Below are 57,671 nucleotides of genomic sequence, written 5' to 3'. Positions count from 1 at the left end.
AATTTTAAAGCTGTCAGATAAACTGTCTTTTCTAAACTCCCAGTTTAAGGAACCATGAATTTTCCACAATCTTATCCAGTTGAAAGTCGAGTCATTGTTACTTGCGCTCTTCTCAATGCTTTCTGGCCAAAAGAAAGGCTCATAAGAACCTACAAAGCCATCAAAATATGGAATTCGATTATCCTCCATAGCTTTTTCTAATAACAAATCATAGTTTGTAGTAAAGATTTCCTTGACATTGCTTCTATTTGTTATGTCGAGCCATGCAAAAAACTTTCTCAATTCAGTAATATCTGCCGCCCTTTCTTTAGCCTGAATGACATCGAAAATTTTTTTGCATATTTGTTCATCCAACAATTGAGCAACTCTTCCATTTACTCCATCGTATTCTCTATCTTCTCTTTCTCCGGTTATTTCTCTTATTTGTCGAACATAGTTTAATATATCTTCTACGCTGATATTAGTTCGCGTGTGTAAGTCTGATAAGCTGTATTTAAGGTTCAGGAAATGTGGCTTAAGGCTGCTATTAAGCATGCTTTCAACATCTTCTGTTAATTTGTATATGTTGGGCAAGCCAAAGGCACATGAACTTCCTGCTCCGAAAAAGAAACCGATATTTTTTGAGTACGACAATAATTTTTTAAATTCATCCATCTCTTGGACTACATTGATTTGGTTCATGCGTCTACTCCTTATCGGATTTGATGGCTGTACATTCACATTCTAAAATTCTACATTTTTCGAAAATGTTCCCCATTTATTATACATTGTTATCCAAAATATTCCTACAATCGAAGTGATAAAAATGAAGATGTTCATTAAGCGAATTTTGTGAATCTTGTGTAATTTTAAAAAGGTATTAGGGGCAAAGCCCTAACAAGCGAATATGGCTATCCATATTCAGTGCTTGCTACAAGATGAGACATTTGTCTCGTGTTGTTCTTCAAGGTCATTCGCAGGTCAGGAAAATAACCCAATCCTGCACCAAATAAAAAGCCTGCTGCCAAATTCGGGCCACAGGCTTGTATACATTTTCGCTTTATCGTGATTGCTCCGATTCACGACGTATTTCCGGCTCGAAGTCGATACCGCTGATCGCATGTTCGTACAAATACAGCTTGATCTCACTCATATCGTTCGAGGTATAGTAGGCAGATAATAATTCGTTAAATCGCTCCATATTTTTCTCTGTAATGGTCAGCATACCATGCCCATTCTCGACAAGAAGCTTGTTCGTGAGTAGAAGGGAGGTACGCTTGTTTCCGTCCCAAAACATTTGCCGCCGCGCTCCCCACAGAAATGCCGTAATGGCTTTCTCCGTTATGGTCATATCTGCCGCCAGCAAGTCCGCCAATTCCTGTTCGATCTCGCTCTGCAACGGAAGCGGGGGCACATAATTCGTGCCTGAAATCCCGAATTGCCCGGCTCTTAAAACGCCCCATTCCAGCGCTTCATTTCTCGCGACGTATTCATTGAGCTTGCAAATGAGGGAAAGCGTAATCGGCTCATCTATCGCTTTTACCAAATAGTGCCAGGCATCTCTCATATTAAGGACGGCTTGTATGTCCTCCAGTGTGACACCGGGAACATTGACGCCATTCAGTATCGTTTGGGTTTGCGGAAAGGTAATATTCCGGTTTTCCATCTTCATTCCGCAGTATATATTTTCGTCCCATTTCTTCTTGGCCAGAAACAAACTCTGTTGTTTGGTCAGTGCATATTTGTCTGAAAATGGTTTCATTTCGTATCCCACCTTCCTGTTGTCATTATATCCGGATTTGAAAGCGAAATCACCTTTCATCTGCACTCGCCATGCCAAAAGGGAAACTCCTATATTTCTTGTGTTGTTATTCTTCTTCAACCTGCCGACATACAGCCGAAATTGTCCAGCGAATCTTTCGATTAGCTGTAGAAGGACACAGCCCCTTCAAAATTGGCAGCTTGCTTCGGATCGATCACGTCATGGGAGGGCGGCCACGCAAGTGGAAAGCGCCTTTGCAGAGATGGTTGCTGCGATGAGTCAAATCCAGCATAAGAAGCAATGGGGAACCGCAATCAAAGAACGGGACAAACTGACCAAGCGCGAAAGTGAACTGCAAACCATTCAACGGAAGCTTTATGAAGACAAGCATTCCGTGAATAAACCATAGAAACATTAGCCGACGGCCGTTTTCCGGCTGTCGGCTTTTGCGTATGGGTCCATTCCTTTTACGTTCCGGTTTGCGCCGGCATCTCTTTCTTGATCCATAATTTCGAGAAGTCGATCCAGCCGAAAGAATCGAGCGTTACCCCATGCAGCGCCGGATGATACTGCGTGATCTTGTTCATATGGTAGCCGAACAAGACCCAGTCCTCGTCCCGCATCCTCCGTTCGATTTGGTCCAGGATCCGGGCCCGCGGCTCCGGCGAGGATAGCCTTGCGAGGCTGCGAACGGATTCGTCCAGCCACGCGTGCTGTTCGCGATCCAAAAAGCGGCGGATAAAGCACGCTTCGTCCTGAAACAAACGAAGATATCCCCACTCCGTATCCTCTTCCAACGATTCGCAGATGACCAGCATGTCGGCCTCTTGATCCGCATCGGTCGAATAGTAGTCGGTCAAGTGGACGGGATGGAGGGACAGGCGCAGCCCGACGGCTTCGCCGCGATCCCGTATCCACCGGGCATCGTCATGAAATTCTTTTTTGTTCCAATAATAGAGCTTCAGCTCTTCTCCGGCATATCCGCTTTCTTGCAGCAGCGCCCTTGCCTCATGCAGCGTTGTTTTCCCCACACCCGTTTGCTTGCTGTTCCCGGGTAAAAAGCTGACGGCAGGAGCAATGCGAATGCCTTTCAAATCTTCGATCATCGCGACGCGATCGAATACAAGCCTCATCGCCTTGCGGAACGAACGATGGCGTTGGATACCTTCTTTTCGAAAGTTGAAAACGACAAACTGGCAGCCGTCCATGACAGATTCGATTTCGCCGCTGTTGCCGTGACCATCCAGCTTGGCGGGGTGCGCATCGGGAAGCTGATACAGATCCTTTTCCATGTGCACCGGCATGAACCACAATTCGACCCGATCCAGAAAGGGTCTCTCCCGGAAGTAATCTTCATTAGCTTCGAGAACCAGAACCCGCTCCGTGAATTCGGCTATGCGAAACAGTCCCGTGCCGATCAAGCCTCTTTCCGAAAAGGCCACGTCATGAGGGAGGATGGACATATAGAATGAGCTGAAAAAATGAAGAAACAATCGATTGGGCTGCAGCAAATAAAAGGAGATCGCAAAATCGGAAACGATCTCGACGCGTTCAATCTCTTCATATTGCCAACGCGACGGAGAGTTCACGTCTCTCAGCCGCTGCACCGTATGCAGGACGTCCTTGGAAGTCAGCGTTCGACCGTGATGAAAGCGGACCCCTTTTCTCAAATAAAAGGTCCACTTGCTGCCGTCCTCGTTGCTTTCCCAAGCTTGGGCAAGCGACGGAAGGTGGGTCTTCTTCCGAGGGTCGAAAATCGTCAACGTATCGCAGATGCGCTGAAGAAGAAAGGCTTCCGTCGAGGTGGATACGAAAGCGGGATCGAGGCAAGCGGACGCGCAGCCCATCGTAACCCGGAGGGTGTCCGCCGTGGCGGCGTCCGACCGTACCCGTTGAAAACCGAATCGATCCTCGAGCAGATGGCGAAGCTTGTTGCGTTGAGGCAGGGGCAGGTTCGGATGATAGAACAGATCCATGGCTTCATTTAACTTGTTTTTGGCCAGCAGATCGTGAAAGTACGCGTCCGTCATTTCGTCCAGATCCCGAAGGAGGGTCATCCGCGACGGATTTCCACGGCCTAACCCGGCTTGCCACGCGATCCATCCTTCTTCCTCCAGCTTGCGGATAATCAGCTTGACGTTGCGGGGCGTACAGAAGAGCACGTTCGCCAAATCCTCGATCGTTACCGTTACGACTTCGCCTTTTCCTTGCTTCGCCGGGAGCGACAGCAAGATGCTTAGATAATGTTCGACGGTCCTCATCGCTTATCCGCTCCCTTTCCAAAAAGGTGAAGTTTCGGCCTCCATCTTACTCTTTTTTCATGGCCCGTACAAGCTACAATGAGACTACCGAGGAGGGGGACCATGAAAAACCGGAAATTGGGAAGCAGCGGGCTTTTGGTGTCCGAATTGGCTTTGGGTACGATGATGTTCGGCGATCCGACGAGCGAAGAGGAATCGATTCGAATGGTGCATCATTTTCTGGATGCAGGCGGTAACTTCGTCGATACGGCCGATTACTACGGCGAATCCGAGCAGATTGTCGGAAAGGCGATTCAAGGGCGCAGATCGGAGGTCGTCCTGGCGACGAAGGTGGGACTGGCGGTCGGTTCGCATCCGAATGACAGAGGCAGCTCCAGGAAGCATATCATGGACGGCATCGAGGCCAGCCTTCGCCGGTTGAACACCGATTACATCGATTTGTATCAGCTGCATTCGTGGGACCAGGTGACGCCGATCGAAGAGACGCTCCGGACGCTTGACGATCTGGTCGCGTCCGGCAAAGTCAGATATATAGGCTGTAGCAATTATCTGGCTTGGCAATTGATGAAATCGCTGGCGTTCAGCGATGCGAAGGACTACGTCCGCTTTGTCTCCATCCAACAGCAGTACAGCCTGGTGAGCCGGGAGATGGATCGCGAGCATCTATCGTTGTGCTTGGAGGAGAAGGTGGGCATCCTCCCTTGGGGGCCGCTTGGAGGCGGCTTGTTGACCGGGAAATACAAGACCCAAGACAAGCCGGAAGACGGCCGATTCTCTTGGGGTTTGTCAGGAGAATTCGATGTGAACGCCAAATTTACGCCGAAAAATTTTGAAATCGTAGATGCGGTGAACGAGATTTCCCGCGAAACGGAAAAAACGCCTTCCCAAGTGGCTTTGAATTGGCTGTTGGGGAAGGAAGGGATCACTTCCCCGATTATCGGCGCCACTTCCATCTCCCAATTGGAACAAAATATGGGGGCGGTCGGTTGGTCGCTCTCGCCGGAGCAATGGGAACGTTTGGACAGGGTAAGCAGCCTGCCCAGCGAATATCCGGCCCGCATGCAAGAGAGATTCAAACGCCCTGAATCGTAAGCGAGAAGAGGCGGCGGGACACTGCCTGAATCCTGGACGTCATCGATACCGCTCAAACGGAGCCGCGCGTGTTCGCGGGCTCCGTTTTTCTTTTGGATGGCGTTCGAAAAATGTACAGGATCGGCCTATTTTTAACACAATGTCCTATCGGCTTTGATGCTGCGAAAATAGTCAACACCTAAAGTTTAAGAGGGGAGCAACCAACAAGAGTCATGCAGAAACCCACAACAGATCACATGGGGAGGACAAGAGATTTCATGAAACCGGGTAGGAAAAAGGGATGGATCGTCGCGCTGACGCTCTCGATGGCCATGGTATTGGGTGCTTGCGGCTCGAACAAAGGGACTGATGCAGGCGGCAACGGCGCGGGCGACGCGGTTTCGCTTGCCGACATCGAAGCGAAGGCCAAAGAGGAAGGCACAGTCGTCAGCGTCGGCATGCCGGACGAGTGGGCGAACTGGAAAGGCACCTGGAACGACATTCAGACGAAATATGCGATTACGCATTCCGATACCGATATGTCCAGCGCCGAAGAAATCGCCAAATTCGACGCCGAGAAGAAGAAGCCTACCGCCGACATCGGCGACGTCGGCATCGCATTCGGCAACGTGGCGATCGATAAAGGCGTTACCCAGCCGTACAAGCCATCCCATTGGGATGAAGTGCCGGATTGGGCGAAGGACAAGGACGGCCACTGGGTGGTCGGCTACCAAGGCACGATTTCTTTCCTGACGAACAAGAATCTGGTCCAGAATCCTCCGAAAAGCTGGGAAGACCTGAAGAACGGGGATTACAAAATCGTCGTGGGCGACGTCACGAAGGCCGCTCAGGCGCAAATGGCGGTGCTGGCTGCCGCGATCGCGTTCGGCGGCGACGAGAAAAACATCGAACCGGGCATCGCGTTCTTCGAAGACCTGGCCAAGAAGGGCCGTCTGTCCAACGCGGACGCGAAAGTCGCCAACATCGAGAAAGACGAAGTGCCGGTTACGCTGCTGTGGGACTTCAACGCGCTGAGCTACCGCGACCAGATCAACAAAGACCAATTCGAAGTGGCCGTTCCGCAGGAAGGCAGCGTCGTCAGCGGCTATGCGACGATCATCAACAAGTACGCGCCGCACCCGAACGCGGCCAAGCTGACGCGCGAATACATTTTCAGCGACGAAGGCCAAATCAATCTCGCGAAAGGCTATGCCCGTCCGATCCGCGACAGCGTGAAGCTGCCGGACGACGTCGCCGCCAAGCTGCTTCCGAAGGAAGAATACAAGAATGCGAAGCCGGTCGGCGACTATCAAGTATGGGACGAGATTTCCAAGTCGCTTCCGCAGCAATGGCAGGACCGCATTCTCGTCCACATGAACTGATTCGCCGGGATCAACCGAATATCGAATGAAGTGCCAACAGCGCCTTCGTCCCCGCGGCGAAGGCGCTCCTTACGATCAACGCGATGGAGAGTGAACACGTGAAAAGCAAGGAAAAATCGCGGCGGAAGCGCCGCAACCGATGGGTGTTCATCGGCCTCGTCCCGTTCGCGATCATGGTGCTCGCCTTTCAGCTGGCTCCCGTTTTGTCGATGATCACGGGGAGCTTTCGGCCGGACGTCGGCTCCGGCTTCACTTTGCACAACTATTACACGGCTCTGCACAGTCCCTTTTATCTGAAAGCGATCAAGAACAGCCTGCTGATCTCCGCCTATTCCAGTCTGATCGGAATCGTCGTCGGGCTCGTCTGCGCCTATTCCGTTAGCCGTTTTTCGCCGGCCATTCGCGATCGGCTGCTCATGCTGTCCAATATGACTTCGAACTTTGCCGGCGTTCCGCTTGCCTTCGCCTATATCATCCTGCTCGGCGCCAACGGCGTGTTTACGCTTCTGTTCCGTCATTGGGGCTGGAGCGCGTTCGCCGATTTTAATCTATACAGCTGGTCGGGGCTGATCCTCGTCTATGTTTACTTTCAGATTCCGCTATCGATGCTGCTGCTGTATCCGGCTTACTACGGCATTCGCGAGCAGTGGAAGGAGGCCGCGTCGCTGCTCGGGGCGAGCTCCTGGCAGTTCTGGCGTACGGTCGGCCTGCCGATCCTCGCGCCGTCCGTTTTCGGGACGCTCGGCATCCTGTTCGCCAATGCCATGGGGGCTTATGCGACGGCCTATGCGCTGGTAGGCGGCAACTACAATCTGCTCGTCATCCGAATCGGCTCTCTCGTGGCGGGCGACGTGACGAACCAGCCGAACCTCGGAAGCGCGCTGGCGGTGCTGCTCGCCGTATCGACGCTGATTGCCGTATTCCTGAACCATTGGATGACGAAGCGCTCCGCGAAATATTTGACGTCCGGGGAGGGAGTCGGATGACGGAAAAACCGAGAGCCGGCTGGGGCCATGTTTCGCTCCAGGTGTTGCTGCTCGTCTACTTGCTGCTGCCGCTCGCGGCCACCGGCTTGTACGCGTTCGCGAAAAATTGGCAAAACACCGTGCTGCCCAAGCAGTGGACGCTCGAGTGGTTCAACGCCATGTTTACGGATATGCGATTTTTCACCGCCCTCTGGAATTCGTTTTATCTATGCGCGATTAGCGTGGCGCTCAGCCTTGTCGTCATGCTGCCCGCCGTATTCGTGCTGACGGTTTACTTCCCGAAGTGGGAATCGTTCATGAAAGGCATCGTCGTGCTGCCCTACGCCGTACCGGGCGTCGTAGCGGCGGTCGGCCTGATCCGGACGTATTCCTCCGGGCCGATCGAGATCGCGGGCACCGCCTACATTCTGATCGGCGCCTACTTCGTCGCCGTCCTCCCTTATATGTATCAGGGGATTCGCAACAGCATGCTGACCGTTTCCGCGCCGGAGCTGATGCAAGCCGCCGAGCTTCTCGGAGCCAAGCCGATCAAAGCTTTTTTGACCGTCGTGTTTCCGAATATTTTGCCCGGGGTCATGATCTCGACGCTGCTTTCCTTCTCGGTGCTGTTCGGCGAGTTCGTGCTGACCAACATGCTGGTCGGCGCCCACATCCCGACGATTCAAGTGTATTTGTACCAGCGTTCCGGAGAAAGCGGTCATCTGTCCAGCGCGATCGGAATCACCTACTTTGTCTTTATTCTTCTGTTATCCATGGTATTGTTGAAGTTAGGCAGACGTTTGAATAGGGGGACCCGGCCATGAGCGCCTATCTCGACTTGCGCCATATCAGCAAAACGTACGCGCAGACGCGCGTACTCGACGACGTAAACTTGCAGGCGGCCGAAGGGGAGCTCGTCACGCTGCTGGGTCCATCCGGCTGCGGCAAAAGCACGCTGCTTCGCTGCATCGCCGGACTTGCCGATTTGGACGGCGGGACCATCACGTTGCGGCAAAAGGATTTGACCAAGCTGCCGCCGCGCGCGCGCGAAGTCGGAATGGTGTTCCAATCGTACGCGCTTTTCCCGAATATGACGGCGGGCGAGAACATCGAGTACGGCCTGCGAATGAGCGGCCGATCCAAAGGGGAGAGAGCGAAGCGGGCGGAGGCGCTGCTCGCCTTGGTTGATCTGGAAGCGAAGCGCGACGCTTACCCGCACCAGCTCTCCGGCGGGCAGCAGCAGCGGATCGCGCTGGCCCGCTCGCTCGCGGTCGAACCCAAGCTGCTGCTGCTGGACGAGCCGCTCAGCGCATTGGACGCGCAAATCCGCAAAAACCTGCGGACGGAAATTCGGGACATTCAAAAGCGTCTGAACATGACGACGCTGTTCGTGACGCATGACCAAGAAGAGGCGCTCACGATGTCCGACCGGGTCTGCATTATGAATCGCGGCAAAATCGTGCAGCAGGGCGACCCCGAAACGATCTATACGAGGCCCGAGACCGAGTTCGTCGCCCGGTTCATGGGCAGCTACAACGTGCTGAGCCGCCGGGACGCGCAGCAACTGTTCGGTCGGATCGACGGATCGGCCGACAGCTTCGCGCTGCGTCCCGAGTCCGTCAAGCTGCTGGAAGCCGACGATGACCGCATCGACGGAAATCCCGAGCGCAAAGTGGTGGACGGCACCGTTCACGCCGTCTCTATTCTCGGAACGATCGTGCGGTACGCGATCGACGTGTCCGGCGTCCGGTTGACTGTTGATCGGCTGAACGACGGAAAGTTCATCGGCATGAACGCGGGAAGGAGCGTCCGTCTCTCGGTAGACCCCGCGCAATTGCTGTCTTTGGAACGGGAAGGGGCTTAAAGCGGATGTCGATATCGTCCGAGGAGCGGAAGCGGATCATTTCGGAGCAGCTCAAAATGTTCGGGCGGGTCAAGGTGCCCGACTTGTCGGTTCAATGTTCGGTGTCCGAGGAAACGATCCGTCGGGATCTCGTCCTGCTCGAGCGGGAAGGGGTGGCCAGGCGCGTCTACGGCGGCGCGGTGCAGGTGAAGCCCGAAGGCTTCGAGCCGCCCTACTTGCAGCGGCAGCAATTTAACGCCGAAGCCAAGGAGAAGATCGGCCGGGCGGCGGCCGGGCTGATCGCGTCCGGCGACACGATCGCCATCGACGTCGGCACGACGGCGTTGCAGCTGGCCCAGTCGATCGTCGGGCGCGAGCGGCTTACGGTGCTGACCAACTCGATCGCGGTCGCTTATTACTTGATGGAATCGATCAATTCGGGGAAGTTCTCCGGCAAGATCATCGTCATCGGCGGAGAATTGAATCCGGAGCAGCAATCGTTGTCCGGCACCGCCGGAGAGCGGATGCTGTCGCAGTTTCGCGTGGACAAGGCGTTTATTTCGATCGGCGGCATTTCGCTCGCGAGAGGCATTAGCGACTTCGATCTGAGCGAGGCGGAGATGTCGCGCCGCTTCATCGAAGCGGCGGATCAAGCGATCGTGCTGACGGACGATTCGAAGCTCGGCAAGGAGACGTTCGCGGAGATCGCGCCGCTCAAACAGCTTCATACGATCGTCTGCAACGTCGCGCTGCCCAAGGAATGGGCGTCCGCCATGAAGGCGCATTCGATTCGCTGGGTAGAAGCTGAATAAGTAATAAACGCCAAAAGGAGGAACCGGGTACCATGGCAAATGCTCAATCGCAAAAAGTCGTGATGGTCGTTCTTGACGGTCTCAGGTACGATGCGGCCCGCCGCTACTTGGGGTTCATGGAACATCTCGTGGAGCATGGAAACGCCGTCTGCCGGCAGGTTCGGTCCGAGCTGCCGAGCTTGTCCCGCCCGCTGTACGAAGTGCTGCTGACCGGCACGCCCGCCTATCGCAACGGGATTACGGCCAATTCGATCGTCCGCCAAAGCCGGGAGCGCAGCCTTTTTCACCTGGCGTCGGAGGCGGGACTGACGACGGCGGCCGCCGCTTACCACTGGGTCAGCGAGCTGTACAACGCGGCGCCGTTCCATCCGCTGACCGACCGTCATCAGCACGATCCCGCACGACCGATCCAGCACGGCATGTTCTATTTCGAGGATCACTATCCGGACAGCCATCTGTTCGCCGACGCCGAGCATCTGCGCAGGGCGCACGATCCCGACTTTCTATACATTCATTCGATGAACATCGACGACGACGGCCACAAGTTTGGCGGAGAGAGCAAGGAATACGCCGGCGCCGTGCGGATCGCCGACAGTATTTTGGCGATGCTGGTCCCGCAATGGCTGAGCGAAGGCTATCTGGTCGTTGTGACCGCCGATCACGGCATGAGCGCCGAAGGGCAGCACGGGGGAACGGATGCGGCGGAAAGGCTGGTGCCCTTCTATCTGCTGGGCCGGGCGGCCGAGTTGCTTCAACGAGCGGAGGAGGATTCGCCGATCCCGCAGCTGCAAGTCATGCCCTACATGTGCAGCCTGTTGGGACTGGCTGCGCCGGTATCGGTTGGTGCCGGTTGGTAAAGGTAAGGAGAAAAATCTAATGGTTGTGAGCGACGCTATTTTGGGCAAAAATGGGGTTTACAACATGTAACGATTGCCAGCGAGCTTATTTCCCGTTTTTCGTGGGCAGAGGGGCTGTTTCGTCCAAATAAGCGCGCATGCAACCGTTTAGAAAAGAAACTTCCGTTTTTTGGGCCGAATAAGCGCTATGAAAACCGTTAGCAATGTTCCAAAGCGGGAGTGATTGGGTGGAATTAAGGTTCCCATACTACGAAATTTATCGCAAAGATGGGCAACTTCCCTATAAAACTATTTATACCTATGATCCAATTGCAAATGGAAAGGATGTATACTCTCTTTTCCCTCCGTACGACTTTTCACCACATGGAACCGTTTAGTTAATGATACTAATTCGGTGTAGCTGTGTTTGCTTAAAAGCAAACACAGCTACACTTTATTTAACTTTGAACACGCGCTCCGCTAAATAGGCCGGATCAGAAAGACAGGCGTCAGCCTTTGCAAACACAGGTTCTACAAAAATTAGAACTACTCTGCAGATGAATTTACAGTTACCTTTGAAGATAAGAAGGAATTAAGGAGGAGACATCATTGTTGACAAAATGGTGTCAGGTTGCTGCCTATTCGGCTTCAAAAGTTGCGGCTGCAGGGCTTGTTTTTTTGGGTTTCTTGGTTGTAGCGGGGGGATTTGAACTTTATCAGATGTCCGAGCTAACCCGGCAACTCCCGCTGTGGGGTTATATTTACGGCTATGCCGTACTGTTCTCTGTCTTAGTGGACGCGGTGCTCTACATGTGCAAAATAAACTTCTCCAAAACGATGCTTATCATCCTGCTTTATGTGGTAGGAGGGTATGTCCCTTTTCTGGTCTGGTCTTCAGGCCAATGGATCTTTAGTCTATTTGCCGGTGCCTATGGAGTAGCCTGCGCACTTGCGTTTCTTGCTTCGGCCCATCTGTTTCGAAGGTGGTGGCCCTACAGCGCAGCTGCAGCGATACTGCTGCTTGCCGGGGCCGTCTACATTTCTACGGCTGATTTCACAGTGACTAAACATTGGATGGGGACACGCACGGCCGATGGCTATCACGCAGAATTTACTTATTTTAATGGGAAAAAAGAGATTCCTGTTGATCTCGGAATGGATCAAACGTTGTCTTATCACATCGACTGGCAGATCACCAGCGGCGGATATGGCACTTACTTGGATGCGGAGGGCGGGACGTACACGAACGTTATGCGGGGGGGCGAAGTTTGGGTCGTATATCGGGTGAAGAAGCCATCCACAGTAAGAATCGTCGTCACCGGCGATCGGACACAGGGCGCGTTGACAATCAAGTGGCAGATAACCGGATGAGGAAGGATGGTTTCATCCCCTGCCTACTGAAAAATGAGGAGAAGAGGCACAATAATCAAATCAAGCCCTTCACATCTCTGAAGGGCTTGATTTTGTTATATCCGATGCTCCCATTGTCCTCAAGCTTTAAGGAAGCAACGTGATCGAAGGCATAGACCCGTTTGCGGCAGGCAGCCGATCCGTCGCGGAATCGTTCTTGATGTAGCCGATCCGTATCGTGGCGCCCGGCGAAATGCCCAGCGTCGACAGCGGCACCTTGAGTTCGACGACGGATGTATTCTTGCTGAATTCCAAATTCGTCCCGGTAGTAGCGAGCGTTCGGACGGCCGTCCAGTTCCAACCCGCACCCGCGTTGCGATAAACGACGTTGTTCTCGATTAAGAAATCGGCGCCGTTGGCCGCCCAGCCGCTAGCGCTGTAGCCGGTCCCCGTATGATTGTCGGCGTCGATGAAAAATTGTCCTTTGACATTAAGACCGCTCCCTTGGACGAGGAGCTTCAAATCGGCGGCATCGTTGGTCGCTTTTAAAATTTGGACGGCGGTGCCGCCGGATGCGAGCGTGCTTATGCCGGTCCAATCCGAAGCGCTGCCGTCAATGGTAATGGAAGGATAGGTGCTTCCGCCTCCGCCGGCCGAGAATGAACCGGTGCCCGCGGACGATCCGTTGCCGGTTACTTGGATGGTACCGGTGTTGGAGGTGCGAGTATTTACGTTCGAATTGTTCTGATGGACGGGATCTCCCGTGAAGGAAGTGCCGTAGCCGGTGCTAAGATTGTAGTAGTAATAGAGGGTATTGTTGCTTGCGGAATACCAGAGATCCGTCCATTGGAACGGGAATCCGTACATGGCGGCCGCCCACCACGCCATTTTATACTTATCCGTCGTATTGTCGGCGGAGGAGGCTCCGCCTGCGGCGTTGGTCGCCAAGGCCGCCGTAATCACGCCTTTCGTGCGGTAATAATTCAGGGCTTTGTCCGCTTTGGCAGACCAGGCGGAAACGGATTGATAGGCATTGCCGGAGACGAGCCAGCTTTCGGCCAAATAATAATCTCCCGACACCGTATTCGGCGGATTGTTCGCGCCGGTCTCGCTCGAGTTGCCCAGGGCATCGTCGATGTTCCAGGCGTTCATAAACGCTTTTAAGCCGACGCCGTGAATGTAGCTCAGCATCGTATTCTGCCTGTCGCGCGTTACGCCGTAGTCGAAGCCGTAATCGTCCAGAAAGATCCCGTAAGCGCCCATGCTTTTCCATTCATCGACATAGGACTTCATGGTCTCGATGCTTAGGTTTTGCGTGCTGACGCCCAGGTCCACGTAACCGAACACTTTTTTTCCGTTGGCTTTGAGCGAGGTCATGATCGTCTTGGCGTTGGCGTTGTCTCCATGAGACGGATGTTCGATGCCGTCTCCGAACACGATCAGGTCGAATGAGTTGAACGTGTTTGTCGCGGTCGTCAGATTGCCTGCGGCTCCGTTCACCAGGGACGGCCAGCCATAATAAATGGCCAAGTGCGGCAAGGGGGAGATGGGGTCGGCAGCGGATGCTTTGGGGGACACGCTTCCAAATAGAATCGACAACAGAAATGCAACTGCCAAACCGGATCCGAACCATTTCTTCTTCATTCGCGATCAGCTCCTTCAGAATGAATGGGTGCTGCAGCTGGCGGTTGAACGGGACTCTCCGATGATCGGAATCGATATTCTGTGATGAATTTGGCGCAAAAATAGACAGGTATTTTGGAAAAAATAGAAAACTATTGCGCCAACGTGGAGATTATATCTCAAACGATCAGTGTTAACAATGGGCTTTATTTCGCGTTAATTGCCGCAAATAAATCGAATTTAATCGGAATCGGTGAAAAGCGCTATGAATTCAAAACGTTTCTTGCGCAAATTTTTTGCGCAAAAAGCGCTCTTCCAAGAAGAGCGCCAAGGCATTCTGTCCTAATGTAGGGAAAACGTTCGAAGCATGCCGCTGTTCAAAAGCTTGATCTCCACGTCGACGGATGCTAGCGAATTTTGGTTCACATGCGCCGCATCTTGTTTATTCATGCGCTTCCACTTCCCGTAATGATGCAAGTAAGTGTGATAGTTGAGCTGGTAAATATCCGCGTCTAACGCGGCCGCCTGAAGAAAGGTCTTCCGCACTTCGTCCTGAATGAGGGATGTCGCGATTCGCCTCATCTCCTTTTCGGTCGCCCCGTTTATCATCTCGATGATGCCGCCTTTCACGGACAGTCGGATTCGGTAACGGGGAGCTCCCTTCGCGAACGTCTCGGTGATTTTCACCTTGGGCTCCTCCAACGGACAGCACGCCCAGCACCCGGCTTCCTTCCGCGATCGGAAGCGGAGTCCGCTTGGTTCCCGGCGTCATCCATCGCAAGCCGCGAAGTTGTTCGTTGTTCAGCCATCCTTTATACGATTTGCCGCCGAGGATAAAGGCTCCGTCAACCTGAAGCTTCGTCGTGGATTCGCCGTTTCTTTTCCACTGATTGCGATTGACGCCCAGCGTGGGAAGGACGACGGTCTTCCCCGGCTCCATAATGTCGGCAAAAAAATGTACCCAGCGAATCGGCTTGATCCACGATAGTTGATTGTAATTGCTTTCCGGGTCGTGAAGAATCGTGGTCAAGGCGGAAATGTTGAAAAAGTCCGTTGTTTTGAACAGCGTTTCGATGTCATCCCGGCTGCCGTAGACCCATTGCGTATAACGGGTGTCGCGAAAGCGGTCAAAAGCGTCCTCGAACTTCTCCATTCCGTCCTTCAAAGCGGCTTCCGTCACGACGATGGACGTGACATGGCTCCACAGCACGCGCTGCTGCGCCGTTTGATACAGATGATTGGCGGCCATGTTTAACGTCGGCCCTTGCCCTTTTCCAATGTAGATCACGGCCGGAGACTCGCTCTTTCCCATTTCCTGCTTGGCCAAGTAAGTCAAGTCAAGCATCTGCGCGTAGATGATATTCTGGCCGTCAGCCTTGTCGAAGCCGACGCCGGATACGTATCGGTTTTTTTCAAGATCGTAACTGTCCCAGCATCCGGCGAGGGACAACGCCGCGAGCGCGGCTGCAGCAATTCCGGCGATACGAATGGGCTTCATGCGCTTCCCTACTCCTTGTCTTTCAGATTCGGCTGTTTGAGCATCGCCGGTCTCACGTCTTTCCAACGCTTCGGAACGTCCAGTATCGTCTTCAGCAGATCCTTGAACGAAACCGGGGACATCGGCTCCAAATAGCCGATGCCCAGCGAAGTGAGTCCCGACATATAAGCGACGATGGAGAACATGCTGATAAAAAAACCAAACATGCCAAGTACGGCCGAACAGATCAGCACGAACAGCCTCATGATGCTGACCGTCCCGCTCAAAGATAAGTTGACCAGCGTATACGTCGAGACGGCCGTCACCGCGGATACGACAAGCGTCGTAGGAGAAGTTAAACCCGCCCGAATCGCTGCGTCGCCGACGATCAAGCCTCCGACGACCGCTACCGTTTGGCCGACCGCCTTGGGAAGCCGGGATCCCGCTTCGCGAAACAGTTCGAACATGCCCAGCATCAGAATCGCTTCCAGCGCGACGGAGAGCGGTAATCCGACTCTGGAATTAGCTACGGTAGCGAGCAGATGGAAAGGCAATTGCTCGCTATTGAAGGCGCATAACGCGACCCAAAAGCCCGGCAAAAAAATGGCGATGATCAAGCCAGAAATTCGAAGCGTGCGTTCGAAGGCCACGAAGTAATACGGCAAATGCAAATCCTCCGGCGATTTGATCTGCTCCATCAAATTGCTGGGGAGGACAAGCGCCATCGGAGATCCGTTCACGAGCACAGCCAAGCGCCCGCGCACCAAGGCTTGAGCGACGAAATCGGGCCTTCCGATGTAATCGATCAGCGGGAAGAGGGAATAAACGTTGTCTCCCAGCGCTTCTTCCAATTGGGAGCTGCTCAGCAACGAATCGGCTTCGAACGATTGGATTCGGGCACGGGCTTCCTTGAGCAACGCAGGTTGGACGACTCCGCTGATGTACATCAGCGAAACCTCCGTTTGCGACTGTTTTCCCAGCGTGAATTTTTCATTATGCAGTTCCGGCGTGCGGAGCCGTTTTCGAATTAAGGCGACGTTCATCGTCAATTCTTCGGTGAACCCATCTCTTGGGCCTTTTAGCGATATTTCCGTCGTCGATTCCGAAGGATCTCGCTTCGGAATGTTGCCCATCGCATGCGCGAAAACCCGTCTCGATCGATGGTGAAACAGAAGCAGCGCCCCGCTAAACAAGCGAAGCGACAAATCATGGTCGGTTTGCAGCTCCGTTAGATCCAATCGGGCCTGCAAGGAAGACCAGGCTTCAGCAGGGGGTTCTCCTTCGGGGAACGACTGTTCCAACGTGGGAATTACAGTTTCGAACAATTGCTTGATATCTCCCAATCCTTCGCAATAAACCAGGGTTAACGATTCGCCGGCCGCTCCGAAGGAGCCGGTGCTGAATTTGATATCTTCGCTGCCTCGATAATACGAACGCAGCTTCTCCTCGTCCCAATCGCGGAAGGCGTTGACTTGGCTCATGCTTTGGCTCCTTTCTTGCGTACCCAAACGATCGCCAACAAAAGCCAGATGGAGCTGAATAGAATGATGGTGAATGTTCCGATATAATACCATTGGACGATGCGCAGGTAGGCCATGTCGTTGATCAGCGGCAATACCACCAGCAGCAGCAAAATGAAGGCCGAGATGCCGATCGTGTATTTTCGAGCACGCTCCTTCTTGAGATGCATCAAATCTGCGATCAAAAAAAGCATCAGCGAGATGCGGATAAAGGCGCCCGACAGCCACTGATAGATCGAGAGGAAATCCAGATGGGAGATGTAGTCCCCGAGACGAACCAGCCGCCATTGTTCGAAGGTCGGATATCGGATTTGCGCGGATTTATACCCGAAGGAGGCAATAGACCCCGTCAATGGCCCGATCGTCAATCCGGATATGAGGAGAACGAGAAGCATCAAATGATACCACTTGAACTTGTCGGCGATATGGTGCTGGATGAGCACCAGGACGAAGACCTCGAGAAAGCTTCCTGCCGCAAACACCATGCAGGATGCGATCGAAGAGAATGGATTCGTGAAGACGGGGAAGAGAAGTTCATACCGTTTGATTTCGAAATTCGTCGACATGACGAAATAGCCAAGCACCCATACGAACGGCAGCAAAAGTCCCGCGCAGATGGCGATGGAACGGATCCCCCGGAAAGCGGTATAGACGCAGAGCGCGAGCAAAAAAAGCGAAGTAACCAGAACGGGGGTTTCCGGCAAATACGATACTTTCGTCCATACGATCACTTCTTTGATCGTAATGAAAGCATTCATCAGGAAAAAGAAAAGAAAAGGAATCAGCAGGAAGAGGGCAAGGGCAGGGTGCACCCGGTTTCGCAGCCACAGCAATAGATTGGCTTGGCGTGTCTTTCGAGCGATCCAGTAAGGCAGCAAAGTCCACAACAGGCAGAGGGGGAGCACCAGGATGACGCTGACCCAGGAGTCCTTATTGGCTGCGTGAAGGAGCAGCGGGATAACCGTGACGTGGTTGTCCAGACCGATCGCCATAATCAATAACATGAAGACCTGCAGCATGGAAATGCGTCCTTGTGGCAGCACAGCGTGTTCCCTCCTTTACGCAGTCACCCCAAGTATGGACATCCGGCGTTCGAATTAGACGGAGGAGGCAAACGATGGGCAACCGAAAGGACCCGATGAACAGCATGCACATCCGTTTGCCTGTCTTCAAGCGCGATGAAGTTAGAATGGCGTAGATGAATAAGACAAATAGAAACTTTTCCGGCGGTTGTCCGTACTAAAGACGAAGGTAAAAAGACTGCGTAGAAGAGGGAATTCCATGGGGATGATTAGGGAGTTATTTACTTCGCCGATGGCTAGAAGAGTGACCGTGCTGCTTTTGTTCGTCCTTTTCTTATACAGCATCAAAGACATGCTGAACATGCTTCTCCTGTTATTCCTAGTTACCTTCGTCATGAATAGTCTGCAGCGGTTCTTAACGAAGAAGATCAACAAATTGTTTCCGATCCCTCCCAACGTCGTAACCATTCTGCTGTACGTGATCATCGTAACCGCCATGGTTGTCGGAATTACGAATTACGTTCCGAAGATTATTACGCAGATCTCGGAGATGATCAACAACATCATCCGATTTCTCAATTCCAATGAGGGAGACCAGGTAGCCGCGCAATTGTCCGAAGTCTTGAACAAAGTCGACTACAAGACATACGTCGATCAAGCGCTGCATTACATTTCCAAACTGGGCAAGTGGCTAGAGATTATTCTCATCGTCATCATCCTCAGCCTCTTCTTTCTGCTCCAGAAAACGCAAGTCGGCTTGTTCACGCGCAAGTTCAAGAAGAGCAAAATCGGCTGGATTTACGATGAATTGGAATACTTCGGACAGAAATTCGTGGCTTCCTTCGGCAAGGTGATCGAAGTTCAGCTTATAATCGCAGTGTTCAACACGGCGTTGACGATGCTGGGACTTTGGATCCTCGGATTCCCCTACCTGTTCGCCTTAAGCGTTCTCGTACTCGTGCTCAGCCTCATTCCCGTTGCCGGAGTGGTTCTATCCTTTATCCCCATCGGTCTCATCGGCTACCAGAGCGGCGGATGGACTCTGGTCATCTGGACCATTGTCATGATCCTTCTGATCCACGCGGTAGAGACGTATCTGCTGAATCCGCGACTGATGGCTCACAAGACCAAGCTTCCGATGTTTTATACGTTCGTCATCCTCGTCTTCTCCCAGCATTTCTTCGGCATCTGGGGGCTGATTATTGGGATTCCGATCTTCATGTTCCTGATGGACATTCTGGATGTCGATCCTGGGGACGGGAAAACGGCTTAAATGAATGCTAGAAAATGGACGCCGCCTCAAAAAAATACGACACCTACACCGAAACATCGGCGCAGGTGTCGTATTTTTAATTTCAACAATCCTCACGAGGGCCGGCCCGCCTATATTCGGGCTAACCGCATCAAGCGCTCCCGGTTCCGTTGATACGAATGGCTAGTTAATTTGCGAATGCCGTCGTAATCTTCCTCGAGAAGCATCTCGTAGATCGACCGATGCTGAGCATTGGCGGAATAGTGAGGCTCATGCGGCGTTCGGATATAGTTAACGGTGCCGTAGAGCACCAGCTTCTCCACGCTGTTATCGACGATTCTGGAGATCGCCATGTTGTTCAGAATCCCGATGAAGCAGCTGATGAACTCCATCGAGCTCTCGAGATAACGACTGTAGACGTTCTGCCGCTCCGCTTCGATCTGACGTTCCAGATGCTCCTTCAATTTCTTGAGGTCGGGCTTTTCCCCTCGCTCTTTGATCTGATCGACGGCCTGCATTTGGAAAATATACAAAAGCTCGACCGTGTCCATAGCTTCCTTCAACGACACTTCCCGAACGAGCACGCCACGGTTCTTCAACGTGGCGAGAAGGCCCTCGTACTCCAGCCGGGCGATCGCCGCGCGAATCGGGGTACGGCTCATGTTCAGCTCTTCGGCCAGCTCGTTCTCGGACAAAAGCGTGCCGGGCAGCAACTCGCCCGCCCGAATCCGATTGCGAATATGAGAATACGCGGAGTCGATCAGAACCGAATTTGCCATATTTCTGCTATTCCTCTCTCTTAAATATAACTGTATCTTATGTCACGCCGAAGAGGTTTCGCAACATTTGCTTTATTTACAATCCATTGACCTGTTGCTAATACTCCGCGAATAGACCAAGTATAAAATCCAAGTTGTACACAAGTTGTATAATTTATGAGGGGGTTTTATCTTGAAAAAATCTTTATGGCTCGTCCTATCCGCGTTCCTGCTGATCTCGGTCATGGCCGGATGCGGCTCGAACGGCAATGCGCCGAAGAAGTTCACGATCGTCTACTTGCCGCAAGAGACCGACGAGAAAGGCCAGCAAATCAATAAAGACTTCGAAGACAAGCTGTCCGAGAAATTGGGCATTCCGGTCGAATCCATCAAGGCGACCAGCTACAACGCCGCGATCGAAGCGATGAAAAACGGCAAAGCCGATTATGCGATGTTCGGACCGTTCTCGTACATCGTCGCCGTTGACCGCGCGAAGGTGGAGCCGGTCGCCGAGATCACGATTCCGGCAATGGCGAATTCGCCGGCTTCCGTCATCGTCGTACCGAAGGATTCGCCCATCCAGACCGTCGCAGATCTCAAAGGCAAGACGTTCGGCTTCGTCGATCCGGTCTCTACGACGGGCCATCTGCTTCCGAAGGCGACCATCGTCAAGGAATTGGGCATCAAGCCGGAAGAATTGGACCATGGCTTCTTCAAGGACGTTCAGTTCGCCGGCGGGCACGACAAAGCGATTCTCGGCGTCGCCCGCGGACAATACGACGCCGCCGGCACCGCGGCGATGATGATCGGCCTGATGGAGAGCAAGGGCGTCATCGAGAAGGACTCCCTTCGCGTCATCGCGTCGTCCGACCCGCTGCCAGGAACGGCGATCGGCATCCGCGGCGATCTTCCGGACGATGTGAAGGCAAAGGTCAAGGCATTCTTGCTTGGCTACGACAATTCGGAGTACTTCGAGCTGCTGGGCATGACGGGCGCCAAGTTCGTGGAAGCGAAAGACAGCAATTACGACAAGCTTCGCGAGATTGCGAAGAGCCTGAATCTGAGTTCCGACGAGCTGCTCAAATAAGTACGCCGCCCTAAATCCAGCAAAGAGGAGAATACCCTCATGAAGCGCGCCGAAATGATTGCGCGGCAGAAGAAGGCGAAGCGACTTCTGTCGCTTTTCCTCTTTGTTGCCGCAACGATATTCTCCATTTGGTTCATCAAGTTCGATATCGTGGCGTTTTTTAATGGCATTCCGCTTTTCCTGAACTTCCTGTTCGTCGACTTCATGCCGCCCAACGTCAATGATCTGGCCAAATACGTCCGGCCCGTTCTTGATACGCTCGCGTTCGGAGTCGTCGCTACCGTGATCTCTTCCGTCATCGCTCTCGTCATCGCGTTTCTGATGGCCCATAATACCGCGCCTCACCCCGTCGTCCGGGTCGCGCTTCGCAGCGTCGTCTCGTTTATTCGCAATGTGCCTTTTCTCGTATGGGCTTCGATTCTCGTCGTCCTGTTCGGGGTGGGGACGATGCCGGGAATCTTCGCGCTTATCTCGCTCGGCATCGGATTTCTCGCCCGGCTGTATGCCGAGTCCATCGAGGAGATCGACAAGCATGCCGTGGAAGCCGTCGAAGCGACCGGGGCGACTTACTTGCAGAAGCTGAAGCAGGCAATCATTCCCCAATTTATGCCCGGTTATATCTCCTGGACGCTGTTCATGTTCGAGATCACCATTCGCGCATCCGCCATTCTCGGTCTGGTCGGGGCGGGAGGGATCGGATCGCAGATCAAGTTGACGATGGATTTGTTCCAATACAGCAAGACGGCGACCGTCGTCACGATCATGATCCTGATGATCCTGGCCGTTGAATACGTTACGCAGCGCATAAGGGAGCGTCTACTCTGATGAAAATTCCGATTTCGCATAAAGCGACCCGACGAAATCAACGATGGTTTTTCGCCATCATGATCGTCTTGTTCATCCCGTGCGCGTTCTACCTCAAGCTCAGCTATTCGCAGTTCATGGACGGCGTCGGTCGCGTTCCCGATATCGTCAAGCAATTCCTTCACATCTCGCTGGAAGATCTGCCGACCTTGCTGACGGAATTGCTGACTTCCTTGATTATCGCTTTCCTGAGCGTCATCATAAGCGTCTTCTTGTCGCTGCTGCTGTCGTTCCTCATCGCCGATTCCACGGCCCCCAATCGCTTGATCGCCAAGGGATTGCGACTGATCGTCGTCATCGTTCGCACCATCCCGACCACGATATGGGTGCTGCTGGCGGTGGCCAGCATGGGCTTCGGTTCCATGGCGGGCGTTCTCGGGCTGCTCTTCCCGACGACTTCCTTCCTGATCAAATCGTTCACGGCTCAAATCGACGAGACCGGCAAGGATTCCGTCGAAGCGATTCGGGCGCTCGGAGGCACCTGGTGGCACGTCGTGTTCAACGGCGCCATTCCGACGCTGTATACGACTTTTCTGGCGCTGATCGCGTTTAACTTCGAGATTACGGTCGCGGAGACGGTCATTTTGGGAATGGTGGGCGCGGGGGGCATCGGCGTGCTGCTGCAAGAGTATATCAGCTATTACGAGTTCGCTCCGCTGCTGATGGGAATTCTCGTCGTCTTCATTACGTTATTCATTCTCGAGCTTGTAACCAACCGGATTCGCAAGCGTCTCGCCGACAACGCGCGCTGACCGCGAACAAAGGAGGCTCCGCCATGTCGACCTTATTGGAGATTAAAGGTCTAACGAAGAAGTATAGCGCCGGGACGATCGCTCTGAACGGCATCGATCTGCAAGTCAAATCCAAAGAATTCATCGCGGTGATCGGACCGAGCGGCGCGGGCAAATCCACGCTGCTCCGATGCATCAACCGTTTGGTCGAGCCTTCGTCGGGCAGCATCGAATTCGAAGGCGACCGCGTCGATCAAGCGAGCGCAAGAGAGCTTCGCCGCGTTCGATCCAATATCGGTATGATATTCCAGCACTACAACCTCGTGAACCGATTGAGCGTGCTGGAGAACGTCCTCCATGGACGACTCGGTTATATGAGCTCCATCGCAGGAATGTTCAGCCGTTACAGCGAAGAGGACAAGAAGAAGTCGATCGCCCTGCTTCACAAGGTCGGCTTAGAAAACGAGATTTACAAACGGGCCGACGAGCTGTCCGGCGGTCAGAAGCAGCGCGTCGGCGTATGCCGGGCGCTCGCGCAGCAGCCCCGGCTTATCCTGGCGGACGAACCGATCGCGTCGCTGGATCCGAAATCCTCCGCTATCGTCATGGACGCCATTCATCGCAATTGCGTCGAGCAGGGGATCGCCTGCCTGGTCAATCTCCATCAGGTCGAGGTGGCCAAGCAATACGCCAGCCGAATCATCGGCATCAAGAATGGCATGATGGTGTTCGACGGGCCGCCGGAAGCGCTGACCGATTACTATGCCGCGCTCATCTACGAAGGCAAAGAAAGCCAAATGTATGCGGGCGGCGAGCAGCAAGACCGCCGCTACGCTTAACTTATCGAAAGAGGGGATTCGCTCATGTCCATGTCCATTCAACCGAATTCAAACGACTTCACCGACCTTGCCGATCGCTTGCTTCCTTTTGAAGGCGTTCTGAACTTCCGCGACCTGGGCGGCTATCCGACGGAGGACGGCCGCCGGGTCAAGTACGGCCTGCTGTTCCGGGCCGCCGAGCTGACGGGGATGACCGACAAGGACAAAGAACTGTTCCGCTCGCTGGGCATCAAGACGATCTTCGACTATCGGGGCGCTCAGGAGGCGAAGGCCAAACCTGACCCGGTTCTCCCCGGCGTGACGAACATGAACCTGCCGGCGATCGCCGATGAAGTTCCCACCGATTTGCGGGAGATGCTGCAATCCGGGCATCTGACGAACATGCTCTCCGCCGACTTTCTGTCAAAGATGTACCTGGACATGGCCTTCGGCAATCCGTCGTTCAAGCGATTGATGGAGACGGCCATGAATCCGGACAACCTGGGTCTTCTCCATCACTGCGCCGGGGGCAGGGACCGCACGGGAGTGGGCTCGGCCTATATTCTGCTCGCTCTCGGGGTATCCGGAGAGACGATCATCGAAGATTATCTGATCTCCAACCGCACGCTGGCTCCGATGAACGCGGCCATGAAGGCGCAGATGGCCGCCTATCTATCGGCCGAACAAACGGAACGATTGATCGCCGCGCTCGAGCTGCGCCGCGAGACGATGGCGGCCTTGTTCTCGGCGATCGACGAGAGATACGGAAGCGTCGAAGCGTTCCTCGAGCAGGAATTCGGCATGGATGCCGAGAAACGCAAGAGATTCCAGGACGTCTGCCTGGAGACGGTCTAGCCTGCCGGGCCGACCGACATAGCGAGAAGAGCTGTACGACATTCATCAGCTTATCGAGAAGGGCCCTTGGGATGGTTGATCCCAAGGGCCTTACCGCATTACATTATGAATCTAAAACCTTTCTAGAAGTGAACGAAACGCAAACGACTCTTGTCTAATAGGTTGGAGGTGAATCGATGGAGTCCCGCATGACGTTTCAATATTTGGCGAATACGGATCGCATGGATCAAACGGAGCTGTACCATTTCATGACGGCGTTTGGCGACGACGTGCGGAAATATGCGTATGCCATCACCAAAAACCGGGAGCAGGCGAAGGACATCGCGCAGGAAGTGTTCATCAAAGTATTCCGCAGCGTCGATTCGTTCAAAGGCCAGTCCGGGTGTTTGTGAAGACCGTCCGGAGACCTTCGTCATACCCGGTACCCGAATCGCTTGGCAAGTTTCGCCAAGCCTCCTAATACCACCTTCTGCACGAGGGGAGGAGGACCGGCGAGGTAGCCGTCGATACATTCCCAAGCTGCGCCCAGCCACAGCGGATTTCGCGGAATTCCCTTCGACGTCAGCTTTCCTTCGCATTCCAGCTTGTGCAAGAGGACGAACATCTTCCAGTGCCGTCCGGGCGGACGGATCTCATGCATCGCCGCCAGCTGATGATCGCTCTGATTCCAAAATTGGTGAACCTGGTTCGGATAAATCGTGATTTGACCGCCAGGCCCGACAATATGCTCCCGACCGTCCACGAGGAAGCGCATCGCGCCTTCCTTCACATGGAACGATTCCGTCAGGACCGGATGCCGGTGGGGACCGTTCATCGCGCCCGGCCGGGCGATGCGATGCTCGATGATCAAGTAATCGCCTTTCTCGTCCTTTCCCCGTTCCGCAAAAGTGACGGTTCGTCCATCGGGAAAAACGAGCGTTTCTCCGATTGGACTTTCCCATTCCGCCCGTCTGTGGGACATGTTTCCGTTCAATCCATCCACCTCTTCGGCTCTTATTAGCTTTCGCTAACCAAGAGTCTTTCGAAGCGGTTCTTTTGTGACAAAATGGATGCAAAAAAAGGAGTGGATCGTAAATAGGAGAATTCATATCGAAGAGAAGAAGGACAAGGAGCATGGCTCATGATGCATACCGCGCAATATTATGAAACGTATAAACCACTGCTATTTTCCATCGCATACCGCATGCTGGGATCGGTCGTCGATGCGGAAGATATCGTCCAGGATGCGTTCCTGGACCTGAGCGATACCGACTTTCGCGGAATGGTCCATGAAAAAGCTTATCTATGCAAAGTCGTATCGAACAAATGCATGGATCGCATCCGCCGCTCCGCGAAGGAACGGCAAGCGTATATCGGGCCTTGGCTGCCCGAACCCCTCGTCGAATGGGCGGACGAACCCGCCGGTCGGTATTTGCATCGCGAATCGTTGTCCACCGCGTATCTGCTGCTGCTTCAACAGCTGTCGGAGACGGAACGGATCGTTTTTTTGCTCCGCGAAGCGTTTCGGTTCGAATACGGGGAAATCTCGGTCGTCGTCGAAAAGAGCGAAGCGAATTGCAGACAAATCTTTCACCGGGCGAAAAAGGCGATTCAGGATCGACCCGAGTCGGCGGTCCCGCAATCGGAAAATGTCCGCCCTTTGGTCGAGCAATTCGTGGATGCTTTGCAAAACGGAGATATCCGGCGATTAATGGATGTGATTTCCGAGGACGTTGTCCTCATGGCGGACAGCGGCGGAAAAGTCGCCGGTTCCCGGGTCCCGATTCGGACCTCGGAGCGCGTAGTTCCTTTTTTGTCCCGCACGTCGGTTTTGCTGCCGGACAGCTTCGCCACCTTCTTCGTCCGGGTGAACGGTTATCCGGGACTCGTCTTATCCAGAGAAGGCAAGGCGATTTACACCTTCTCCTTTCAAGTGCAAAACGATCGCATCGTTTCCGTATTCGTCGTAGCGAATCCGGAGAAGCTCGCTCATCTGGACGGGTATTCCCCGTCCTGAACCTTGCGAGAACGGCAACTGCGCCCTAAGCATCCTCGTGCGCGATGATGCTGCCAAACAAAACGAAGAGAAGATCAGTTGCTGGCGTTTACTCATTTCTGAATATCAAACGCATCTACGAAATGAGGGGTGTCGATCACGACATGCGGGACGATCACATGATACGCCCACATATGCACCCAAGGATTGCCGGTTCGCTCCGTAAGCACCGATTTCACGACGCCGGGCATGAAATATTGCAAAAACAACGCGCTGAGTGACGCGAGAAATGCTCCGGAACTGCGAAAGACCATCCAACTGTCGAAAAAATGCAGCGCGGTGTAGGTGAGTCCTCCAAGTATGATCGGGACGATGGCGCTGTTCGTGACTGCCTTGAACCGGGGGTACAGGATGGCGAATAGAAAAACGGCGGTTGGGATGGCCGTCCCGAACAAATTAAAACTAAAGGCTGCGAAGCCCCCAAGGAGAATCTGTCTGGGAGACAGATGGAGCAGCGCGTCGGACAGGCCTTCAAGCTGCACCAGGGATTCGATGATTAGAATCGCGAGAATGACCATCGTATCGCGAAGCACGTTTTTGTTTGAGATGATGTTAAGCTGCGAGAGGGTATAGCCTTTCTTGCGCATCAAATAGACAACGGGCAGAACCGCATACACGATAAAGTTATAGCTTGCCCATACGAGCATTTCAGTCAGCTTCAAGTGCTCGTGATTGCCATAGATGCTTCCCGCCAAGTGGAAGCTGATCGCGTGAAAGCCGAACGCCTTGCCAAGCCCAAGCCCCGCCAACTGGGCGAATGCCATGTACCCTAGCAGAAGGGAAAGCTCTTTTTTGGACGTTTCCCTGGAGGGCATCTTCAACTCCCTGTTACGATATCCGCGTGTAAGCAAGAAGATTAGGCCGATGAGCACGAATCCCCACAAGGAAGCGGCCTGAAAATCCCAAAATCGCTTCGTTGCCGATGCGTGTTCGACCAGAGGCTGGTGGGCGACAAAGGGAGCGCCGAATTTCCTGAAAATCAAGTAGCTTATTGCAGACACACCGATGTAGCCAGCAATCGCATATGCCACATGATTGCTTGTTCTTTTTTGCATATGAACGCTCCTTTTTCCTCGCTGCAGCGAAGAAATATCATTTTATGATACAGTCGTACTAATTAGATTTAGCACAACTGTATCATAACCCGGTCGCTGCAGCAAGCATTAAAAACACAGCCCTCAATGGACGGTGTTTGTTGATTCCTAAGGCAGCAAAAGAAGTTTTCGGTTGAATAGACAAAGGATTTCGTCGTTGAACATATTCGGCGTCGTCGTGCTGCTCCTATTCAAGATTGGAATATAAACGTTTCGATATTAAGAAAAATCCTCTTGAATGCGATTTCAAAATAGTCTATAATCACAATCGAAACGTTTCGATTTAGTGATCATATCATTTACGTTGCTTTCCTGTACTGATTTTCGCGAAAATCGAAACGTTTCACTTATTTTATTTGATTCGCATGATATAGAAACAAGGAGTGAATAGGGGAAGAAAGGGTACTCTAAGGGTGACAGGTGGTTGCAATTTTCGCAATCCAACGAAACGGAAGACCCGGTAAATTTGGAATACGTCGAGACGAAATGAAAACGCTGTTCGAAATGCACATCCACAACGGATCCATGAAAGGGGTTTGGGTATGAAAAAGACACTTGCCATGATTACGACGGTCGCTCTTGGCGCGGGCTTGCTCGCGGGATGCGGAACGAACAAAGGCGAAGGCGGCGCGAATGCGGGGGACGGCGGAAGCGCAGGCAAGAAAGTGACGATTAACGTATGGGGAATGGGGGAAGAGGCGAAGACGCTGCCTACGGTAGCGGCAGCATTTGAGAATGAAAATCCGAAAATCACGATCAAAGTGCAGGCATTGCCTTGGGACCAAGGCCACGATAAGCTGCTGACGGCGATCGCCTCCAAGAAAGGTCCGGACGTGATTCAAATGGGCACGTCCTGGATTCCCGAATTCGCGGAAGCAGGCGCCCTCGCGGATTTGGCTCCCTACGTCGAGCAATATCCCGAGATGAAACCGGAGAACTTCTATGAAGGAGCAGTAGCAGCGGGCAAATCCGGCGACAAATACGTCAGCTCTCCATGGTACGTCGAGACTCGCGTCCTCTATTACCGCGCGGATTTGCTTAAGGAGGCTGGTTACGACAAGGCTCCGCAAACATGGGAAGAGTTGTCGGACGCGGCTCAAAAACTCGCTGCGCGCGGCAAAGGCAAATATGGCATCAGCATCGATCCGAAGGAGCAATCGCTGGGCTTCATGTTCTCCCGCCAAAACGGCGCGAAATGGTTCACGGAGGATGGCAAGCCGAACTTCAGCGACGACAAGTTCGTCGAGGCGGTAAAGTACATCAATAGCTTTTACCAAAACGGATCCGCTCCGAAGGATCTCGGCCTTGATATTGTCCCAGCCTTTAAGGAAGGCATCCTGCCGATGTTCATCAGCGGTCCATGGATGATCAAGCTTATCCAAGATCAAGCGCCGGAGATCGAAGGCAAATGGGCGATGGCGGTCCTTCCGAAAAAAGAAAACAACATCTCGCTGTTGGGCGGCTCCAACCTGTCCATCTTCGAGTACTCGCAAAACAAGGATGCCGCCGCGAAATTCATCGCATTCATGAGCAAGCCCGAGACCCAATTGAAGTGGATGGAGCAAACCAGCTCTTTGCCTGCTGCAACGGCTGCTTGGGAAAATGAAAAGTTGAAGAATGACGAGTTCTATAAAGTGATCGGGGAGCAGCTGAAGGCGGCTCAGCCGATGCCGGTCATTCCGGCGTGGGCGCAAATCAGCGAAAGTTACCTGAAGCACTTCGAAGCGATCTACCGCAGCAACGCGGATGTGAAGAAAGAACTCGAAGCTTTTAACGCGGAAGCGGCCAAGTTGATGAAATAAACGATTCGAAGCGGGCCGGATGTAAAGGTCGGTCCGCTCCCATCTACCCCCTCGGCAAGCAAGAAGGAAGGGAGATATCCCGATGAAGGGTTTCCTGAATAAACAAGCACCGTATATTTTCATCGCGCCTACTTTGATTTTGCTCACCTTGTTCTCCATCGTCCCGATTCTGGTCGCGCTCGTAATCAGCTTTAGCGATATGGACCTCGGAGGGCTCGCGAATTTCGATTCGATTTCGTTCATCGGCTTCGACAATTACATCGAGGTGCTCAAGGATCCCGTTTTCCTGAAGGCGATCCTCAACACGCTTTTCTACGTCGTCATCGGCGTGCCGCTTGTCATCCTGTTCTCGCTTGCTATCGCTTTGTTGATCAATCTGGGGACCTCCCGGATTTTTAAAGTTTTTCGCGTTGTCTATTACCTCCCTTCCGTGACGAACATCGTGGCCGTTGCGGTCGTTTGGAGTTACCTTTATAATCCTGCGCTCGGCCTCTTTAACTACTTGCTGAACTCGGTCGGGCTGCCGGACGTGCCATGGCTCACGGAGCCGACGGTCGCCAAGCTGTCCTTGATTCTGCTGGCGCTATGGAAGGCGATCGGCTTGAACATGATTATTTTCATCGCGGCGCTGCAAGGGGTACCGAAATCCTATTACGAAGCCGCCGAGCTCGACGGAGCGAATACATGGCAACAAGTGACGCGCATCACGATTCCGATGCTTCGCTTTGCCATCTTTTTCGTGTCCGTCACGACGATGATCGGCTGGCTGCAGTTTTTTGAGGAGCCGTTCGTCATGACCCAAGGCGGTCCGCTCGACGGTACGTTGTCCGTAGCGCTTTTCATTTACCAAAACGGCTTTAAATTCAACAACTTCGGTTACGCGGCCGCGGGCTCGTTTGTTCTGTTCGTAAGTATCATCGTGATTACGCTCGTTCAGCTCAGGCTGCAGAAGAACGAGTCGGACATGACGTAAGGAAAGGAGGAGATCGCATTGCATACCACAACCGCGGGCAAAAAAAGAAGCGCGAGAGAGCGGGAAAGCGGCAAGACGTTCCAATGGATGTCCGGCGGCTTGCTCACCATCGGCGCCTTGTTCTTTTTGCTGCCGTTTTTCTGGATGATCCTGTCTTCTTTTAAGCCGGAGGGCGAAATCCTTCAAATTCCGCCGACCTTCTGGCCGAAAAGATTCACGATGGACAACTTCGCTTACTTGTTCGAAAACATGAATTTCGGCGTGTATCTCAAAAATACGCTGATCATTGTCCTATTCTCTTTCGTGGGACTTCTGCTGAACGCGATTGCAGGCTTCGGCTTCGCCAAATACGACTTCAAAGGGCGCAACGCCTTGTTCGTGCTCGTGCTGGCGACGATGATGATTCCGAGCCAAGTGACGATGATCCCGGTCTACCTGATCCTCAATTCGCTCGGCCTCACGAACACCATGACGGGCATCGTGCTCCCGGGCCTTGTCGGAGCCTTCGCGATTTTCCTGTTCCGCCAATTCATGTCGACGATTCCGACGGAGCTGATGGAGGCGACGCGTTTGGACGGCGCGAGCGAGTATCGGATATTCCTGCAAATCGTGCTGCCGATCTCGAAGCCCATCCTGGCCGTTCAAGCGATCTTGACGTTTATTGCCGGCTGGAACAGCTTCCTCTGGCCGCTCATTATCGCGAACGACGAAAGCTTGTACACGCTGTCGGTCGGCTTGTCTCTGCTGAAGGGGCAATACGCGGCAAAATTCGGCCTGCAGATGGCGGGAGCGACGTTTATGGTGGCGCCTGTCATCGTGTTATTCACCTATTTCCAAAAGCACATCATTGAGAACTTTAGCATTTCCGGCATGAAATAACCGTGCCTTCAAATCGCGTATAGAGTAGCTGGGGCTTCGCTTCAAAATATAAATAGACATTAAAGAGGGCTTGTGGAGAGGAGTACGGCGAGAGTATGGAACCACTGGCAAACATGATTGCTGTGCAGTCGGACGGGCTGTCGTTCACGTTCCTGAATAGCGGCGACCTTCGGGAGATCAAATATGAAAGTTTGATGGTCAATCAAGTTCTGTCGAATCCGCTGGACGGATCGATGAACAATATTTATTTGCGCGTGCACAAGGAGGGGCGAATTTGGTCGGCGCCTCTGCTTGGCGTCCGTTCGGGGAGCAAGGTCCGTACTTCCGATCGGCGCGTCGAGTGGACGGGAGCGGCGTACGGGGTCGCTTATCGCGTGGCGTTTACGCTGATGCCCGGACTGATCTGGTTCTGGGAAGTCGCGCTTAGCGGCGAAGGCGTCCAAGCGGATGTCCTCTACGGACAAGACGTGGGACTCTCGGACAAAGGCGCCGTTCGCAATAACGAAGCGTACATGTCCCAATACATCGGTCATGCCGCATTCCGGACGGAAGAGAGGGGTTACGCGGTATGCTCTCGCCAGAATCAGCCGATGTCGACCGGATTCCCTTATCTGCAGCAAGGATCGCTGACCGGAGCCGCCGCGTATTCGACGGACGGCTTCCAGTTCTTTGGTCTCTCCTACAAGGAGACGGACGTTCCGGAAGCGCTTGGCCGCGAGAGCCTGAAGAGCAAGGTGTACCAGTACGAATTCGCGTATACCGCGCTGCAGTCGGAGAAGGTTATCCTGGGAGGCGGGGAGACGTCGTTCGTCTTCTACGGGATCTTGAAGCCGAACCATGCGGAAGCGATCGGCGGGCTGGCGTACGAGGACGAGATCCGGACCGCATGGGAAGGCGCCAAGGCGCTGAAGGATGACGGTCTTCGCCCGGTCGGCGAACGCGTCGCATGGCACGAACGCTTTGGGGCGCCGCTCCGCGCGGAAGAGATGACGGCGGAGGAGATCGAAGCGATGTTCCCCGTTCGCCTCCAGGAAGAACGCGAAGACGGCGAACTGTTGTCGTTCTTTACCGATACGTACGAGCATGTCGTGTTGAAGGCAAAGGAGCTTCGCATGGAACGGCCGCACGGCCATATTCTCATGAGCGGGGACAACGCGCGAATGAACGAGCGCGTGCTGTCGTCGACGAATTATATGTACGGCATCTTCCACTCGCAGGTCACGGTGGGCAATACCTCATTCAACAAGCTGATGACGAACGCGCGCAACGCGCTGAACGTGCTGAAGACGTCGGGCCAGCGGATCTACGTAGAGATTGACGGCGGCTTCCGCTTGCTGACGTTGCCATCTCTGTACGAAATCGGGTTCAATTACGCCCGCTGGTATTATAAATGGGATGGAGATGTTCTGACCGTCACCGCGTGGACGAAGGCGGACGCGCCGCAATTGGCGCTCGAAGCCGCCTCCCGCGAGGGCAAGGCGTACCGGTTCCTCGTGACCAACCAAATCACGATGAATGATAAGGAATACGAGCTACCGTTCCGGATGGAACGCGAAGGCGAAGAGCTGGTCTTCCGTGCGCATCCGGAATCGCTAAGCTCGGGCGTCTACCCGGAGTTGAGCTTTCGGCTGGGCCTCAGCTGCGCGGACATGCGGGTGCTGGACGAACGGGCTTTGGCGCCGGAAGCGCCGGCGGGTTCAGCGTCCATTGTCGTGCTGGAGCTTCAGCCGTCCGCGAAGTGGCGGCTGACGATTCATGGAAATCTGGAAGGAGCCGATGTCGAAGCGGCGGATCGCAGCGAGCGTCCCGTCGAAGCCGACATCGAAGATTACCGTGCATTCCTAGCTTCCGTCATGAACGGCTTCGGGCTGTCGCACGACTCGGAGGAGAAGGGGCGGGAGCTGGAGAAGCTCAACGCGCTGGCTTGGTGGTATACGCATAACATGCTCGTCCATTACTCCGTGCCGCACGGCCTGGAGCAATACAGCGGAGCGGCGTGGGGCACGCGCGATGTGTGCCAAGGTCCGACGGAATACTTTCTGGCGATGGGCAAGTACGACCGGGTAAAGGAAATTCTAAAGACCGTCTATACGCATCAATTCATGGAAGACGGCAACTGGCCGCAATGGTTTATGTTCGACCGGTATTCCCGGATCCAGCAGGATGAGAGCCATGGAGACATCATCGTATGGCCGCTGAAGGTGCTCGGCGATTATTTGCGGATTACCGGGGATTACGGCGTGCTGGAAGAACGCCTGCCTTACACGATGCATGGAGGCGAGCTGACGGCGGAGACCTACACCGTTCTTCACCACGCGCGCAAGGAGATTGCGTATATCAAGAACCATTTCCTGCACGGGACGCGTTTGTCGTCGTACGGAGACGGAGACTGGGATGACACGTTGCAGCCGGCGAACGCGAAGCTGAAGCAATACATGATTAGCAGTTGGACCGTAGCCCTGACGTTCCAGACGTTCACTCAGCTATCTCTGGCGCTTGCCGCGCAAGGAGGCGAGCTAGGGGAGCTGGCGGTGGAGCTGGGAGAGCTGGCGGAAGGCATCAAGACAGACTTCAACCGCTATCTCGTGAAGGACGGCGTGACGTCTGGCTTCGCGTACATGGAAGAGCCTGGCGCGATTGACCTGATGCTGCATCCGAGCGATGGCAAGACCGGCATCTCGTACCGACTGCTGCCGATGACACGCAGTATGATCGGGGAGCTGTTCGACGAGGCACAGGCGGAGTCGCATTACCGCTTGATCAAGCAAGAGCTGTTTTACCCGGACGGCGTGCGACTCATGAACCGGCCGGCCGACTACGCAGGCGGCGTCAGCACGAGGTTCAAACGCGCCGAGCAGGCGGCCAACTTCGGACGCGAGATCGGCTTGCAATACGTCCATGCGCATATCCGGTTCATCGAGGCGATGGCAAAGCTGGGTAAGGCGGAGGAGACGTGGAAGGCGCTCGCGACGATCAACCCGATCGGCATCCGCGAAGTCGTGCCGAACGCGGACTTGCGGCAGAGCAACGCTTATTTCAGCAGCTCCGACGGCAAGTTCGACGATCGCTACGAGGCGCGGGACGGATTCGGCAAGCTGCGTTCCGGAGAGATTCAGGTGAAGGGCGGCTGGCGCATCTACTCCAGCGGCCCGGGCATCTATATGAACCAGCTCATCTCGAATGCGCTGGGCATACGCCAAGCGGGCGGCGACCTCGTGCTCGATCCGGTGCTGCCGGCCGATCTGGACGGCTTGCGCTTCCGGCTCCGCTGGATGGGCAAGGACATCGTATTCCGCTATTCCGTAGGCGGAGCGTCGGTTCGCGGCGTCGCCGTTAACGGCACGCCGGTCGAGACGGCCGAGCAGCCGAACCGCTATCGCCGCGGAGGCGCGCGGATCGGGAGAGAGACGCTCGAGGCGCTGCTCGTTGCGAACGGCACGAATGAGATCGCGATTACGATGGCTTAAGCCGACGCAAGCGAAGGCATTCGTAAACTTCTATTGTTGATACTCGAGGATTAACGGATAGAAGGCGGGACAGTCTGGAGGCAAGGGTCCTGGGGATGTGCGATATCGCATGATTCCGGTAGGGCCGTGACCCCATTGTTCCGCTTTCTGTTATAATTGAAAAAGAGATGAAGGCGGGTAGCATGCGATAGGAGCGATAGCTGTGGTAAGCATAAAAGACATTGCCAAGCACGCGGGGGTCTCCATCTCGACCGTATCTTACGCGCTCAACGGAAATCCGAAGGTTACGGAAGAGACGAGCAAACGGATTCTTGCTGTGGCCAAAGATTTGAATTATGTGCCGAACGCGGCCGCCCGTTCGCTAAAGAAGCGAGAAACACGTATCATTGGGGCGTTCCTGACGACCTTCGAAGGGGCATTCTACGGGAAGCTGCTTCAAGGGATGAAGGAAGAGATGAACAAGCGCGGGTACGATCTTGTCGCCTGCAGCGGAACGCAGTCGCACCGGATGCTCCCGGAGGGCATTCTGGATGGAGCGATCGTCCTCGACAGCCTGTTCACCGATCAGGAGCTGCTGCTGCACGCGAACCGGGGGCACAAGCTCGTCGTGCTCGACAGGGAGATCCGTCACGAGAATATCGTGCAGGTACTGCTTGACAACAAAGCCGGCGCGACGTTCGCGATGGAATATTTGATCAGCGAGGGGCATAAGAAGCTGTACGTAGTGACGGGGCCGGAAGGCTCGTTCGACTCCGAGCAGCGGCTGGCAGCCGCGCGCCAGACGGTGGAGCGAGGCGGCCCGGGAATCCGGTACGAGGAGATTCCGGGTAACTTCGACATGGCGAGCGGCGCCGCGGCCGCCGCTCGGATCGTCGCCGAATACGACGGGCCTGTAGGCGTCTTCTGCTTGAACGACGAGATGGCGATCGGCATGTACCATGCGCTGAAGATGACGCCATACCGCATCGGCGAGCATGTCCATGTGGTGGGCTTCGACCATATCGACATCGCCGATTACGTGCAGCCTCGGCTGGCGACGGTCGATTATTCCGAACGAAAATGGGGCGCCGTGGCGGCGGAGCAGTTGATTAAGCTGATCGAAGGCGAAGGTGCCGCCGAGCATGAGCGCATATACGTCTCGTTGGTCGAAGGCGAGTCGGTGAAGCGGGCGGAAGCGAACTTAGAGGGACGCCGGCAGAACCCCAGCCTCCAATATTCGATGGATCGTTCTAGTCCTTGAATCGTATGTATCAAATCATATTTCCAGAATGCAAGCTGACGCCGGAACTTCCGCCGACGTCAGCTTGTTTCGTTTAAGTTGGATCCGCTCTAACATCCTCGTACGCGATCGCGACTTCGATATCTTGATCGTAGTTGCCGAATTGTTTGCCGAACAGACTGAGCCCGCCGCTGTTCTTGGCCGTTTCCGGAGCGGAAATGCGAAGGCGGATATCTTCGCCGTAGGGGATCGGAACGTCCCGGATCGAAACGTCGGACATGCGAACGCCGTCGATGAAGGTCCCTTCGGGTTGGAGCTGGATCGATTTCAGCAATCCGTGCTGCGTGCCGTATTCCCACCAGTCGGGCGTATGAACGCCGCGATGGCCGCCGAAGTCGCCGGGACAAGTCCAATGTCCGATGTAGACCTCGTTCAGATGAAAATGAATGTCGGAAGGCCAGTTCTCGTTGAACCCGGGGGCTTCCGAGCATAATTCGAGGGAAACGGAAATGCTGCCGGCTCTTTGATTCGATAGCAGGTAATTCGGAATTCGATATTCGACGTAGCCGCTGCCGAACCATAGATGGGACGCCGTCATCCGTTCGGGATCGGAGAAGTAGCGCGGGTCGTCGATCATCCCGATGATCTTCGCTCGGGAGGCGAGCCCGCAAGTGGGCTTGATCCGGTAGTCGGAATATTGCCCGATCGGAATGGAGGTCGCGTACCGGTTCGGGACAGGCGGCGCGGGCGCACGAAATTGAAGCGTTATGGAATCGAGCTGCAGATGGCACACCTTCTGCCGGCCTCGCGCGCCGGTGAGGCTCTCCGTTCGGATAATGCCGGCGTCTTCCAGCTTCTGCACGTGCTTCGTCACGATCGCAGAGGAAAATCCGAGCGCTTGGGCGAGTTCTTTGACGTTCATCGGCCGCCTGTCCAGCAATTCGATCATTCGTACCCGGCTTTCGGACGCGAGCGCTTCTAGCAGCATCATATGCCGCGTGGAGACTTGGATTTTCATCGGTTAACCTCGCTACGTTCGGATCGTCATATTCAGGCTATTATATAATCGAGCAAGAGACGAATCAACATCGACCGCCGACGTTTGTTTGCCCGCTGCGGCGAAGAGGGTGTTCCGCGCATCGTCCGATGACGATAGCGGGACACCCTCTTGCCGTGCCGGCGTAACTTAGTCCTCGATCGCGGCGCGTCTGCCGTTGACCGCTTTCAGCCAAGCCAGGTCGAACTTCGGCCGCCGATCATACGTATACAATCCGTTTACTTCCTGTTCGATATCGTAAAGCTGCGTATAACAGAACCCGAACATGTTCGGATTGTCGAGCAGCGTGTTCGTCAGTCCTTCGTACCGGGACCTAAATTCTTCTACGCTCTTCGGGCGTTCGCCGTATCCCCAGCCTTGCTCGTTCGCTTGGTCTGGATCCCACCAGATGCCGCCGTACTCGCTGACGAAGTAGGGCTGGCCGCCGTAGGACTGCCGATCGGGGAACGAGACCCACGGCTTGCCGCCTTCCGCCAGCGGTTGGTAGCGGGCGCGGAACGTCTCCGGGTTCTGATCGTAGTCATGCACGTCGAAAATATCGGTCGCGACATGGAAATTGCCGCTCGTGTCGATGACCGGACGCGTGGGGTCGAACGCGCGCGTCGTCTCGTAGACGATCCGCAGCACCTCGTTGTCCTGGCGCGTTCCTTTTGACGAATCCCACGTCTCGTTGAACGGGCACCAGCCGACGATGCTCGGGTGATTGTAATCCCGTTCGATGCCTTCGAGCCATTCCGGCAGAAACCGCGCCAGTCCGACGCTCGTCGTGATGTCGAGCCCCCAGTTGGCATGTTCTCCCCATACGAGATATCCGAGTCGGTCGGCCCAATAAAGGAAACGCGGCTCGAACATCTTCTCGTGCAGGCGGGCGCCGTTGAAGCCGGCGGCCAGCGACAGCTCGATGTCGTGCTTCAAAGCCTCGTCCGTCGGTGCCGTATAGATGCCGTCCGGATAAAAGCCTTGATCGAGCACGAGACGCTGGAACACCGAACGGTCGTTGATTCGGAACGCCATGCCGTCCAAACGGAGCGAGCGCAGCCCGAAGTAAGATGCCGCGGCGTCTACGATTGCTTCGTCCTTGACGAGTTCGAGGCGCAAATCGTACAAAGCCGGTTCTCCCGGATGCCACAGATGCTTCTCGGACAAAGGGAGGGTCAGCGAAACGGAACGCGAGCCGACGCGAGCGGATTGCTCTCCGACAGGTTCGCCCTCGAAGGACGCGGCGCAGCGGAGCGAGATTCCGTCGGTCTGCCCTTCGACGACGGCACTGACGTGCAGGCTGTCGTTGTCGGGATCGGGAACGAGGCGGAACGAAGCGATGCGCGTCTTCGGTACAAGCTCGAGCCATACCGTCTGCCAGATGCCGGTCGTTCGCGTATAGTCGCAGCCTTGCGAACGGTACGAGCCGCTTTGCTTGCCTCTGGGCTGCAAGCCGGAGCGGACGTCGTCCTCCGCATAGACGGTTACGACGTTGTCGCCGTCGCGAAGCGCATGGCCGATCGGGAAGGAGAAGGAACTATAGCCGCCGCGATGCTTGCCGACGGATACGTCGTTCACCCACACCTCCGTTTCGTAATCGACCGCGCCGAAGTGCAGCAAGACCTCGCCTTTCTCCCAACCGGCGGGAATCGTGAAGCTGCGCTTGTACCATACCGCAGCCATGAAGTCCGTGTGTCCGATGCCGGACAGCTTGCTTTCCGGGCTGAACGGAACGAGAATGCGCTGTCCGAGCGAAGCTTCGGGCGCTTGCAGCCCTCTTTCTTTGCCGCTGCGCGAATGGTCGATCTCGAACTGCCATGCGCCATTGAGATTGATCCACGATTCGCGCACGAATTGGGGGCGCGGATGCTCCGGCCGAGGGATGGATTGCGACATGGATGAATTCCTCCAATAGTTAACCTAATGGTTAATAAATAAATGCAACGACAAACCTTTTATATCCCATAACAGCTGGAATGTCAACAAAAAGGAAGGGAAATACATGATGGTTAACCGAAAAGTAAATCTTTCGCGAGTCGTCTCGACGCATCTATAAATATTTTAATATATCTATAGATCCTTTATGTTTTCAATGACCCTGCGGGCCTATACTGTTTCCAGAAACGGATCATCCGGATGAAAGGAGGCCGCCGAAATGGCGAAGATCAAGAAGTTCTACTTCGTGAATCACTCGCATACGGACATCGGATTTACCGACTACCAGGACGTGTGCTTCCGTCAGCACATGGAGTTTATCGATTATGCGCTCGACCTGTGCGAGAAGACGGCGGACTACCCGCAAGAAGCGAGGGCCAAGTGGGTTTGCGAAGTGACGGGCATGACGGAGAAGTACCTGCACGCCTGCTCGTCTTCACAGTTGGAAAGGTTCTTGAAATGGCATAAAGCCGGGCAAATCGACATCGCCGGCATGCAATACAACATGACGCCTCTGCTGAACGTGGAGCAGATGCACAGGAGCCTCTATCCCGTCAAACGGATGCGGGACCTGTACGGCGTCGATATCCGCGTCGCGATGAATTGCGACGTGAACGGCGCCAGTTGGATGTACGCGGATCTGCTCTCCGAGCTTGGCATCGAATTGTTCACGATGGCCGTCAATCCGGTGCGCGGCAACGTCCCGAAGCCGCGGCCGTCCGCATTCTGGTGGGAGGGTCCGGCCGGCAACAAGCTTTTGGCTTGGAACGGCTATCATTATTTGTTCGGCGGGTTGGCCGGTTTGGGGCATAGGCAGTTGGCCGATACGTTCGTTCCGAACATCGTGGACAAGCTGGAAAACGATCCGGACTACCCGTTCGACTTCGCGTACGGCCAAACGACGAATCCGATGCGAGTGGACAACGGCTGGCCGGACGCGCGGCTGTCCGACTTCATCCGGGAGTGGAACGAAGCGGGCAAGATGCCGCGAATGGAACTCATAACGATTTCCGAACTGAACCGGATCCTGAGAGCGGAGTACGCGAACCGGCTGCAGACGATGCGAGGGGATTGGCTGGATTGGTGGTGCGACGGAGTCGCTTCCAGCGCGTACGAGACGGGATTGAACCGGGCGACCCATGAAATTGCGCTAAGCGCGGAAATGATCGGCGCGTGGCTGCAGGCGCTGGGCGACAAAGGTTGGGATGTGGAGCGGATGGTCCGCACCTACGAATCGATGACGTTGTATGACGAGCACACCTGGGGAGCGTTCTCCAGCATCGAATCTCCGGACGGCTTGTTCTCCCGTTCCCAGTGGAACAAGAAAGCGAATTATGCTTACCAGGCATCGGCCGAGGCGCACGACATGCTGTCCAGGGCGTCCAGAAAGCTGGCCTCCGCTTATGCCAAGCAAGAAGACGAGGTCCGGTTCGACCTGGGGCACCTGCCTCCCGAACTGGCCAAGCCGACGCCGACCTACCAAGAGCTAATGGTAATCAACACGCTTCCGTACGATCGGGAGGTGGTCGTCGAAGAGCCGGTCCGGCGAGGCGGCCAAGCGCCCAACGGCATGCTCGAAATGTTCGTTCCGCGCGGCTTGACCTGGGGCATCAAGCCGGATGACGAAGGCCGAAGAGTCCAAGGGAAAGTGGCGGGGTTCGGATATGCCTTTCTGCCGTTGTCCGATTCGCCCGCGGGCGAGGATTTGAAGCGCGGAGAACGAAGCATCGAAAACGCTTATTATCGGATCACGATCGATCCGGCAAGCGGCGGTCTGAGCGAGTGGTACGACAAGGAGTTGGGCCACGATTTCGCGGGACAGTACCGGGGCTGGCAGATCGGACAGTACGTCTACGAATGGGTCGACAGTCCGGTGGGACGCGACGCCTTGTACGTATCGGACTGGTCCAACGAATATTTCGGTTATGGCGTCAAAGATACGCCGTTCCGCCATGAGGTGCCTTTCCGTGTCGACATCTCGGAACCGGAAGTGACCGCTTACGAAGCCAGAATCACGGTGGCGATTCAAGCGAAGGGCGTGCGCTCGGCTTCCTGCACGTTTGTGTTGTCGACGCGGGAGAAGGCGCTCGGCATCCACTGGACGCTCGACAAAGAGCATGTGACGGACCCGGAAGCGGTATTCGTCGCGTTTCCGTTCAATCTCCGCGAGCCTCGGTTCAAGGCGGACATCAATGGCATTGCCCTTACTCCGGAGGAGGAGCAGTTGCCGGGCACCGTCAGGGATTGGTATCCGATACAGCGCTGGGCGCAGATCCACGACGGTTCGCTGGGGGTTACGATCGTTCCGCTCGACGCTCCGCTCGTCCAGCTCGGCGGAATCACGACGGGGAAGTGGGCGGAGCATCTGGAGCCCGAAGCTCCCGTGGTATTGTCATGGGCGTTGAACAACCATTGGATGGTCAATTTCAAGGCCAGCCAAGGGGGGCGGATTCCCTTGCGCTACAAGCTGACCACTCACGCAGGCGAAGCCGGAGACGGGGCGTGCGCCCGATTCGGCGCGGAGGCGTTCACCCGGCCGATCGTGCTCCGGGACCTCGTGCGCCGGGAGGGAACCCCGAAGGAAGGCCGTTTGTTCGAAACGGATCGTCCCGAAACGTTCCTTACTACAGCCAAGCCGGCTGAGGATGCGAACGGCATCATCGTCCGGGTGCAGAATGTCGAGCATCGGGAACGGGATTGCCGCATCTTTTTCCCGACCTGGCATCCGGCTTCGGCCAGCCTCGTATCGCCTGTAGAAGAGTTCATCCGCGAGCTCGATATCGTTCAGGGTTCCGTCGTCGTCCGGGTTCCCGGCCGGTCGGTACGGTCGCTCCGGGTCGCCTTTCACTAAAGGAAAGATAAGATTATTGGGGAGGTACTTGCTATGCGCCAAAAAGGAATGATTCTGCTCGCGTTCGCCCTGTTCGCGACGCTGCTTACCGCTTGCGGAGGAAGCGACAGCAAAAATGCGACCCGTTCGGGGATGCCGAGTGAAACCTCGATCGCGAACGGCCAGGAGAAGGAAACCACGAGGGCGGACTTCTTTTATGATAATCCGGCCTGGACGGACTACTTGAAGGAAATCAACCCCATTCTTCTAAAGAACAGTAACCTGGAGCTGAAGGGCGTTCCTTACAATGAACCGACATCCTTCCAGACCGCCGTGCGAGTCGGATTTACGACAGACAACGCCGCCGACATTTTCAAATGGTGGAATGGCTACCGAATGAAAGAGCTTGTCGACGCTGGCCACGTCGCCGACATGACGGAACAGTGGAAGGAAATGGTCGCCGATGGCGTGGATCCCGCGATGGCCGAAACGCTGACCTTCAACGGGAAAACGTACGGCATTCCGGCCGGCGTTCACTACTGGGTCATGTTCTACAACAAGAAGATTTTCGACAAATATGGATTAAAGCCGCCGGCAACATGGGAAGAGTTCCTGAACATCAACGATACGCTAAAATCGAACGGCGTAACCCCGATCGGAACGACGACTGTCGACGTGTGGAACGGATTCATCTGGTTCGAGGAATTTATGGCCCACTCCAACCCGGACTTCTACACCAGGCTGGTTGCGGGGCAAGCAAAATATACGGACCCGGAAGTCGTCGAAGCGATGAAGCAGTGGAAATCGTTCTACGATAAAGGTTATTTCGCCAAACCTCTCGATTTTCAGAACGAGATTTCTCCAGCGTTCGGCAAAGGCGAATTCGCGATGTTCATGATGGGCAGCTGGTATTCCGATTATTTTAAAGGAGCGGGACTCACGTCCGGCACGGATTTCGGAGCGTTCGTGCTCCCGGCCGTCAAGCCGGAGGCGGGGAACGTCGTCATCTCCGAAGTGACGCCGTTCCTCGTATCCGAGAAGTCGAAGCACAAAGAGGCGGCCATTCAAGCCTTGATGGCCTTGACGAAGAAGGAAGCGAACGAGAAGGTGTTGTTGCTCTACGGCGGGGTTCCGATTCGGACCGACCTCCAATCGACGGATCCGATCATTACGGGTCTGGCGAGCGAGATCAACGAACGGAAGATCAAGACGGTTACCCGATTCTGGGAAGCGACGCCATCCGAGCTTGCGGAATATGCATCGAGCGAATTCATCCGTTTCATGCACAATCCCGGCCAATTGGATCTGGTGCTGCAAAATATTCAGAAAAAAGCCGATCAATATTGGACGGAAAATCAATAATTGTCGGAAGATAAGGGGGCCCCCGGCGGGGTTCCCTGATTGTTTTTAGTATGGAGGGGTATCATGTCCATGTCCATCTCGTTTCCGAACCGCCTGGCCGCCATCCTCGTCCTGATCTTGCTTCTCCCTACTTTGCTGATGAACTTGATCACGTTCTCCTACCTGAAGCGGGAGATGCAATCGGACGCCGCGTCCTGGCTGCAGGGAATGACCCGGAATACCGGCGATACGATGGATAGCTACATCCAGTTGTTGAACGGGATCACAAAAAATCCGGCTTACGACTATACGTTGAACAACATTTTGGAGAGCCATCTGCATAACGAGGACGGTCATCTTGGCTATTCGTTCGACGAGACGGCCCAGATCAACGGATGGCTGTCGATGATGCTGGAGACCGACCGCAACCATATCGAGTCGGTCGAGATCTTCGACCGCAACGGCAACCAGTTTCAATTGGGCAAGAGCAACCGTCGCGACGACGTGCGGGATTGGGTCGATCAGACCCGCAGGCTGCACGGAGCGGCGTATCTTTTTCCCCCGGTGCAGGGAGCGGATGGGCGTTCCTCCTTCGCGATTTCCCGGCTGCTGTACAATCCCAAAACGTTCCATGAGGTTGGGATGGTCCGAATGTTCTTCCGGCTGGACTTTACGCTTGAATCCGGGAAGGAACTGCTGAATCGCGGCGGAAGCCTCTATCTCATGAACGATCAAGGAAACGTCATCTTCGATCTGCAGCAGCGTTGCTTGGAGCAAGCGCTCTCCCAATGCGTAGAAGCGGATCGGTTTCAGAGCCGCTTCGTATCGGACATTACGAATTGGACGCTCGTAACCGTGATTCCGAAGGACCGGTTGTTCTCGAAGATCGAACATATCCAGAAAGTCATATTGTTGATCAACCTTTTTTTCTTCCTGATGGCGATGCTCCTTATCGTCAGCGTGAGCTACCGGATCTCGTTTCCGCTCAAACGCTTAAGCCGCCTGATGCTAACCGCGCCGAAACACCAGTTCCATATCGTCATCCCGGATACGAAGCGCACGGACGAAATCGGGATCATCACGTCGAGCTTCAGGCATATGGTCGAGCACATCCATGAGTTGATCGGGGAAATCGTGCATGTGGAGGACCGGCGGAAACAATCGGAAATCGCCGCGCTCCAGGCGCAGATCAACCCCCATTTCCTCCACAACACGTTAAGCGCGATCGTCATGCAAGCGGAGATTGACGGCAATTACAACATCTCGACGATGGGTTCCAAATTGGGGAAGCTGCTCCGATACTCTATCGGCAAAGAAAAGGAATGGGTGAACGTCCGCAAAGAATGCCAGCATATCCGACTCTACATGGAGGTCATGAAATACCGCTATCCGAAGCTGAGTCTGGATTTGCAGATCGACGAGCAGGCGATGGAATGGCGGATCATCAAATTGCTGTTGCAGCCGATCGTGGAGAATGCCATCATCCATGGCATTGTTCCGAACGGTCAGGAAGGCGCCATTCGGATCGAGATAAGGGCGAAGCGGGAGAACGGCGACGAACGGCTACTGATCCGCATTGCGGATGACGGGGTGGGGATGACGACGGAGCAGCTTCAGGACTTGAAAGACGCCATGCTCGGCGGCGAAGTCCGAACCAAGGAGAGCCTGGGGGTTCGCAACGTGTACGAAAGAATCCATCTCGCCTACACGAAAGGAAGGATCTGCTTTGACGTGGAGAGCAAACCCGGACAAGGAACCGTCTATACGATCGAGCTTCCCCGAATGGACGATGAGACTGTTGATCGTGGATGACGAAGAGCTGTTGCGCACGGGGTTAACGAGAATGATCGAGAGGATGGAGCTACCGGTCTCCGTGGCGGGAACGGCTTGCGATGGAGCCGAAGGTCTGCGCATGGTCGCCGAGTTTCAGCCGAACGTCGTGCTGACCGACATTCGCATGCCGAATCTGGACGGGCTGGAGCTGATTCGGCATCTCTCGGAGCGATTCCCCGAGGTACGGACGGTCATCTTGAGCGGATACGACGATTTTGAGTTCGCCAAGCAAGCGGTCCGGCTGGGCTGCGAGGACTATATCGTCAAGCCGCCGGAATTCGGGGAAATGCGAGAGCTGCTGCTAGCGATATACCGGGAGTTTGCCGAAGAACGGGAGCGCATCCTATGGGAAGGCCAGAAGAATGAACTATGGAACCGCAGCCAGCTGCTGCTGCAAACCGACTATCTCCGAAAGCTGGTATCATCCGGCGAATCTAAGCTTCCATTGGCTGAAATCAAGCGGGAAGCAGCCAGGCTTGGCGTCGTTTTCAAGGAGGATTTCTGCACCGTCGCCCTCTTCCAATATGAAGGAAGGTTCGAGCTGATCCGGAAGTTTACGCGCCGCGAGTTCGACTTGCTCAAGTATGCGAGCTGGAATATCGCGTCGGAAATCGTGCAGGGGGAACCTTGTTTCTTCGATGAGCAGGAACGGCTCGTTCTGCTTCTGCCCGCGGGCTTGGCCTTCGAAGAGGCCTGCGTGAAGCTGCAGGACATCCGCAGGAACGTCGCCCATTACTTGAATCTGTCCTTCTCCGCAGCCCTGTCGTCCCCCCGCCCCATGCATGCGCTGAACGACGCGTATGCCGAGGCTGCCGGGCTGCTTGTCCTGCGCCTGTTGCGCGAGAAAAGCGTTTTGATTACGGGAAAGGATGCGAATTCCTACACCCAGGAAGACATTCAGCCCTATTTACAGCAGCTCAGAGAGCTTCAATTGTTTGACTCGGGCAATGAGATCGAAACGCGGCTAAGGCAATGGATCGAAGCGGTAAAGCGTACGGCGTTTTCGCCGACGGCCGTTGAAGGGCTTAAGCAAGAGCTGCGGGTCGCGCTTATCGTTCTGCATCGCAAGTTCATGATCCGGCAAGACTGGGACGAGGGGACGATGCAGGGCGATCCCATGTTGGAACGGCTGAAATTAGCGGATTCGCTTTCAAGCTGCATCGAGCCGGTGCTGGAGTGGATCGGGAAATCCGGTTGTTCGGGACCGGACAGATCGTATCAAAATCTGGCGGTCGATAAAGCGATCGCGTTCATCCGGGAGCATGTCAGCCGGGACGTCAACTTGACCCTGATTTCCGAACACGTGAACATGAACCCTGCCTACTTCAGCGTCATGTTCAAGAAGAAGACGGGTACGGGCGTCGTCGAATACATGACGGAAATCCGGATGGAGCAAGCCCGAAAGCTGCTCGCGGAAACCGAGCTGAAGACGTACCGGATCGCCGAAGCCGTCGGATACCGCGACCCGGCCTATTTTTCGAACCTGTTCAAACGCCATCACGGCATGACCCCGCAGGAATACCGAAATTCAGCCCCCATAGATCCTACAAGAAATCCATAGATCTTCTATTATTCCGTTCCCCCTCCTGTCTTTACAATGAAGGTACACAGGAGAAAGACAGGAGGAACGCTATATGCAGTACTGGAGGAAGCACGGCGTCGCCCTATGCTACACGCTGCCAGCCGCCCTCATCATCGCCGCGTTTTTCATCACCTCGATCTTGTACACTTTGTACGTAAGCTTCACCAATGACGACGGATTGGGAACAACCGAGTGGGCAGGCTTCGAGAATTACGTCCGTATCTTTCAGGACATGACCTACATTGCCTCTCTCAAAAACACGTTTATCTGGGTCGTCGCTACGTTGGCGTTTCCCGTAGGACTTGGTCTGATGTTCAGCGTCCTGCTGCAGAACATGAAGGGACAGCGCTTCTTCAAGAACGTTTTCTATTTGCCTTACGCAATGTCTCTTACGGTGGTCGGGGTAATCTGGGTGTTCTTGTTTTCCCAGACCGGCATCAATTTCATTCTGTCCCGCATCGGGTTGAACGAGCTGGCCATCGATTGGCTGAGTACGCCGCCTTACAACACGTACGCGATGATCGTCGCCTCGATTTGGCAAGGGGCCGGAACCAACATGCTCTTGTTCCTGATCGGTCTTGGCGCGCTGCCGAAAGAGCCGTTCGAAGCAGCCTCCATCGATGGCGCCGGCCGCCTGCGCACGTTCTGGAGCATCACGCTCCCCCTGCTGAACCCGATCACGATCGTCGTCATGGGCATGGCGCTCGTGAACAGCTTCAAAATATTCGATCTGATCTGGGTCATGACGATGGGCGGTCCGTACCGCTCCTCGGAGACGCTGGCCGTCACCATGTACCGGGAGTCCTTCGTGCTGTTCCACTTTGGCCAAGGCGCGGCCATTTCCATTCTGCTGACCGTAGCTTCCATTGCCGTCTCTTGGTTCTATCTGCGCAAAACGATCGCGAGGGAGGCTTGACCGATGAGAAAGATTGCAACGATGTCCGCCTACCTCGCGGTGACGATACTTGCCGTGCTATGGCTGCTTCCGATCGCTCTGGTGCTCATGAACGCGTCCAAGTCTTACCGGGATTACACGCAAGGGAACATGTGGGCGTGGCCGGAATCGTTCCAATTGTTCGCGAATATGAAGGAAGCTCTGCATATGGGTGAGTTGGGCAGGGGCATGCTGAACAGTTTCCTCTACAGTTCTTTGGGCGCCGGGATCAGCATCCTGCTCGCTGCTTTGGCCGCGTTCGGCATCGTCATCCTCCGGTTGAAAGGCGGGTTTTACTGGTTTTTGCTCATCTACAGCGGGACGATTTTTCCTTTTCAAATGTACCTGGTTCCGTTGTTCAAAGGGTATCAGAAGCTAGGGATGTACGACACGTTCTGGGGGATGCTTTTCTTCTACGTGGCGATCGCAATCCCGTTCTGCCTGTTCCTGCTGCGAAATTTCATGACGACGATTCCTTATGAAATGATAGAAGCAGCCCAAATGGACGGATTTCGCAGCTTCGGCATTTTCTCGAATATCGTGGCTCCCTTGCTCGTGCCCCCGGTGTCCGTGCTTATGCTTTTTCAGTTCACCTGGATATGGAACGATCTGATCTTCGGGATGACCTTGAGCCGTTCCGAGACGGTTCGTCCGGTCATGGCGGGCTTGTCGACCATGCAGGGGATGTTTTTCCGGTCTGGCGTTACGACGCTGCTGGCGGGCATTGTGCTGACGTCGATTCCGACGCTCATCTTGTTTTTCTCCCTGCAGCGCAACTTTATTAAAGGAATGCAGCTATCGGTGAAATCGTAAGCTTCGATCGCCGCGAAGATAGGCCCTGTATTCAATAGGATCATTGGCCATGCCGGAAAACTTTCATCGCGTCGGCGGGCGGGAAAGAGGAATCCGTGCGGTTTTTGTCGAATCTCTACGCTTATGATGAAAAGAAGAAAAGTGGCGGCTATCGTCGGCTTATTCCTGCTCCTGCTGACCGGCGTTCGCCTTGCCTGGATCGATATGCAGAAGACTTCGACGCGGGTGGAAGCCGCGGAGGGGCTGCTCGATTTGCGCCAATGGGATCCCGCTTCGAAGCCGGTCCTTTCCCTTGTCGGACAATGGGAATTCTATCCGTCGCAGCTGCTCTCGCCCGGTCCCGACGACGCGTTCGGACCGGCGGGCATCGCAGCCGCAACGGCTTCGGTCCCCGGCAGCTGGCAGCGGGATATCTCCCCGTCGGGCAAATCCGCCTTCGGATACGGAACGTACCGACTGCGCATACGGATGCCGGCGGGAGGCATGCCGGAATTGACCGTTCGCGTGTCGAGGATCTCCGCCTCCTCGGCCTTGTACGTGAACGGGAATCTGCTGGGCCGTTCCGGCCTTCCGGCGGACGAAGCTTCGTCCTATACGCCGGGCAACGTGCCTTATTCGGTCACGTTCGCCGCCAACCGCGACGTTCTCGATCTCGTGCTGCAAACGGCCAATTACGACGACCGCGTGATGGGCGGTCTGACGGAGCCGGTCAAGCTCGGATTGCCCAAGGCGATGAACGAGGCGTATTGGTTCTCCGCCGGGGCGCAGGCGGCCATGTGTCTGCTGATGATCATGCACGCCCTGTACGCTTTTGTCCTGTACTTCATCGGCGCCCGCCAAAAATCGCTCCTGATCTTTTCCTTGCTGGGGATATGCGGGGCGGCTGCCATCGGTGTCGATCAAGACCGGATTCTGTCCGCGTGGTTCGGGGTCGATTACGAATCGGCGTATAAGGTGAGTTATCTATCCTACTTGGGCGTAGCGGCGTTTCTGCTGCAATTCGTAAGAAGCTTGCTGCCGGAGTTCCCGATCCTCCGCCATTCCCGCTGGCACTTCGCCGCGTGCGGTCTTTTCGGGTTGTTCGTTTTGGCGCTGCCGGTCAAGATGTTTACCTTTGCCGACGGGCTCCATACGGTGCTGATGCTGGTTGCGTTCGTCACCGCTCCGATCTTCCTCTATTTGGCGGTCCGCAGAGGCGTCCCGGACGCGATCTATTTGCTGCTCGGCGCGATCGCGATCGCGGCGAATCTCATCTGGGGCATCCTCAATTACTCGCTATTTCTCGATGACGGTTATTATCCTTTCGATATGGCGGCTTTGTTCGTCTGCTTTGCGCTGTACTGGTTTAAGCGGTACTTCCGCATCGCCGCCGAGACGGCCAGATTGGCGGAACGGCTGCAGGCGGCGGACAAGCGCAAGGACGAGTTCCTGGTGCACACTTCGCACGAGATGAGGAATCCGCTTCACGGCATGTTGAACATGGCCCAGTCCATGCTCGACAGCGGCCGGCGGCTGGATGACGAGGCCAACCGGGAGCGCCTGGCGCTGCTGGTGTCGGTGGGCAAGCGAATGTCTTTTTTGCTCAGCGATCTGATCGATCTCGCCCGGCTGCGGGAGGACCGCATCCGTCTGAAGCCGACGCCTCTCCAGCTTCAGGCGAAGGCCGCGGGCGTGCTGGACATGGTCCGGTTTATGACGGAAGGAAAGCCGATTCGACTCGAGAACCGGATCCCGGATTCGCTGCCGCAGGTGATGGCCGACGAGAACCGGCTGCTGCAAATCTTGTTCAACCTGTTGCACAATGCGGTCAAGTTTACGCATGAGGGGCAGGTCATGATCGAAGCGGAGGCTGCAGACGATACGGTGGTCGTCCGCATAGCCGATACCGGGATCGGGATGGACCAAGGGACGGTAAGCCGGATCTTCCAGCCATATGAGCAGGGGACGGAGCAGGTGGAGACGAACGCCGCGGGGTTCGGGCTCGGCCTGACGATCAGCAAGCGCATGGTCGAGCTGCATGGCGGAGCGCTGACGGCGAGTTCCGTTCCAGGGGTCGGCTCCGTCTTCCGGTTTACCTTGCCCATCGCGAAGCCGACCGAAATCGGATCGGCGGAAAAAGCTGCGGACGCCGCGTCGAAGCCGTTCGAACAAGATGAGGTTCTCACCCGCGTCGAGACGGCCGCCGACACGCCGGCGGAAGCCCCGGAGCGGGGAGAGAGGCTGCGCATTCTCGCCGTCGACGACGACCCCGTGAACCTGCGCGTTTTGACGCATGTGCTCGACCTGGAAGAATACGAGGTCGCGCTTGCCACAAGCGGTTCCGAGGCGCTGGCCCTTCTGAATGCGGGCACTTGGGACTTGCTGATCGCGGACGTCATGATGCCGGGCATGTCGGGCTACGAGGTCGCCGAGAAGATCCGATCCCGCTACTCCCGCTCGGAGCTGCCGATCTTGCTGCTGACGGCCCGACATCGGACGGAAGATATCGAAGCGGGCTTCCGCGCCGGAGCCAACGACTATCTCGTCAAACCCGTGGACGCGCAGGAGCTGAGAATGCGGGTGAGGGCGCTCGCGGATGTGACGCGGTCGGCCCGCGAGCAGTCGCGTTTGGAAGCCGCATGGCTGCAGGCGCAAATCCAGCCGCATTTTCTGTTCAATACGCTAAATTCCGTTGCCGCGCTCAGCGGAGTCGACATCGACCGGATGCGCGGCCTGCTGCTTGCTTTCGGCGACTACCTGCGGGCCAGCTTCGACTTCGCGAACTCGGACCGACTGGTGCCGCTTCGCAAGGAGCTGGAACTGGTTCGGGCCTATCTGTATATCGAAAAGGAACGGTTTGGCGCCCGTATTGAGGTCGAGTGGGAGGCAAACGAGTTTCTCGAGCTGCAAGTTCCGCCGCTGTCCATTCAGCCCCTGGCCGAGAACGCCGTTCGTCACGGTCTGCTCAGGCGCGCCGAGGGCGGCACCGTCCGGATTCGCGTAATCGATCTGGGGGACGAAGCGGAAGTATCCGTTCGGGACGACGGCGTCGGCATGGATCCCGAGATGCTGGAACGAGCTTTGCGGCGAGAGGAGCCGCTCGGGAGAAGAACGGGCATCGGGCTCGCCAACACCGACCGCCGGTTGAAGCAATTGTATGGGGAAGGCTTGCGAATTCGCAGCGAACCCGGACAGGGAACGGTCGTCTCCTTCCGCGTACGCAAAGAAAGCGTCCAACGGAGTTGAACGACTTCGGCAAGCGCCAATGGAAAAAAAAGCAGACGAAATTCCAAATTCCCCGTCTGCTTTTTTGCGGTGTTGTCGACGGCGTATAATGGATGGAAAGACGAGTTCAAGGAATGCGGGGAGAAGGGGAGCAATTGGTTCGGAGACGACAATCTGTCCGGCGTGCGGCGCTGCTGGCGGGAATAGGGCTGCTGCTCGCGGCGCTGCTAGCTTCGTGCGCGCAAGGTCAAGCGCATCTGACGGTTCACCTCAACGGGACGGCCGATCTGGATTTGAACGCCTCGGCGAGCAAAACGATGCTGAAGCTCGTCGGCAAGCCCGACCTGCCCGGACAGCTTGCAGACGCGCTGCGACAAAACGGCATGGAAGCCAGCGTCGAGGATACGGGCGGCAGCGCGGGAATTCGGGCGACGCGCCGCCTCGATCTGAAGACGCTCCAAGATCGGCCGAGCCGCTTGCCGGACGGCATGCGGATGACGCTGACGAAGGACGAGCGGTACTTTTTTGCCCGCTACCATGTTAGCGTCGATTACGATGCGAGCCAAGCGTTAGCGGGCCTTGGTGAAGAGGCGAACCGGAAGCTTGCCGAACTGCCGGCGATCACCAAGCAGTTGGCGCAAAGCCAGATTCGCTTCGACCTCTTGCTGACGACGCCGATCAGGCTGCGGGATCACAATGCCGACGAGACGCGGGACGGAGGGCGGACGCTCGTCTGGCACGCGAAGCTGCTGGAGAACAACCACATCGAATTGGGCTTCCCGCTGCCGAATGTCCGCCATATCGCGAACGTGGGGATTCCCGCCCTTTTGGCGCTCGTCCTCGCCGTTGCGGGCACCATCCTTTTCTGGCGAAAGCGGCGGCGCCGGTCCGCATAAATCAGCGGGGAGCCGCCTTCCGCGCCGGCAGATCTTAAACGCTCCGAACGCCCACGGACGGCGGCTTCGCGAAATGGGACTTTACGCCGGTCGAGCATGCCTCTTTGTATGCGAAAAATCGAATAGAAACGCAAAGGGACTGCCAAGCAAAAGACAGTCTCCCGCTCCGCAAGACGGAGGGGAGGCTGTCTTTTGGCGTTTACCGGACCAATTGGATAAAGGCGCGCGCCGCGCTGGATAGCGGCATGTTGCGCATCGTCAGGATGCCGACGCGGGAGGGGGGGAGCGAGACGTCGAGCCGCACTTCGAAGAGCGAGCCTTCCTCCAGCTCCCGGGATACGAATTCCCGGGTGACGTAGGAGATGCCGAGCCCTCTGCGCGCGAACTCGATCAACAGATCGACGCTGCCGACCTCGATCTCCGGCTTGATCGAGTAGCCGTAGCTCTGGAACAGCTCGGTGATCGTCATCCGCGCCCGGCTGTTGCGGGAGAACAGGATGATCGGATACTGCAGCAGCGCGTCCAGCGACAGTACCTGATCCTTCAGTTCCGCGTAGCGCGCTCCCGCCACGAAGCAGTCCCGAAGCTGGAAGCTCTCCGTGATCTGCAGCTGCGGATCGACGATCGGCATGCGCACGACCCCGAGGTCGATCCGCCCTTCTTTCAGAAACGTGATTACCTCCGGTGTCGTGCCGTGGTTGAGATGCAGCTTGACGCCCGGATGCCGCTCGTGAAATTGCTCTAGATATGGCAGCACGTAGTGCTTGAACAGCGAGTCGCTGCCGCCGATCCGCAGCTCGCCGCTGTCCAGGTTTTTGAGCGCCGCCATCTTCTCCTCCGCGAGGGTGATGAGAATTTGCGATTGCTCGATGTAGGCGTACAGCACCGACCCTTCCGGCGTCAGGTCGACCCCTTTGGACGTCCGGTAGAACAGGGCGACGCCGAAGCTTTCCTCGAGCTGCTTGATGGCATGGCTTACGCTCGGCTGCGTCAAATACAGCGACTTGGCCGCCTGCGACAGGCTCCCCGTCTTCGCCGCCCAGTAGAATACCTTGTACCATTCGTAGTTGATGGCCATAGAAACGTTCTATATCTCCTGTGAAATATATTAATTACTTGTATGGCTTCCATTCGTATTATAGTGGAATTACGGAAAAGAAACCAGAGCGGCTCCGACGCTCGAAGGGATGGTGGACCATATGGAGCCGTGCACCTTTATTTTGTTCGGCGCGACGGGGGATTTGGCCAAACGGAAAATCTACCCCGCGCTGTTTAACCTGTTCGCGCGCGGCCTGCTGCCGGAGCATTTCTCCGTCGTCGGCCTCGGCCGCCGAGAGTGGACCGCCGAAGTGTACCAAGCCGCCGTAGAGAGGTCTATCTACCAATTCTCGCGGACCAAGCCGGACGACGCCGAGGCGTTGAACCGGTTTTTGCAGGCGTTCGCCTACCGCGTGCTCGACATCGGACGCGAAGAGGACTATCGAGGCTTGCTGGCTCAGGTCGAGTCGCACGAGAATGCGCTCGGTCTGCCGCAGAATCGGATGTTCTACTTGTCCGTCGGGCCCGAATACTTCGAGACGATCGCGGACCACATTCGCGGCAGCGGCTTGGGCAGGGTGAACGGGTGGAAGCGCCTGGTCATCGAGAAGCCGTTCGGCCACGACCTGCCGTCGGCTCGTACGCTTAACCGTAAGCTCGCAGAGTCGTTCGCGGAAGAGGAGATATATCGGATCGACCACTATCTCGGCAAGCCCGTCGTCCAGCGTCTCGAGTCGCTCCAGCAGGCGAATCCCGTCATTCAAGCGCTGTGGACGAACCGCTACATCGCCAACGTGCAGATCACGGCCAGCGAGACGGTCGGCGTCGAGGAGCGGGCGGGGTATTATGATCACGTAGGCGCCCTGCGGGATATGGTACAGAACCATCTGCTGCAGCTTCTCATGATGACGGCGATCCGTTTGCCTTATGACGGCGGCGGCGCCGAGCAGGTACGCTTCCAGAAAAAGAAGGCGATGGAGGCGCTTGAGCCTCTCCACCTCGACAACGCGGCGCTGCATGTGGTTCGCGGCCAGTATGCGGAGGGTACCATCGGCGGGTTGCCGGTCGCCGGCTATACGTCCGAGCCGGGCATCCCGGCCGCGTCCGCGAACGAGACGTTCATCGCGGCGCGGCTGCGCATCGACAACAACGACTGGCGAGGCATCCCGTTCTATATCCGGACGGGCAAGCGCATGAAGAAGAAGTCGACGCGCATCGTGGTCGAGTTCAAGGCGCCGCTGAAGCAGGGACGGCACGAGGGCGAAGGCGGCGCGCTGCCGAATCTGCTCGTCATCGAGATCGGCCCGGAAGAGAGCATCTCCCTGCGACTCAACACGAAGGAGCCTGGCGCGCCTGATGCGTTCAAGCCGATCCGCGTCGACCTGCATCTCACGCCGCCGGATTCGCCCGAAGCCTACGAGAACCTGATCGGCGACGCGCTCCGGGGAGACGCCGCGTTCTTTGCCCACTGGGACGAGGTCGAACGCTCCTGGCAGTGGGTTCAGCCGGTGCTGGACGCCTTCGCGAGCGACCGGGTTCCGCTTCGCCGCTACGAGGCCGGCACCTACGGGCCCGCCGAATCCGACGCGCTGCTGGCGGCGGACGGCTTCCGCTGGTGGTTCGACGACGACGAGCCCGCAACATCCCATTCAAAGTCAACGGAAGGAGATCGTTATGCCAACCACGCACACCCTTGAGCAGCGCTCGATCGATACGATTCGCACGCTGTCGATCGACGCCACCAACGCCGCCAATTCCGGCCATCCCGGACTCCCGATGGGGGCGGCTCCCATGGCCTACGCCCTCTGGGCCGGCCATCTGAAGCACAATCCCGCTCACTCCAAATGGTTCAACCGCGACCGGTTCGTCCTGTCGGCGGGTCACGGCTCCGCCTTGCTGTACAGCCTGCTGCACCTGTTCGGTTACGACGTGACCCTCGACGACCTGAGGCAGTTTCGCAAGCTCAACAGCCGGACGCCGGGACATCCCGAATACGGTCACACCGACGGGGTGGAAGCCACCACGGGACCGCTCGGCCAAGGGATCGCGAACGCGGTCGGAATGGCGATGGCCGAAGCGCATCTCGCCGCGAAGTTCAACCGCGAAGGATATCCGGTCGTCGACCATCACACGTTCGCGCTCGTCGGCGACGGCTGCCTCATGGAGGGCATCTCCTATGAGGCAATGTCGATGGCGGGCCACATGAAGCTCGGCAAACTTGTTGTGCTGTACGATTCGAACGACATCTCCCTCGACGGGGAGCTGAACCTGAGCTTCGGCGAACAAATCCGCCAACGCGTCGAATCCGCCAACTGGCACTATCTGCGCGTCGAGGACGGCAACGACGTCGTGGCCGTGTCGGAGGCGATCGCGGCCGCCAAGGCGCATACGCATCAGCCGACCCTGATCGAGGTTCGCACGATCATCGGCTACGGCAGCAAGGTGGCGGGCACGAACAAGGTGCACGGCAATCCGCTCGGCCTGGAGGAAGCGAAAGCGACCAAACAGGTATACGGTTGGACGTATGAGGAAGACTTTACCGTACCGGACGAGGTCCGCGCGCACTTCAAGCAGCTCGCCGGCAACGGCGCCGCGGCGGAGGAAGCCTGGAACGCCTTGTTCGCGTCCTATGCCGATCGGCATCCGGCGCTCGGCGAGGAGCTCTCCCGCGCAATCTCCGGCGAGGTGAAGCTCGAAGACGCCGACATCCAGACGTTCGACGCGGCCAAGTCCGTCTCGACGCGCGTCGCGAGCGGCGAAGCGATCAACCATTACCTGAAGCGCGTTCCCTCGCTCTTCGGAGGCAGCGCGGACCTGTCGCATTCGACGATGACGGATATGAAGGGCGAGCCGGTCTTCGCCGTCGCGTCCTACGCCGGCCGCAACGTCTACTTCGGCGTCCGCGAGCACGCGATGGGCGCCGCCGGCAACGGCATGGCGCTGCATGGCGGCGTCCATCCGTTCGTGAGCACCTTCTTCGTCTTCAGCGACTATCTGCGGCCGTCGATCCGGCTGGCGGCGCTTCAGAAGCTGCCCGTCATCTACGTCTTCACCCACGACTCGATCGCCGTCGGCGAAGACGGCCCGACGCACGAGCCGGTCGAGCATCTGGCGGCGCTGCGCACGATCCCGGGACTGACGGTCATCCGGCCGACCGACGCCAACGAAACGGCGAGCGCCTGGGCTTATGCGCTCACGCAGCAGGACGGACCGGTCGCGCTCGTCCTGAGCCGGCAAAATCTGCCCGTCTACGAAGAGACGCGCGGCAATCGCGAGCAGGTGGCCAAAGGGGCCTACGTGCTGTCCGAAACGAATGCGGAGCCCGACGCCATCCTGATCGCGACCGGCTCGGAAGTATCGCTGGCCGTCGGCGCCAAAGCCGAGCTGGAGAAAGACGGCGTCTCCGTGCGCGTCGTGGCGATGCCGAGCCGGGAGCTGTTCGACCGTCAACCCGAGGCATACCGGCAAAGCGTGCTTCCCGCCGCCGTCGCGAAACGCGTTTCCGTCGAAGCCGGCATCTCCCTTGGCTGGGAGCGCTACGTCGGACCGGGCGGCGAGGTGCTGTCGATCGATACGTTTGGCGCTTCGGGCCCGGGCGGCGCGGTTTTGGCGCACTTCGGCTTCACCGTTGAACGCGTCGTCCATTTGGTTAAAGAACTATTGAAGTAATGTTCATCGGAATCCAACCTTAGGAGGTTATGACCATGAAGTTCTTTATCGACTCCGCCAACCTGGCCGACATCCAAAAAGCGTACCAAATCGGCGTTCTATCCGGCGTCACGACGAATCCTTCCCTCGTCGTCAAGGAAGGCGTCAAGTTCGAGGATCGCATCGAAGAAATTTTGAAGGCCGTGCCCGAGGTCGAATCCGTCTCCGCCGAAGTCACGCCGGACGCCCTCACGGCGCAGGAGATGATCGCCCAGGCGAACGAGCTGATCAAGATCAACAACAACGACAAAAACATCACGATCAAGGTGCCGATGACGCTGGCGGGCCTGGAAGCCTGCCGCTACCTGGCCAAGAAAGGCGTGAAGACGAACGTCACGCTCGTCTTCACGGTGAATCAGGCGCTGCTGGCCGCCCGCGCGGGCGCCACCTACGTCTCGCCGTTCCTCGGCCGTCTGGACGACATTTCGGAAGACGGCGTCCTGCTCGTCTCCAAGATCGCGGAGCTGTTCCGCGTGCACAACCTGGAAACGCAGATCATCGCCGCCTCCGTCCGCCATCCGGATCACGTGACCCGGGTCGCCATGGCCGGCGCGCATATCGCCACCATTCCGTTTTCCGTCATCGAACAGCTCGTCAAGCATCCGCTCACGGATCAAGGGCTGGAGAAGTTCGCCGCCGACTGGAAAAAGACGATCTCGTAATCGGAACCGGCCGCCGGTCGTCCGAAAACCGCTTGCACCCCTTGGGGGCAGGCGGTTTTTTATTGTAGTACGCCCAGCATGGGCGTCATCTCTACGGTGAAAGTCCGGAATGGGGGCTGGCA

General features: G+C 55.9%; 46 protein-coding genes and 1 pseudogene (1 of these 47 running past the window's edge). 33 read left to right on the top strand and 14 right to left on the bottom strand.

The window, feature by feature from the left end:
* A protein-coding gene (locus LKX83_RS14660) for an SIR2 family NAD-dependent protein deacylase (RefSeq protein ID WP_227883024.1) crosses the window boundary here: on the bottom strand, positions 1–681 show its 5' portion. Its footprint begins 507 nt before the window's first position; 681 of the gene's 1,188 nt are visible here — the first part of the coding sequence; the start codon lies at positions 679–681; the stop codon falls past the left edge of the window.
* Between the two features lie 358 nt (positions 682–1,039).
* Positions 1,040–1,819, bottom strand: coding sequence for a Fic family protein (locus LKX83_RS14655; RefSeq protein WP_227883023.1), 780 nt, complete (start codon positions 1,817–1,819; stop codon positions 1,040–1,042).
* Positions 1,820–1,982: 163 nt separating this feature from the next.
* On the opposite strand from LKX83_RS14655, the gene LKX83_RS14650 reads away from it, so the two are divergent.
* Positions 1,983–2,150: a hypothetical protein gene (locus LKX83_RS14650; RefSeq protein WP_227883022.1), complete on the top strand. Its 168-nt coding sequence runs from the start codon at positions 1,983–1,985 to the stop codon at positions 2,148–2,150.
* 58 nt (positions 2,151–2,208) lie between these two features.
* Here LKX83_RS14650 and LKX83_RS14645 read toward each other — a convergent pair whose 3' ends face one another.
* Positions 2,209–4,002: an SgrR family transcriptional regulator gene (locus LKX83_RS14645; protein ID WP_227883021.1), complete on the bottom strand. Its 1,794-nt coding sequence runs from the start codon at positions 4,000–4,002 to the stop codon at positions 2,209–2,211.
* A gap of 102 nt (positions 4,003–4,104) precedes the next feature.
* Here LKX83_RS14645 and LKX83_RS14640 point away from each other — a divergent pair, with 102 nt between their 5' ends.
* From LKX83_RS14640 to LKX83_RS14605, 8 genes are all read left to right on the top strand, one after another.
* Positions 4,105–5,094, top strand: a complete 990-nt coding sequence (locus LKX83_RS14640) for an aldo/keto reductase (RefSeq protein ID WP_227883020.1) — start codon at positions 4,105–4,107, stop codon at positions 5,092–5,094.
* A 257-nt stretch (positions 5,095–5,351) separates the two neighbouring features.
* Positions 5,352–6,455, top strand: a complete 1,104-nt coding sequence (locus tag LKX83_RS14635) for an ABC transporter substrate-binding protein (RefSeq protein WP_227883019.1) — start codon at positions 5,352–5,354, stop codon at positions 6,453–6,455.
* A gap of 173 nt (positions 6,456–6,628) precedes the next feature.
* Positions 6,629–7,441, top strand: a complete 813-nt coding sequence (locus tag LKX83_RS14630) for an ABC transporter permease (RefSeq protein ID WP_227883085.1) — start codon at positions 6,629–6,631, stop codon at positions 7,439–7,441.
* The gene (locus tag LKX83_RS14625) at positions 7,438–8,244 is read left to right on the top strand and encodes an ABC transporter permease (protein ID WP_227883018.1); all 807 of its coding nucleotides are present in this window, start codon (positions 7,438–7,440) and stop codon (positions 8,242–8,244) included. The genes LKX83_RS14630 and LKX83_RS14625 overlap by 4 nt, the downstream gene beginning before the upstream one ends.
* On the top strand, positions 8,241–9,284 hold the full coding sequence (locus tag LKX83_RS14620; RefSeq protein ID WP_227883017.1) for an ABC transporter ATP-binding protein: 1,044 nt from the start codon (positions 8,241–8,243) through the stop codon (positions 9,282–9,284). Before LKX83_RS14625 ends, LKX83_RS14620 begins: the two co-directional genes overlap by 4 nt.
* Positions 9,285–9,289: 5 nt before the next feature.
* Positions 9,290–10,075 (top strand): DeoR/GlpR family DNA-binding transcription regulator, encoded by a 786-nt coding sequence (locus LKX83_RS14615; RefSeq protein WP_227883016.1) that lies wholly within the window; start codon positions 9,290–9,292, stop codon positions 10,073–10,075.
* A gap of 32 nt (positions 10,076–10,107) precedes the next feature.
* The gene (locus tag LKX83_RS14610) at positions 10,108–10,932 is read left to right on the top strand and encodes an alkaline phosphatase family protein (RefSeq protein WP_227883015.1); all 825 of its coding nucleotides are present in this window, start codon (positions 10,108–10,110) and stop codon (positions 10,930–10,932) included.
* Between the two features lie 588 nt (positions 10,933–11,520).
* A complete protein-coding gene (locus LKX83_RS14605; protein ID WP_227883014.1) occupies positions 11,521–12,282 on the top strand; it encodes a hypothetical protein in 762 nt (253 codons plus the stop codon).
* Between the two features lie 126 nt (positions 12,283–12,408).
* Here the strand turns inward: LKX83_RS14605 and LKX83_RS14600 are convergent, their stop codons facing one another.
* From LKX83_RS14600 to LKX83_RS14585, 5 genes and pseudogenes are all read right to left on the bottom strand, one after another.
* Entirely contained in the window at positions 12,409–13,905 is a 1,497-nt protein-coding gene (locus tag LKX83_RS14600) for a hypothetical protein (protein WP_227883013.1), read from the bottom strand.
* Positions 13,906–14,226: 321 nt separating this feature from the next.
* Positions 14,227–14,571 (bottom strand): Ger(x)C family spore germination C-terminal domain-containing protein, encoded by a 345-nt coding sequence (locus tag LKX83_RS14595; RefSeq protein ID WP_227883012.1) that lies wholly within the window; start codon positions 14,569–14,571, stop codon positions 14,227–14,229.
* A gap of 229 nt (positions 14,572–14,800) precedes the next feature.
* Positions 14,801–15,382 (bottom strand): annotated as a pseudogene (locus LKX83_RS34700) (Ger(x)C family spore germination protein); the annotation flags it as partial.
* A gap of 8 nt (positions 15,383–15,390) precedes the next feature.
* A complete protein-coding gene (locus LKX83_RS14590; protein WP_227883011.1) occupies positions 15,391–16,842 on the bottom strand; it encodes a spore germination protein in 1,452 nt (483 codons plus the stop codon).
* Complete coding sequence (locus tag LKX83_RS14585) at positions 16,839–17,924, bottom strand: endospore germination permease (protein WP_227883010.1); 1,086 nt, start codon at positions 17,922–17,924, stop codon at positions 16,839–16,841. The genes LKX83_RS14590 and LKX83_RS14585 overlap by 4 nt, the downstream gene beginning before the upstream one ends.
* Before the next feature lie 238 nt (positions 17,925–18,162).
* Here LKX83_RS14585 and LKX83_RS14580 point away from each other — a divergent pair, with 238 nt between their 5' ends.
* On the top strand, positions 18,163–19,176 hold the full coding sequence (locus LKX83_RS14580; RefSeq protein WP_227883009.1) for an AI-2E family transporter: 1,014 nt from the start codon (positions 18,163–18,165) through the stop codon (positions 19,174–19,176).
* A 110-nt stretch (positions 19,177–19,286) separates the two neighbouring features.
* On the opposite strand, the gene LKX83_RS14575 is transcribed toward LKX83_RS14580, so the two are convergent.
* Positions 19,287–19,934: a GntR family transcriptional regulator gene (locus tag LKX83_RS14575; RefSeq protein WP_227883008.1), complete on the bottom strand. Its 648-nt coding sequence runs from the start codon at positions 19,932–19,934 to the stop codon at positions 19,287–19,289.
* A gap of 172 nt (positions 19,935–20,106) precedes the next feature.
* Here LKX83_RS14575 and LKX83_RS14570 point away from each other — a divergent pair, with 172 nt between their 5' ends.
* The 6 genes from LKX83_RS14570 (at position 20,107) to LKX83_RS14545 (ending at position 24,660) form a co-directional block, all read left to right on the top strand.
* Complete coding sequence (locus tag LKX83_RS14570) at positions 20,107–21,000, top strand: phosphate/phosphite/phosphonate ABC transporter substrate-binding protein (protein ID WP_227883007.1); 894 nt, start codon at positions 20,107–20,109, stop codon at positions 20,998–21,000.
* Positions 21,001–21,039: 39 nt separating this feature from the next.
* Positions 21,040–21,825 (top strand): phosphonate ABC transporter, permease protein PhnE, encoded by a 786-nt coding sequence (phnE, locus tag LKX83_RS14565; protein WP_227883006.1) that lies wholly within the window; start codon positions 21,040–21,042, stop codon positions 21,823–21,825.
* Positions 21,825–22,616, top strand: a complete 792-nt coding sequence (locus LKX83_RS14560; RefSeq protein ID WP_227883005.1) for a PhnE/PtxC family ABC transporter permease — start codon at positions 21,825–21,827, stop codon at positions 22,614–22,616. Before phnE ends, LKX83_RS14560 begins: the two co-directional genes overlap by 1 nt.
* Before the next feature lie 23 nt (positions 22,617–22,639).
* Positions 22,640–23,434, top strand: a complete 795-nt coding sequence (gene phnC, locus LKX83_RS14555; protein ID WP_227883004.1) for a phosphonate ABC transporter ATP-binding protein — start codon at positions 22,640–22,642, stop codon at positions 23,432–23,434.
* A 24-nt stretch (positions 23,435–23,458) separates the two neighbouring features.
* Positions 23,459–24,268 carry a tyrosine-protein phosphatase gene (locus LKX83_RS14550; protein WP_227883003.1) on the top strand — a complete coding sequence of 270 codons (810 nt, stop codon included), beginning with the start codon at positions 23,459–23,461 and terminating at the stop codon, positions 24,266–24,268.
* A 176-nt stretch (positions 24,269–24,444) separates the two neighbouring features.
* Positions 24,445–24,660 (top strand): RNA polymerase sigma factor, encoded by a 216-nt coding sequence (locus LKX83_RS14545; RefSeq protein WP_227883002.1) that lies wholly within the window; start codon positions 24,445–24,447, stop codon positions 24,658–24,660.
* 20 nt (positions 24,661–24,680) lie between these two features.
* Here LKX83_RS14545 and LKX83_RS14540 read toward each other — a convergent pair whose 3' ends face one another.
* Complete coding sequence (locus LKX83_RS14540) at positions 24,681–25,241, bottom strand: cupin domain-containing protein (RefSeq protein WP_227883001.1); 561 nt, start codon at positions 25,239–25,241, stop codon at positions 24,681–24,683.
* Positions 25,242–25,388: 147 nt separating this feature from the next.
* Between LKX83_RS14540 and sigJ the strand changes: the two genes are divergently transcribed.
* The gene (gene sigJ, locus LKX83_RS14535) at positions 25,389–26,264 is read left to right on the top strand and encodes an RNA polymerase sigma factor SigJ (RefSeq protein WP_227883000.1); all 876 of its coding nucleotides are present in this window, start codon (positions 25,389–25,391) and stop codon (positions 26,262–26,264) included.
* A 92-nt stretch (positions 26,265–26,356) separates the two neighbouring features.
* Here the strand turns inward: sigJ and LKX83_RS14530 are convergent, their stop codons facing one another.
* Positions 26,357–27,358, bottom strand: a complete 1,002-nt coding sequence (locus tag LKX83_RS14530) for a hypothetical protein (RefSeq protein ID WP_227882999.1) — start codon at positions 27,356–27,358, stop codon at positions 26,357–26,359.
* A 581-nt stretch (positions 27,359–27,939) separates the two neighbouring features.
* Here LKX83_RS14530 and LKX83_RS14525 point away from each other — a divergent pair.
* From LKX83_RS14525 to LKX83_RS14505, 5 genes are all read left to right on the top strand, one after another.
* Positions 27,940–29,199 (top strand): sugar ABC transporter substrate-binding protein, encoded by a 1,260-nt coding sequence (locus tag LKX83_RS14525; protein ID WP_227882998.1) that lies wholly within the window; start codon positions 27,940–27,942, stop codon positions 29,197–29,199.
* Between the two features lie 82 nt (positions 29,200–29,281).
* Positions 29,282–30,172, top strand: a complete 891-nt coding sequence (locus LKX83_RS14520) for a carbohydrate ABC transporter permease (protein WP_227882997.1) — start codon at positions 29,282–29,284, stop codon at positions 30,170–30,172.
* A gap of 87 nt (positions 30,173–30,259) precedes the next feature.
* The gene (locus LKX83_RS14515) at positions 30,260–31,051 is read left to right on the top strand and encodes a carbohydrate ABC transporter permease (RefSeq protein ID WP_227883084.1); all 792 of its coding nucleotides are present in this window, start codon (positions 30,260–30,262) and stop codon (positions 31,049–31,051) included.
* A 95-nt stretch (positions 31,052–31,146) separates the two neighbouring features.
* A complete protein-coding gene (locus LKX83_RS14510) occupies positions 31,147–34,518 on the top strand; it encodes a GH36-type glycosyl hydrolase domain-containing protein (protein ID WP_227882996.1) in 3,372 nt (1,123 codons plus the stop codon).
* 202 nt (positions 34,519–34,720) lie between these two features.
* Positions 34,721–35,758 carry a LacI family DNA-binding transcriptional regulator gene (locus tag LKX83_RS14505; protein ID WP_227882995.1) on the top strand — a complete coding sequence of 346 codons (1,038 nt, stop codon included), beginning with the start codon at positions 34,721–34,723 and terminating at the stop codon, positions 35,756–35,758.
* Between the two features lie 73 nt (positions 35,759–35,831).
* Here the strand turns inward: LKX83_RS14505 and LKX83_RS14500 are convergent, their stop codons facing one another.
* Both LKX83_RS14500 and LKX83_RS14495 read right to left on the bottom strand, forming a co-directional pair.
* Positions 35,832–36,755: an ArsR/SmtB family transcription factor gene (locus tag LKX83_RS14500; protein ID WP_227882994.1), complete on the bottom strand. Its 924-nt coding sequence runs from the start codon at positions 36,753–36,755 to the stop codon at positions 35,832–35,834.
* Between the two features lie 168 nt (positions 36,756–36,923).
* Positions 36,924–38,669 carry a glycoside hydrolase family 2 protein gene (locus LKX83_RS14495; protein ID WP_227882993.1) on the bottom strand — a complete coding sequence of 582 codons (1,746 nt, stop codon included), beginning with the start codon at positions 38,667–38,669 and terminating at the stop codon, positions 36,924–36,926.
* Positions 38,670–38,928: 259 nt separating this feature from the next.
* Between LKX83_RS14495 and LKX83_RS14490 the strand changes: the two genes are divergently transcribed.
* From LKX83_RS14490 to LKX83_RS14455, 8 genes are all read left to right on the top strand, one after another.
* Positions 38,929–41,559 carry a glycoside hydrolase family 38 N-terminal domain-containing protein gene (locus LKX83_RS14490; protein WP_227882992.1) on the top strand — a complete coding sequence of 877 codons (2,631 nt, stop codon included), beginning with the start codon at positions 38,929–38,931 and terminating at the stop codon, positions 41,557–41,559.
* A 33-nt stretch (positions 41,560–41,592) separates the two neighbouring features.
* Positions 41,593–42,900 carry an ABC transporter substrate-binding protein gene (locus LKX83_RS14485; protein WP_227882991.1) on the top strand — a complete coding sequence of 436 codons (1,308 nt, stop codon included), beginning with the start codon at positions 41,593–41,595 and terminating at the stop codon, positions 42,898–42,900.
* A 63-nt stretch (positions 42,901–42,963) separates the two neighbouring features.
* The gene (locus LKX83_RS14480) at positions 42,964–44,691 is read left to right on the top strand and encodes a sensor histidine kinase (protein ID WP_227882990.1); all 1,728 of its coding nucleotides are present in this window, start codon (positions 42,964–42,966) and stop codon (positions 44,689–44,691) included.
* Positions 44,606–46,273, top strand: a complete 1,668-nt coding sequence (locus tag LKX83_RS14475; protein WP_227882989.1) for a response regulator transcription factor — start codon at positions 44,606–44,608, stop codon at positions 46,271–46,273. The genes LKX83_RS14480 and LKX83_RS14475 overlap by 86 nt, the downstream gene beginning before the upstream one ends.
* Positions 46,274–46,346: 73 nt before the next feature.
* Positions 46,347–47,210 (top strand): carbohydrate ABC transporter permease, encoded by an 864-nt coding sequence (locus LKX83_RS14470; RefSeq protein WP_227882988.1) that lies wholly within the window; start codon positions 46,347–46,349, stop codon positions 47,208–47,210.
* Positions 47,211–47,213: 3 nt separating this feature from the next.
* Positions 47,214–48,041, top strand: a complete 828-nt coding sequence (locus LKX83_RS14465) for a carbohydrate ABC transporter permease (protein ID WP_227882987.1) — start codon at positions 47,214–47,216, stop codon at positions 48,039–48,041.
* A gap of 123 nt (positions 48,042–48,164) precedes the next feature.
* Positions 48,165–51,266, top strand: a complete 3,102-nt coding sequence (locus LKX83_RS14460) for an ATP-binding protein (protein ID WP_227882986.1) — start codon at positions 48,165–48,167, stop codon at positions 51,264–51,266.
* Between the two features lie 134 nt (positions 51,267–51,400).
* Positions 51,401–52,141: a hypothetical protein gene (locus tag LKX83_RS14455; RefSeq protein WP_227882985.1), complete on the top strand. Its 741-nt coding sequence runs from the start codon at positions 51,401–51,403 to the stop codon at positions 52,139–52,141.
* A 199-nt stretch (positions 52,142–52,340) separates the two neighbouring features.
* On the opposite strand, the gene LKX83_RS14450 is transcribed toward LKX83_RS14455, so the two are convergent.
* Positions 52,341–53,219, bottom strand: coding sequence for a LysR family transcriptional regulator (locus LKX83_RS14450; protein ID WP_227882984.1), 879 nt, complete (start codon positions 53,217–53,219; stop codon positions 52,341–52,343).
* A gap of 121 nt (positions 53,220–53,340) precedes the next feature.
* On the opposite strand from LKX83_RS14450, the gene zwf reads away from it, so the two are divergent.
* The 3 genes from zwf to fsa are packed head-to-tail and all read left to right on the top strand — an operon-like array spanning position 53,341 to position 57,549.
* Complete coding sequence (zwf, locus tag LKX83_RS14445) at positions 53,341–54,876, top strand: glucose-6-phosphate dehydrogenase (RefSeq protein ID WP_227882983.1); 1,536 nt, start codon at positions 53,341–53,343, stop codon at positions 54,874–54,876.
* Positions 54,854–56,848: a transketolase gene (tkt, locus tag LKX83_RS14440; RefSeq protein ID WP_227882982.1), complete on the top strand. Its 1,995-nt coding sequence runs from the start codon at positions 54,854–54,856 to the stop codon at positions 56,846–56,848. The genes zwf and tkt overlap by 23 nt, the downstream gene beginning before the upstream one ends.
* Positions 56,849–56,883: 35 nt before the next feature.
* Positions 56,884–57,549, top strand: coding sequence for a fructose-6-phosphate aldolase (gene fsa / locus LKX83_RS14435; RefSeq protein ID WP_227882981.1), 666 nt, complete (start codon positions 56,884–56,886; stop codon positions 57,547–57,549).
* The last annotated feature ends 122 nt before the right edge of the window (positions 57,550–57,671 follow it).

The organism is Cohnella baijiui (assembly GCF_020731285.1).
In the GTDB taxonomy this organism is placed as follows: domain Bacteria; phylum Bacillota; class Bacilli; order Paenibacillales; family Paenibacillaceae; genus Cohnella.
Note: the sequence above shows the minus strand (reverse complement) of the source record. Positions and strands in the feature narration are given on the sequence as shown.

Coding starts and splice junctions, on each gene's coding strand:
- LKX83_RS14550 (WP_227883003.1), top strand. CDS start 23,459: ATGTCCATGTCCATTCAACCGAATTCAAACGACTTCACCGACCTTGCC.
- LKX83_RS14465 (WP_227882987.1), top strand. CDS start 47,214: ATGAGAAAGATTGCAACGATGTCCGCCTACCTCGCGGTGACGATACTT.
- LKX83_RS14545 (WP_227883002.1), top strand. CDS start 24,445: ATGGAGTCCCGCATGACGTTTCAATATTTGGCGAATACGGATCGCATG.
- LKX83_RS14480 (WP_227882990.1), top strand. CDS start 42,964: ATGTCCATGTCCATCTCGTTTCCGAACCGCCTGGCCGCCATCCTCGTC.
- fsa (WP_227882981.1), top strand. CDS start 56,884: ATGAAGTTCTTTATCGACTCCGCCAACCTGGCCGACATCCAAAAAGCG.
- LKX83_RS14520 (WP_227882997.1), top strand. CDS start 29,282: ATGAAGGGTTTCCTGAATAAACAAGCACCGTATATTTTCATCGCGCCT.
- LKX83_RS14525 (WP_227882998.1), top strand. CDS start 27,940: ATGAAAAAGACACTTGCCATGATTACGACGGTCGCTCTTGGCGCGGGC.
- LKX83_RS14635 (WP_227883019.1), top strand. CDS start 5,352: ATGAAACCGGGTAGGAAAAAGGGATGGATCGTCGCGCTGACGCTCTCG.
- LKX83_RS14630 (WP_227883085.1), top strand. CDS start 6,629: ATGGTGCTCGCCTTTCAGCTGGCTCCCGTTTTGTCGATGATCACGGGG.
- LKX83_RS14615 (WP_227883016.1), top strand. CDS start 9,290: ATGTCGATATCGTCCGAGGAGCGGAAGCGGATCATTTCGGAGCAGCTC.
- sigJ (WP_227883000.1), top strand. CDS start 25,389: ATGATGCATACCGCGCAATATTATGAAACGTATAAACCACTGCTATTT.
- LKX83_RS14495 (WP_227882993.1), bottom strand. CDS start 38,669: ATGTCGCAATCCATCCCTCGGCCGGAGCATCCGCGCCCCCAATTCGTG.
- LKX83_RS14580 (WP_227883009.1), top strand. CDS start 18,163: ATGGGGATGATTAGGGAGTTATTTACTTCGCCGATGGCTAGAAGAGTG.
- LKX83_RS14500 (WP_227882994.1), bottom strand. CDS start 36,755: ATGAAAATCCAAGTCTCCACGCGGCATATGATGCTGCTAGAAGCGCTC.
- LKX83_RS14645 (WP_227883021.1), bottom strand. CDS start 4,002: ATGAGGACCGTCGAACATTATCTAAGCATCTTGCTGTCGCTCCCGGCG.
- LKX83_RS14560 (WP_227883005.1), top strand. CDS start 21,825: ATGAAAATTCCGATTTCGCATAAAGCGACCCGACGAAATCAACGATGG.
- LKX83_RS14610 (WP_227883015.1), top strand. CDS start 10,108: ATGGCAAATGCTCAATCGCAAAAAGTCGTGATGGTCGTTCTTGACGGT.
- LKX83_RS14575 (WP_227883008.1), bottom strand. CDS start 19,934: ATGGCAAATTCGGTTCTGATCGACTCCGCGTATTCTCATATTCGCAAT.
- LKX83_RS14625 (WP_227883018.1), top strand. CDS start 7,438: ATGACGGAAAAACCGAGAGCCGGCTGGGGCCATGTTTCGCTCCAGGTG.
- phnE (WP_227883006.1), top strand. CDS start 21,040: ATGAAGCGCGCCGAAATGATTGCGCGGCAGAAGAAGGCGAAGCGACTT.
- LKX83_RS14490 (WP_227882992.1), top strand. CDS start 38,929: ATGGCGAAGATCAAGAAGTTCTACTTCGTGAATCACTCGCATACGGAC.
- LKX83_RS14510 (WP_227882996.1), top strand. CDS start 31,147: ATGGAACCACTGGCAAACATGATTGCTGTGCAGTCGGACGGGCTGTCG.
- LKX83_RS14515 (WP_227883084.1), top strand. CDS start 30,260: ATGTCCGGCGGCTTGCTCACCATCGGCGCCTTGTTCTTTTTGCTGCCG.
- LKX83_RS14600 (WP_227883013.1), bottom strand. CDS start 13,905: ATGAAGAAGAAATGGTTCGGATCCGGTTTGGCAGTTGCATTTCTGTTG.
- LKX83_RS14530 (WP_227882999.1), bottom strand. CDS start 27,358: ATGCAAAAAAGAACAAGCAATCATGTGGCATATGCGATTGCTGGCTAC.
- LKX83_RS14590 (WP_227883011.1), bottom strand. CDS start 16,842: ATGAGCCAAGTCAACGCCTTCCGCGATTGGGACGAGGAGAAGCTGCGT.
- LKX83_RS14470 (WP_227882988.1), top strand. CDS start 46,347: ATGCAGTACTGGAGGAAGCACGGCGTCGCCCTATGCTACACGCTGCCA.
- LKX83_RS14485 (WP_227882991.1), top strand. CDS start 41,593: ATGCGCCAAAAAGGAATGATTCTGCTCGCGTTCGCCCTGTTCGCGACG.
- LKX83_RS14460 (WP_227882986.1), top strand. CDS start 48,165: ATGATGAAAAGAAGAAAAGTGGCGGCTATCGTCGGCTTATTCCTGCTC.
- LKX83_RS14450 (WP_227882984.1), bottom strand. CDS start 53,219: ATGGCCATCAACTACGAATGGTACAAGGTATTCTACTGGGCGGCGAAG.
- LKX83_RS14640 (WP_227883020.1), top strand. CDS start 4,105: ATGAAAAACCGGAAATTGGGAAGCAGCGGGCTTTTGGTGTCCGAATTG.
- phnC (WP_227883004.1), top strand. CDS start 22,640: ATGTCGACCTTATTGGAGATTAAAGGTCTAACGAAGAAGTATAGCGCC.
- zwf (WP_227882983.1), top strand. CDS start 53,341: ATGGAGCCGTGCACCTTTATTTTGTTCGGCGCGACGGGGGATTTGGCC.
- LKX83_RS14620 (WP_227883017.1), top strand. CDS start 8,241: ATGAGCGCCTATCTCGACTTGCGCCATATCAGCAAAACGTACGCGCAG.
- tkt (WP_227882982.1), top strand. CDS start 54,854: ATGCCAACCACGCACACCCTTGAGCAGCGCTCGATCGATACGATTCGC.